Raw genomic sequence first — 57157 nt, 5'->3', positions numbered from 1 at the left:
GGTTGGTGCCCGTCAGGCTGATTCGTCCCAGCAGGGGCCCGGAGTTGCCCGAGCTGAAAAAGGTGAAAGTAGGCGCGGGAGATGCCGTTACCGTGAATACTCCGGGGCTAAAACCCGTTGTGCCGCCGGTGTTTACGCCCACGGGCCCAGTGGTGGCGCCGGCCGGCACCGTCGCCGTAATCTTGGTAGAGGAGTTAACTACCCGGGAGGCTACTACGGCATCGCCAAAGGTCACGAACGAGCCCGCCGTGAAGTTTTCGCCCGTGATGACGACCGTCGTGCCCACTGGCCCTTCTTCGGGCGAAAGGGAATACACCACTGGGTTGCCTACTACCGTGAAGTTGATGCTGCTGGTGGCCGTGCCGTTGGGGGTAGTCACCGTAATTGGGCCGCTGGAGGTACCCTCAGGTACGGAAGTGAAAATCTCACTATCGCTAATAACGTTGAAGAAATTCGCGTCTACCCCGTTGAACTGCACGGCCGTGGCGTTGGTGAAGCCCGCACCAAACAGGGTGACGTTGCTTTGCGCCGGACCGCTTTGTGGGGAGAAGTTGCTGATGGAGGGCGTAGTGGCCGCGGTAACGGTGAAGCCGCCCGGAACATTGACAAAGCCCTGTGTGCCACTCAGGATAAGGCTCTTATTGCCCGTTGAGAGCGAAGCCGGCACCGTGGCGGTAATCTGGGTGGAGGAGTTGATAGTGAATGCCGCTCCCGTACCCGGAATGAAGAGTACCTGCTGAATGGTATTCAGGTTGGTGCCCGTAATAATGATCTGAGTTCCCACGGGGCCACTGGCCGGGGAGACATTGCTAACCGTGGGAGGCGTCTTCACCGTCACCGTAAAATTACCGGGGCTGGTAGCAGTGCCGCTGGGGGTAGTAATGGTTATGGGGCCGGTAGTAGCGCCGGTGGGGACCTGCGCCGTAATTCCTTCGTCGCTTTCTACGCTGAAGTTCGCCGACACACCATTAAAGTACACGGCCGTAGACCCCACGAAGCCTGTTCCGAAAATGCTGATGTTGGTGCCCACAGATCCACTAGCCGGATTAACGGACGTTACGGAGTGGCTGGCATTGGTGATGGTGAAGCCACTGAAAACCGTATCGGAGCCATTAGGGCCGCTGATGGTCACATCATAGGTGCCAGGTACAATCGAGGCCGGTACCGTAGCCGTGATTTGGGTCGGCGAATCGTGGGTAAACGAGGCGGATATTTCCCCGCCAAACAACACCTGATCGACACTGGCCAAGTTGGTACCCGTGATGATAAACTGGGTGCCTACTGGGCCACTGGTTGGCGCCAGATTGCTAATGGCCGGCACACCGGAAGCTTCTACCACGAAATCAGTGGCGGAAGTAGCTGTCCCACCCGAAGTGGTGATAGTGATACGGCCGGTGGTGGCACCGTTCGGCACACTAAAAGAAACATAGTTGCCGGTGCCATCCGTGATGAAAGGGGCCGTGTTGGCAACGCCATTGATGGCAATACCGGAAATATTGTTCAGGTTGGTGCCTGTCACTTCTACCGTAGTGCGGGCGGCTCCGCTGCTGGGCGTAAACGAAGAAATGGTTGGGGGCGCAACCCGGTGTACGCCCGGTGCCACCCCTTCTCCGGGGTGTGCTGCCACCAAGCCAGGCAGCAGCAGAAAAAACAACAGCCCCACCCATCTGGTAGAGCATAGTCGCGTAAAAGTTCGCATAGATGTGAAAAGAGAAGTGAAACAAAAGGCCGAAGTTCCATCACTTTCCCACCCAGCACAATACCCGGATGTAGGTAATTTTGCTTAGCCGGAGAGCCTAGGTTGCTTTAGATCAGGTCGAAGGCCCGGGCGTACTGGCCCAGCTTGAACACCGTATTGGCGCCCAGCTTCTGGCGCACGTTGCGACGGTGCGTGGCAGCCGTCTGCTCCGAAATACACAGCTCCTCGGCTATTTCCGGGGCGCTTTTACCCAGGGCCAGCAGGCGCAGCACGCTCCGCTCCCGCTTGGAGAGGGTGGAATACAGGGAGGAGTGCTGGCGCAGAAACTGGTTTTCCTCAATCAGGCGCTGCACTTTCGTGGCGAAGTGGTTCTCGGGGTGCAGCGGCACGGCCAGGCCCATCACCAGCAGGGGGTTGCCCTGGTCATTTACCAGCAGCCGGCGCATGGAGGTGAGGTAGTAGCTCCAGCCTTCCCGCTCCGTAGTGCGCACCTCCTGGTAAAAGGTATGCACCTCGGGTACGTTGTTTTCATACATAAGATGAAACACGCGGGCCATGTACTCATCCGACTCCACGGCGTTGAAGTAGGTGGGGGAGAAGCTTGGCCCCAATGCCATCAGCTCGTCCAGGGTAGCGCCCAGCAGCTGCAGGCCCCATTTGGAAAGATAGCGCACCGTTTGGGTGGGCACATGATGGATAATTACAACAGCGGGGTACTCATCGGCGGTGGCGGCTATTTCTGCTATTTTCTGTTCAATAAGTTCATCATCAGTCATATAAAGTGAAGGTCGACGGTGGGGGTTAAATAGGACGGAAGAAGGGATTCAATATTATGAATTTCCTCCAGAGTAAAGAAGAAAATGCAATTATTTCTTCATGCATTCTTCACCAAGCTCGACTATGGGTGCGTAAATAGGATTGTGCCGTAAGACGAAAGCGCAAATCAGTTTCAATGGGATAGTACTTGTTTTATCTGCCCCCGGCGGAGAGTCAGCTTGCCGGCCGGCTTTGAGGTGCTTTTGCCCGGACGGTTGGTGGGCTGAATTAGAGACGGAACCATAAGCTGTCAATGCCAGCAACGACGTCCGGCCCGTGCTTACTTTCTGCCAAAATCACGCAGCCGCTTCTTGCTCAGTTCGTAGCTGATGATGGCCGGCACGTAGAAGGTTACGTCGGCCAGGAGCTTAGCCAGCAGGATGCCACCCGTGCGGCTGCCCGTCCAGCGCGGTAGCCACAGCATGAGAGCGGGCCGGATCAGGAAGCTGTCCAGCAGCTCGGCCGCGCCAAACTCTACGGCCAGGGCCCGCACGTTTCGCCCAAAGCTGCGCCAGGAGTAGGAGCGGCCTTGCGTCCGCAGCTGGCGCCGGGCCAGCACTATATCCTGCGCCAGCAGCCAGCCGAAGTACGCCACGTTGCCGGCCCAGGTGCCCGCCAGCGCCGCCCGCAGCTCCTGCCCCGGGGCCAGCTGCCAGCTCAGGCTTGCCCCCGCCAGCGTAGCCACCACCGAGAGCAGCTCGGCGGGCAGGTAGCGGCGCAGCCATTCGTGGAGTTTACGCACGTGGTTTCAGGAAATAGGGAAACGCTAGTAAAGCAAGTATTAAAATAGAACGTCATGCTGAGCGCAGCCGAAGCATCTCTACCGCTTCGTTGAATCAGTGCAGACGAAGCGGTAGAGATGCTTCAGCTGCGCTCAGCATGACGTCCATGACACCTACACGGAGGTGCAGGCGGCCAGCGTTCCGCTACTCGGCCAGCAGCGCCGCGCACTGGCGGGCAATTTCCAGCTCTTCGTTGGTGGGCACCACCAGAATCTTGGCCTGCGAGGCCGGTAGGTTGATTTCCCGCAGGCCGGGAATGCGCTGCTGGTTGGCCTCTTCATCCAGCTCCAGCCCGAAGAAGCTCATGTCCTGGCACGCGAGGCAGCGCACCAGCGCGTCGTTTTCGCCCACGCCCGCCGTAAATACTACGGCATCCAGCCCCCCGAGCACGGCCACGTAGGCCCCAATGTACTGGCGGATGCGGTAGGCGTAGAGGTCATAGGCCAGCCGGGCGCGGGCGTCGCCGGCACTTAGGGTGGCCCCGATGTCGCGCATGTCGCTGCGGCCGGTGAGGCCCAGCATGCCGCTTTCCTTGTTCAGCAGCGTGCTCACCTGCTCGGGCGAATAGCCCAGCGGCCCCAGCAGATGCAGCAGCACGGAGGGGTCCAGGTCGCCGGTGCGGGTGCCCATCACCAGGCCGGCCAGGGGGCCGAAGCCCATGCTGGTATCCAACGATTTCCCGGCGCGCACGGCCGCCACGCTGCAGCCGTTGCCGAGGTGCACCGTAATCAGCCGGGCATCGGGCCGGCCCAGGTACGCTGCCGCCTGGGCCGCCACGTACTGGTGGCTGGTACCGTGGAAGCCGTATTTGCGGATGCGCTGCTCAGTATATAGCGCCTCCGGCAGGGCGTAGCGGAAGGCGTATTCGGGCAGCGTCTGATGAAAAGCTGTGTCGAACACTGCCACTTGCCGGGCCTGCGGAAACAGCTGCTCCGCCACGTCAATGCCCAGCAGGTTGGCCGGGTTGTGCAGCGGGGCCAGCGCAAACAGCCGCCGGATTTCGCTTTTCACTTCCCCGGTAATGAGTGTGGTAGCCGCAAACGCCTCCCCACCGTGCACCACCCGGTGGCCCACCACGGCAATGTCGGCCGGGTCCTGAATCACGCCATTCGGAGCGGCCGTGAGCAGGCGCACCACTTCCCGCAGGCCGGCTTCGTGGTTGGGCAGGAGCAAGGTGAGGCGCTGCTCAGCGGCCGGCGTATCCGGGGCATCCGGCGCGAATACTTTGTGGGTGATGGTAGCCTGCTCCGCACCGATGCGCTCTACCAGCCCGCTGCACAAGGGCCGCTCCGTGGGCCAGCGAAACAGCTGATACTTGATGGAAGAGCTGCCGGAGTTGATGACGAAGATGTGCATGGAATAGAGTAGTGCCTTTCTCCGCGCGCTGCTCTTCCAGGAACGAAAGAAGCTACGGCAGCCGGAAAGATGAATTTAGGTTTGCAAAGTACGCAGCTGGCCGAGTAGAGGCGGGTTGGCTGCCTAGCATATGTTAGGCCGTTGTTAGGCCGTTCAGAATCTGTTCGGCCATAGCAGCATCAAAATTACCGAAGTATACACGCATGGAGCCCGGGACAACCGGCGCCTGCACCAATGTATGACCTGAGTATGTAACTTGGGCAATCCGACCAATCATATTCGTATTGCCTATGTTTGCTACCTTCGTCAATACAGAGGTTAAGAGCAGTTATAAATGGGAAAACTACCTAAATTAGAAATAACAGAGATTCTCAAACAGGACGTTGAAGAGATTCTTAGCTCAAGGCAAAAAAGCAAAGTACTGCACAAAACGAAAGACATAGATGCTTCGGGAGATGAAGTTGAAAATGCCGTTCGTAGGGTGATAAGGAGAAAATTGCCAATAAAGTATTATGTGAGTCAGGGTCATATTGTTGATGAAAGTTTGAGTACAAGTAGTCAATTAGATTTAATAATTGCAGATAATAGTGGTTCGCCTGTGTTATTTACATCAGAAAATGGAACAGAGTATTTCCCGTATGAATCAGTGTATTGTTTTGGAGAAATTAAATCAACATATTACTCTGGTAAAAAATATGTTGAATCATTTGTTGAATCAACAAAAAATATATACGAACAACTAAAAAGAGCAGATACAAAGCCTGGGCAAATAAGTCAAGACATTGCATTAAATGCGGGAGGTGGAGTTACTTTCGATTCCAGTGATAAAAGGCCTTATAAAAACCCTTTATTTAAATTTATTGTGTTTGTTAGCTCAAATGATTTTCAAATCAATGATATAAAAACATTGTTGATCAACACAGAGTGCAAATTTGTGCCCAATATTATCTGTATTGTTGATAAGGGTGTAGTTGTAAAAGCTCAAATAATTGATGTTAATGGTGTTAAATCACTTGGCTCAATAGAATTGTTTCCGGAGTTTATCAAAGATGATGCTAAAAATGAATATGAATGGGTGTTTCTTGAGTTTGGTGAATACGAATCTAGAGCAGCAGCAAACTTTGCTTTTCTGATTTTTGCATTAAATTCGCATCTGAAAAAATGTTTAGTTATGAGGCCTGAAATCTTAACGTATTTCAATGAAATGTTTAATCATAAAGGGTATATAATAAAGTAAATACTATAGTATGTGTTTTATATCAGGCGGGCTGACATGCAAATTTGAAGTGTCCTGCTTCTATCAAGTTTAGTCCTTAATGAAATTTTGATACTCTGAAACCTATCAGAACGCAAAGCCCAAACTATCTCACCCCAACTGGCTCTGAATAGCTGTAATCACGACGGTGTTGAAAACGTCGTCCACGGTGCAGCCGCGGCTGAGGTCGTTGACGGGTTTGTTGAGACCTTGTAGCACCGGGCCGATGGCCAGGGCGCCGGTTTCCCGCTGCACCGCTTTGTAGGTGTTGTTGCCGGTGTTCAGATCGGGGAAGATGAGCACACTGGCCTGGCCGGCCACTTCGGAGCCGGGCAGCTTCTGGCGACCCACCAGCGGGTCCACAGCGGCATCATACTGGATAGGGCCTTCCACCTTCAGGTCGGGGCGGCGCTGGCGCACCAGCTCAGTGGCCTGGCGCACCTTTTCAACGTCGGCTCCGGCGCCCGAGGTACCGGAGGAGTAGGAGAGCATGGCAATGCGTGGCTCAATGCCGAAGGCTAGGCTGCTTTCAGCCGAGGAAATGGCAATTTCGGCCAGCTGCTCGGCGGTGGGGTTGGGGTTCACGGCGCAGTCGCCGAACACCGCCACTCGGTCGGGCAAACACATAAAGAACACCGACGATACCACCGACACACCCGGCTTGGTTTTGATGAACTGTAGGGCCGGACGAATGGTGTGCTGGGTGGTGTGCACCGCCCCCGACACCATGCCGTCGGCGTGGCCCTTGTACACCATCATCGAGCCGAAGTACGACACGTCGCGCAGTAGGTCGCGGGCCATGTCGTGGTTCACGCCCTTGTCTTTGCGCAGCTGGTAGAAGGTTTCCACGTAGTCGGCGTAGTACTCGGAGTTTACCGGGTCGATGACGCGCACATGCCCGGCCGGGAGCTGCACGCCCAGGCGCTTGGCCGCGGCCGCTACGTCGGCGGGGTTGCCCAGAATGGTGAGGTCCACCACCTCCTGATGCAGGAGCAGGGCGGCGGCCCGCAGAATCCGGTCGTCGTTGCCCTCAGGTAGCACAATGTGGCGGCGCTGGCGGCGGGCCCACTGCAGCAGGCGGTACTGGAACATGTGGGGCGTAATGCCCTCAGGCTGGAAGCTGATGAGCTTTTCCTCCAAGGCCTGCACCGCTACGTGCCGCGCAAACGTGCTGATGGCCAGCTGGATCTTCTTGGGGTTGTCGGGGGTGATGCGCGACTTGATGGCGCCCACGCGGGTGGCGGTTTCGAAGGTGCCGGTGGGCATGGTGAGAATGGGCACCACGTTGGGCAAACCTTCGAGCAGGCGCATGATGGGCTCGTCGGGCTCGGCCCCGGCCGTGAGCACAATGCCCGCCACGCGCGGGTAGCTGGCCGACTGGTTGGCCTGCAGGGCGCACACGATGATGTCGCCCCGGTCGGCGGGCGTCACAATCAGCACGTTTTCCTTGAGGTAGTTCAGGAAGTTGGGCACCTGCATGGCCCCAATCACATAGTTATCGACCTGGTTGCCCAGCCCGGCTTCTCCGAACAGCAGCCTGCTGCCCAGCCCGGCGTGGATTTCGCGCATGGTGGGGTGGCGCAGCTGCGGATCCTCGGGAATCACGGCCAGCAGTACTTCTTCGGGCAGCTGGGCGCGCAGCAGGGCCTGCACGTCGGCGGCCTGTTCGGGGGCCACGCGGTTGGCTACGGCCAGCAGCACCGGCACTTCCCGGGCCTCAAACGTGCGCAGCAGCGTGAGCACCGAGCTGACCACCTGCGCCGTGCTTTTGCCTTCGCCCGACACGACCAGAATGACCGGCACGCCCAGGTTTTTGGCAATGGACACGTTGGCGTCGAACTCAATGGCGGTGCCTGGCCCCAGAAAGTCGCTGCCCTCTACCACCGTGAAGTCGTAGGCTTCTTCCCACTGCTTGAACTTGTGAATCACGGCGTCAATCAGCTCGCCCTGGTTATCGGTTTCCAGCAGCTGCAGGGCTTCGGGGCGCGTGTAGGCGTAGGTATCGGCGTAAGTAAGCGGCAGCTTGAAGTACTGAGTGATGGTGTCGATGTGCGGGTCGGGGTGTACGGCTGGGTCGTAGTCGATGATGGGCTTGAAGTAGCCCACCTTGCGGGCCTGGCCCAGCAGCATGTTCACCAGGCCCAGGGCCACAAGGGATTTGCCGCTGTACGGCTCGGCGGTAGCAATGAAAACGGCTTTCGTCATGCGGGGTCTAATGTAGGGAAAGGGGCCGGTGTTGGCATAGTAAGCTACACCATTTGGCGTAGTTGGGGAGCGTAAGTGTGAGGGGGCAAGATAGCACCCTGCTGAAAAGCCTGCGCCCGGCGCAACGGCCCGCCCCGCCCCGGCGTAAAGAAGAAAAACACTTCCCACGTACGCATTCTGCCTTCTCCCGCCTTATGGACCACGGAACCAACCACGCCGCCCGCCTCGAAGCCGCCAATCACGCGCTGGGCAACAGCATCAACCACGGCCACCTCAGCGGCGCCGAAATCATGGAAGCTCTGGATGCCTGGCAGCACACCAGCTCCGGCGGCCTCAACACCAACGTAGAAAACCTGCGCAGCCAGCTCCAGAACGGCGACAAGCTGGCTGCGGCCCACACCCTGCAGCAGCTGGGCGAAGAAGCCTCCCACTCTGCTCTTAATCTGCACGACGGTTTTGGCGACCAGCTCCGCCACCTCGGCCAGCTGCTGGTAACCGCCGCCGGTAACCTGAAGATGTCGTAGAGGTATTCAGGCTTGAAACCCCACTGCCGTCCTGAAAACTTTGTGTCTCAACCAGAGACGAAGCACAGTAAAGGACCTTTCCTTACCTTGCACGAAAGTCTAAAAATGCTCAAAGCCCTTTTCCATGCGTCGGAAAAGGGCTTTGAGCATTTTACAAGCTTTGGCTACGCATCAGAGGCAGGTCCTTCGTCGCCGCTTAATGTGCGGAATGCTCAGGATAACAGACGGAACAACCCATCAATAGCCCTGCGCTGCGTCGTCGCCGCGGGGGTCGGCGCCGCCTTCCAACTGGCCGTTGGGCAGCACCCGGATGATATCTACCCGGCCCCAGCCGCCGCGCGGGTTCAGCACGTAGCCGCGGGCCCGGAGGGTATCCTGGGCAACGGGCAGCAGGGCGCCTGCTTCCACCTCAATCTGGTCGGGGAGCCACTGGTGGTGCAGGCGCGGGGCCGCTACCGCCTGCTGGGCGTTCATGTCGTAGTCGATTACGTGCACAATGCTTTGCAGCACCGAGGTGATGATGGTGCTGCCGCCGGGCGTGCCCGTTACCAGCGCGAGCTTGCCGTTTTTGGTGAGGATAGTCGGCGTCATAGAGGAAAGCATACGCTTGCCGGGCTGGATGGCGTTGGCCGTGCCGCCCACCAGCCCGTAGGAGTTGGGCGTGCCGGGCTTGCTGCTGAAGTCGTCCATTTCGTTATTGAGCAGAAAGCCCGCCCCGGCCACTACCACTTTGCTGCCGTAGCCGCCGTTGAGGGTAGTTGTGCAGCTTACGGCATTGCCTTGGGCATCCACAATGCTGTAGTGCGTGGTCTGGTCCGACTCATACCCGGGCAACCCCGCGCCTGCCGCTACCTGGGCGCTGGGCGTGGCGCGGTAGGGTAGGGTGGAGGCCATGCGCTGCTGGTTGTAGCTTTTTTCGAGCAGCTGAGGCACGGGCACCCGGCCAAAGTCCGGGTCGCCGAGGTAGGTGGCGCGGTCGGCGTACACGCGGCGCTGGGCCTCGGTTATCCAGTGCGTAGCCTGGGGCGAGTGCCAGCCGGCTTTTTTCAGATTATAGGGCTCCAGCATCTGCAGCATCTGCAGCAAAGCCACGCCCCCGGAACTGGGCGGCGGAAACGTCAGCACATCGTGCCCACGATATTGCCCGTGCAGGGGCGTGCGCCACTTGGGCTGGTAGTTGAGTAGGTCCTGCCGGGTGATGAGGCCCCGGCCGCGCTGCATTTCGGCCACGAGTAGTTCAGCCGTCTGGCCTTCGTAGAACCCGGCCCGGCCCTGGTCACGAATGCGGCTCAGGGTGGCGGCCAGCTCCGGCAGCTTCATCACATCACCTTCCTTCCAGATGGCCGGCCGGAGATACGCGTTGTATGGGTTGACTTTGGCAAACGCATCCCGCTGACTGTTCAATCCGGCCACTTCCTTCGCCGTAAGCTTCACCCCATCGGCGGCCAGATCTACGGCCGGCTGCACCACGTCCTTCCACGGCAGCTTGCCCAGCTTCCGGTGTAGTTCGACCATACCCGCCACCGTGCCCGGCACACCCACGGCCAGGTGGCCCAGGGTGCTGCGGTTCGGCACCACGTTCCCCTGCGCATCAAGGTACATGTCGCGGGTGGCAGCTGCCGGAGCAGTTTCGCGGAAATCGAGGGCGCCTTCTTGTCCATCGGCGGCGCGGTACAGCAGGAAGCCGCCGCCTCCAATGTTGCCGGCGGCTGGCAAGGCCACGGCCAGGGCAAACTGCACGGCCACGGCCGCGTCGTAGGCATTGCCGCCCTTGCGTAGTATCTCCGTTCCAATGCGCGAGGCCTCCGGGTGCGCTGATACCACCATAGCCTGCCGGGTAACCACCGGCGTTGCTGCCGGAACCGGTAGGGCCAGTGCAGCCGTGGGGTAAGACGTGGTAGTAGGGGGCGCAGTGGTGCAGGCCAGCAGCGCTGCCAGCAGCAGGGGCAGAACGTGTCGTTTCATCAAAGGCGAAGGTACATTTCCGACCGGAAACCCGTCCCCGCGCCGTCCCGGGTTCGGCTGCCAGTAGCACACAGTAGCGCGAACTACAAAGTTCGCGCTACTCTCGGCCAACGGCCCATCCACGGCCCTCGCCCGCTCGCCTGGCCGCAACGGGGTGGTGCAACGACGGGCGGGGGCAAGTCTTGCATGTGTTACATTCGGTTGTGTGACAAATCATTTTGTAACACAACCGGCCCATTCCTTTCCCGATGCCTCCCGGGCTGGTCAGCTGAACAATTTCGGCTATAATTCGCCGGGGCTCGTAGCTTTGGGCTAAACCCCGAACCGCTATGCAGCCCGACTCCACCGCCGCCGCTTCCGCAACGCCGCACCTGACGCTCGTCGAAAACGACCCCTGGCTGGCTCCCTACGAGCCCGTGCTCCGGACCCGGCAGGAACGGCTCCAGGCCCGCCTCGCCGAAATCACCCAGCAGTACGGTTCCCTCAGCAAGTTTGCCACCGCTCATCAGCGCCTGGGTCTCAACTACGATGCGCGCCGCCGGGGCCACTGGTACCGGGAGTGGGCCCCGGCCGCCGAGGCGCTGTCGTTGGTTGGCGACTTCAACCAGTGGAACCGGGAGGCCACGCCTCTGCAGCGCGGCGCCGATGGCGTGTGGGAAGCTTTCCTGCCTGACAAGGAATACGCCGGCCGCCTCACCCACGGCAGCCGCTACAAAGTGCACGTGCGCACCGCCAAAGGCGGCAAAGACCGCCTGCCTGCCACCCTGCGCCGCGCCGTGCAGGACGAGGAAACCAAGGACTTTGCCGCCCAGGTGTGGCGCGCGGAGCCCTTTGCCTGGACCGATCAGAAGTTCCGTATCCCAAACGTGGTACGGGAGCCGTTCATCTACGAGTGCCACGTGGGCATGGCCACGGAGGAGGGCCGCCTGGGTTCTTACCGGGAGTTTGCCGACCACATTCTGCCGCGCGTGCAAGCCCTGGGCTACAACTGCCTGCAGCTGATGGCCGTGATGGAGCACCCCTACTATGGCTCCTTCGGCTACCACGTGGCCAACTTCTTTGCCGCATCTTCCCGCTTCGGTACGCCCGAAGATTTGAAGTACCTCATCAACGAAGCCCACAACCGGGGCCTGGCCGTGCTGCTGGACGTGGTGCACTCTCACGCGGTAAAAAACGAAGCCGAAGGGCTAGCGGACTTCGACGGCTCGGGCGGGCAGTACTTTCACGAAGGCGCCCGCGGCAACCACCCCGGTTGGGACTCCAAGCTGTTCGACTACGGGCGGCCCGAGGTGCAGCAGTTTCTGCTCAGCAACCTACGCTACTGGCTGGAAGAGTTTCACTTCGATGGGTTTCGGTTTGATGGCGTCACGAGTATGCTCTACCAGCACCACGGCGAGGGCGTGGCCTTCGGGCACTACGACCAGTACTTTGGGCCCGAAGCCGACGAAGACGCCATTCTGTACCTACAGCTGGCGGCCACGCTGGTGCGCGACCTCAAGCGCAGCGCCCTGCTGATAGCCGAGGACATGAGCGGCCTGCCGGGGCTCTGCCGCCCCCTGGCCGAGGGCGGCGTGGGCTTCGACTACCGCCTGGGTATGGGCATCCCGGATTACTGGATCAAGCTACTCAAGCATACCCGCGACGAGGACTGGAACCTGCGAGACCTGTGGTGGACTCTCACCAACCGCCGCGCCGGCGAGAAAACCGTGGCTTACGCCGAAAGCCACGACCAGGCGCTGGTAGGCGACAAAACGCTGGCCCACTGGCTGATTGACGCGGCCATCTACACCCACATGCACAAGGACGACCCCGACCCGGTAGTGGCCCGGGGCGTGGCGTTGCACAAGCTCATCCGCCTCATCACGCTGGCCCTGGGCGGGGAGGCCTACCTCAACTTTATCGGCAACGAGTTTGGCCACCCCGAGTGGGTCGATTTCCCCCGCGAGGGCAACAACTGGAGCCACCACTACGCCCGTCGCCAGTGGAGCCTGGCCGACAACCCCGACCTGAAGTTTCAGTACCTGCAGGCTTTTGATAAAGCTATGGTAACCACGGCCCGGGCCCAGCGCCTGCTGGCCGCCGGCCCGGCCCGGGAGCTGAACATCGACACTACCAACCAGGTCATGATTTTCGAGCGGGGCGGGCTGGTGTTCGTGTTCAGCTTCCACGTGGACCGCAGCGTGCCCGACTACCGCTTCTTCGTGCCCCAGGCCGGCCGTTACCGCATCATCCTCAACTCCGATGATGCCCGGTTCGGCGGCTTTCAGCGCGTAGACGACTCTCTCCTGTATGAAACCTTCCAGGAAGACGGCGTTAGCAAGCTCAGCCTCTATGTGACCAACCGCACGGCCCTGGTGCTGCAGCGGGTAGGGTAGCACAGTAAACGGACATTCCGAATGAAAGCGACGAAGCTAGTGGCGGAAAGGCCTACCTCAACTTCGTCGCTTTCATTCGGAATGTCCGTTTGGGTAAGCTCTGTTACGGCTTGCGACCGGCAGCTATGCGCTCCACGGCATCATCGATGCGGCGCAGGCGGGTTTCGTATTTCTTGGAGCGCTCAATTCCCTGCACAAACTCTTTGCGGTGGGTGAAGGAAAGCTCGTCGAAGCGCTGACGCAGGCCGGCGCGGGAGAGGGCAGCAGCCAGGTCGTCGGGTACGGTGACGATGCGCTCCTCGGTGTCGCGGGAGAGAGTGATGTGCACCGTCTGGGCCCAGGTTTTATTGATGGCGTTGCGGATCTGCTTTTGAATCAGCAGGGCGTGAGTGCCGTCGCCGAGAGGGGTGAGGCTGCCGCGGTAGGGAAAGCCGTCGATGGTAGCGTGAATGGGCAGCAGGCCGCGTACGCCGTAGGTGTCGGGCACGCTGAAGGGCATGCGGGCAAACACGCCGCCGCTTTCCGCATCCAGTTCCAGCTCGGCGTCGAAGGTGTGTTCAGGAGTCATACAAATCAAAAAGGAATCAGGCAGAAGCGGCCAGCTCCGTGAGGGTGTCGCGCACGGTACGGGCAACCTCAGCGGCATCAGTGTGGGCCGGCTGCACGCGCATGCGGCGCAGCGGGATGCCGTAAAGCTGGCGTACGCGGTGGCAAAGGTCCTCAGAAGAAGTGAGAATGACATCGGCACGGCGCAAAGCCAGCCGCTCCAGGGCCTGGGCCCAGCCCCGGTCGTCGGCGGTGGGGCGGTCCTGGGCCAGGGAATCGACGCGCAAAACCAGGGGGCAGCCCGTGCGTTGCCGGATTTCCAGCGCCGCCAGCCACGTGGGCCAGTCGCCGGCATAAATCACCTCAAACGGCTTGCTCAGCGCCAGCGGCGTGGCAAACCGCGCGTACTGAATCACGCGGAAGTTCAGGTCGCCGGGTACGTCGGACGGATTGCGCAGCACAGCCAGGGCTTCGTCAGGGGTGGCCCGTTCGGCTGCTCCGGGCAGCCAGCTACCAGCTGCAGCCGTTTCCGGCGCGGCTTCCGTTTCGGGAGTTGCTTCGACCTCAACCTGCATGCTCAGGTTGTTTTCGGGCTGGCTCAGGTCGGCAGCTTCATCGGTGGCTGGTTCCCCGCCTTCGGCCTCAAACGCATCGGCCACCAGCAGGGCGGGCTGCGCCGTGGGGGCGGCAGATACCGTGCCGGCTGCCGCAGGAGCCGCTGCTTCGCTGGCCCCGATGTAGGGCGAGACAGGCGCCTGCCAGGCGCCGCGCTGGGGCGCCGAGGCACGGGCAGCATCTACGGCGGCCTGCAGCTCCGACATCGAGAGGTTGCCCAGGCCCGTTACTTCAGCCGAAGCGGGAAAATCGGCCGCATCCGCCGGCAGGGTGGGCAGCAGCACAGTAGCGGTATCGGGGGCCAGGGCCTGCGTGAGGGCCAGTGAGGTAAGGGCGGGCGTTTCCGCGTTCTGCGGCTCGTCCCAGCCAAGCAATAGTACCTTCATAGTCGGAGCAGCAAGCTAAACAGGAAGCCAAATAAACTCCGTATTCGTGGAGCATCCTAGGCAAGTTTGCGCTTTAGCGGGCGAATAGTGGAGAAAAATCCTGTTAATCGTTTTTACCTTGCACGGTAAACTCTGCTCGTCCGGCCTGGCCGGACTTTTTTTCAGCTGCCCTACTTCCTCTTCATGGCCGACAATATTCAGGACAACAATTACATGATCAACGATCTGGCGGCGCGAAAGCAGGAGCTTTTCCCCGGCCGGGTTGTAAGTTGTCAGACCACCGATACGGGCTTTTTGTTTCAGTGCGACAACGGGGTGCAGCTGGCCCTGTACGTGGTAACCGACAAGATCCTGCGCTTCCGCTACGCCGCCGACGGGCGCTTCACCGAGGACTTCAGCTACGCCATTCCGCCGGAGCAGGCCCGCCGGGAAATCGAGTTTCTGGAGTTCAAGGAAAAGCCCGACCACTTCCGCATCACCACCGAGCGGCTGATCTGCACCATCAGCAAGGAAAACGCCGGGGTGCGCATCCTGGACCGCTCGGGCACGCTGCTTTCCGCCGACGAAAAGGGCTTCCACTGGGAGTACGAGTACGAAACCGGCAACGACATCGTGAAGATGAGCAAGCAGGTGCAGAGCGGGGTGCACTACTACGGCCTCGGCGACAAGCCCGACAACATGAACCTGCGCGGTAAGCGCTACTGCAACTGGGGCACCGACACGTACGGCTACGTGAAAGGCTCCGACCCGCTCTACAAGAACATTCCGTTTTACCTGGAGCTGCACCAGAAGATTGCCCACGGCATCTTTTTCGACAACTCCTTTAAGTCGTTTTTCGACTTCGCGGCCGAGCGCGCCGATGTGACCAGCTTCTGGGCCATGGGCGGGGAAATGAACTACTATTTCATCTACGGCCCCACGCTGCTCGAAGTCACCCAGGAATACACGCGCCTCACGGGCACGCCCGAGCTGCCCCCGCTCTGGGCCCTGGGCTACCACCAGTGCAAGTGGAGCTACTTCCCCGAGAGCAACGTGAAGCAAATAGCCCAGGGCTTCCGCGACCGGCAGATTCCCTGCGACGCCATCTACCTCGACATCGACTACATGGATGGGTTCCGGTGCTTTACCTGGAGCCCCCAGCACTTCCCCGAGCCCCAGCGCATGGTGCGGGAGCTGGCCGAGGACGGCTTCAAGACCATTGTCATCATCGACCCCGGCATCAAGATTGACCCCAACTACCCGGTGTACACCGAGGCGCTGGAAAAGGACTACTTCTGCCGCCGCGGCGACGGGCCGCTGATGAAAGGCTCGGTGTGGCCTGGTCTCTGCAACTTCCCCGACTTCACCCGCCCCGACGTGCGCGAGTGGTGGGCCGGCCTGTTCAAGGGCCTGATTCAGGAAACCGGCGTGAAGGGCGTGTGGAACGACATGAACGAGCCCGCCGTGTTCGAGAAAGGCACCTTCCCCGACGACGTGCGCTTCGACTACGACGGGCAGCCCGGCACCCACAAGAAGGCCCACAACATTTACGGCATGCAGATGGCCCGCGCTACCAACGACGGTGTGAAGCGCTTTGCCTACCCCAACCGGCCCTTTACCATCACGCGTAGCACCTACGCCGGCGGGCAGCGCTACTCCTCCGGCTGGACCGGCGACAACATTGCCTCCTGGGAGCACCTCTGGCTGGCCAACATCCAGTGCCAGCGCCTGAGTATTTCGGGTTTCTCCTTCGTGGGGTCCGACATTGGCGGCTTCATCGACACGCCCGACGGGGAGCTGTATGTGCGTTGGGTGGCCCTGGGCGCCTTCCACCCGTTCTTCCGCACCCACAGTTCCGGCGACCATGGCGACCAGGAGCCCTGGTCGTTCGGGGAGCAGTACATGGCGCTGGCCAAGTCATTTATTGAGCTGCGCTACCGCCTGCTGCCCTATATGTACAGCACCTTCTGGCAGTACGTGACGGAGGGCACGCCCATGCTGCGCCCCCTGGCCTTCCTCGACCAGAACGATACCGACACCTACCTGCGCATGGCTGAGTTCAGCCTCGGCGACCATCTGCTGGTGTGCCCCATCACCCAGACCGGGGCCGATGGCCGCTGGATGTATTTGCCCCGTGGCGAGTGGTTCTACTACTGGACCGACGAGCCCAAAACCGGGGGCGCCGAAGTGTGGGCCAGCGCCGGCCTCGACCGGATTCCGCTGTTTGTGCGTGCCGGCGCCGTAGTGCCCATGTACCCGCTGATGCAGTACGTGGGCCAGCAAACCGTGGAGCAGCTTACCCTGCACGTGTACTACACCGAAGGCGAAACCCTGAGCGTGCTCTACGACGACGGTGGCGAAGGCTACGGCTACGAGAAAGGCCAGCGCACCACCCGCCGGTTCACCGTGTCGGGCACTGGCAAAGCCTTGACGCTGCGCCAGAAAATCGAGGGCGACTATCAGCCCACGTATCAAACCTGCCAGATAATACTCCACGGTGTACCCTTCGCCGTCGATACGCTTGTGGTAGACGGCCAGACTGCCGAAGCAATGCCGGTAACTACGGAAACCGGCCTGACGCTGCCGGGCGTGGTGGTTCCGGCGGGGTTCGGGGAGGTGAAAGTAAGCTAAGCTGTCATTCCGAGCAGCGCGAGGAATCTGGGTTAGCACTACAGTAATGAGCCCAGATTCCTCGCGCTGCTCGGAATGACATACTATACCTGCTCCCGCAGGTACTGATACACCTCCTCATTGGCCAGCAGCGTACCGTGGTGCTGCTGGGCAAAGGTGCGGGTACTCACGTAGATGTCGAGGGGCAAAGCGGGGTCGCCGAAGATGGTGCCGCGGGCACTGCCGGTGCCTACCAGTCCGTCGCCGAAGTAGTCGGCCAGGGCCGAGCCCACGGATTTCAGCACGGAAGCCACCAGCACGTGGTAGTGCACGCCCGGCAGGGGTGGCACCACCGTGCGCGGGGGCAGCAGGTCGTCGGCGTGGGGGCTGAGCCAGTCCTCGTCCACCAGCCGGGCGTGGCGCAGGTCCTTGATGCCGTTGCTGCGTTTGTCGAGCAGGCCGCTGATAAAGCGCGTGGGCCGCAGGTTGATTTTGCGCAGCACCGTGGACGTGAGGTGGCTGTTCTGCTCCAGAAACGACCCTTCATTCGGTACTCCAAGTAGAAATACGGACTTCAGGCGGCTGGGCCAGTTGCTGGTTGTCAGTGGCGAGTTGTCAGTTGTCAGTTCCTGGTTTTCGGTTGCTGGTTGGCTTTCCTCATTTGAGCCGGAGCTACCTGCTTCCTCATGCTTCGTTGACACCGACGCGTAGTGCCCCGCCGAGCGAATGACCAGGCCGCCCATGCTGTGGCCTACCAGCACCAGTTCCTCGGTGGCCTCAGGATAGGCGGCTACCAGTTCCGCGAGCAGGTGGTGCAGGGTCCGGCCATTCTCGGAAATGTGCAGGCCCGTGTTGTAGCGCACGTAGAGGCAATGCACCGGCACCTCCTGCTGCAGGCGCGGGCCGTATCGCACCGCTGGCTCGGGGCCGGTTTGCCAGATGTACTCGTCGCCCATAAGGCCGTGCAGGAATACCACGGTTTTGCGGCGCTCGGCCGAGAGGCGCAGCTGACTCACGGATACATCAGCATCGTGGCGGCGGAAGCTCAGGCGGATGGCACGCGGGTCGTGGCGGGAAGCCAGCTGGTCGCCGAAAGCCCCATTGAGCACCGGCAGGGTGAAGTGCTTGTTTTCCTGGCCCGTGCGGTAGAGGTAGCCCAGCCCGTCGAAGGGCAGGCGGGCGGCCCGGCTCACGGCCTGCGCGGCCCGGCGCAGGCGCGAGGGGCCTTTTTCGGGCAGCGGAGCGTCGTCGTTGGTGGGCGGAAGGGGCGCGTCAGCCATACGGGTGCAGAAAAAAGCGTGAAAAAAGCCTGCCAGCGTAGCCGGCGCAGCCAGGGTAACTTACGGAAAGAACGGTAGCAGGCCTATAGCCTTACTCTGCCGACAGTGTATCAGACTTTGGCTTGCCCGAAACGGCCGCCAGCACGAAGCCCACGAAAATACCCGTCAGCAGCCCGCCAATATGGGCGGCGTTATCGGTGTTCGGCCCTTCGAGGCCTCCCAACAGGCTGCTGAGGGCAAAGTACAGCAGCAGCCCGATAATGCCGCCCCGGTCTTCGCGGGTAACAGGTAGCGTCCGGGTGAGCAGCAGGGCCAGTAGCAGGCCATACAGCCCGAAGATAGCGCCCGAAGCCCCCACCGAATTGATGCCGCGGCTGTGCCACCACAAACTGACCAGGCTGCCGCCCACGCCGCTCACCAGGTACGCCAGGAGCCAGCGCCTGGAGCCTACCTTGTCTTCGGCCAGCAACCCCAGCAGCAGCAAGGCGCCCAGGTTCAGCAGCAGGTGAGCCGGGCCGGCGTGCAGAAACAAGCAAGAAACCAGCCGCCAGGGCTGCTCCGGCACCAAGGGCGAAAAGTTGGAGCCCCAGGCCACCAGCTCCTTGCCGGTTGGCTCCCACACATGTACCCCGCTGGCCGCCATCAGCCCGAACACGGCTAGGTTGCCCAGCAGCAATAGGGGCGTAATATAGTAGCCTGCCCGGGGCCGGAATATGCCTCCCAGCAACTGCCAGAGCAGACCCAGCCACGTTCCGGTAGGCTCGGGGGCTGGGGTAACTGGTGGCGGCCCGGCTTCGGGCAGCTCCAGTGGAATCAGGCCGCGCTGCTGCAGCTCGCGCACGGCCCCCTGGCCCAATTCCGGGGGGTAGCGGTGGGCCTGCTGGGCCATGTACAGCAGCTCGGCGTTGGTTTTGCGGGCCAGCAGTTGGGCAAGGGGCGTAAGATCGGGCGGGAGGTCAGCCATACGTTGCTAAACCCCCGCAGGGGCCGGTTGTTAGCGCCCGATTTGTCCGCCCTCAATAGTTGCCTGACGGCCCTCCAGCTCGGCCAGCAGGTTGGGCACGGGCTGCAGGGTGGCCTCCAGATCCTTGCCCCCCAGCGGCAGGCCCTGCTGGTAGCGGCCTTTCAGCAGAATGAGGGCTTCCATGCGGCGGTGGGCAATGTCGCGCATCAGGGCTATGCGCTCGGTCATGACGGGGCGCAGGTTGTGGTTGTACACCAGCGCGCTGGTGAGGCGGTGCCACTCCTGGTCTATCAGGCCGGCCTGACCGATAAGGGTAGAGTCGGCGGCAACGCGGGGAAGGTTGTCGAGGAAAAACACGGTCTGGTGTTCAGCCGCCCAGAAGCGGCGGGCCAGCAGCAGGTACTTGCGGGTGGCAGTGGTATCCTGCCGCTCGGTGGCGGGCAGCAGCCGCTTCAGATTTTTCAGATCGGCCTCAATTTCCGCCGCGAAGGTGGGCATCTGGTGGGTTTCAACCGATACCAGCACGGGCGGACCCTTGGGGGCAGCGGCCGCTGCCGCAGGAGCCTCGCGGTGAGTGGCCCACCACAGGCCGCCGGCCAGCGCCAGCGCACCCAGGCCGCCCAGCACCAGCCGGGGCCAGCCGGACCCCGCTTCGGGCTCGGCTTCCCAGTTGTCGGTGAGCGTATCGGGGGCGGCTGGGGCCTCTGCCATGGGTAGCTGGCCGCGCCGCTGCAGCTCGCGCCGGGCGGCATCTACCAGGCTCTGGTGGTACAAGGATGGATTACGGGCTAGGAACAGCAGCTCCTCCGTGGTTTTCTGGGCAATGAAATCGGCTCCCGATGTGGTAGGCGCTGACATGATAGGGCAGGCGTAAATACGAAAAAAGAATAGCTGAGCAAGATACACAAAAGCCGTGGCCAGCCAACCGTCCGGCCGTGTGGTCGTATAGCCCGGTAAAGTTCTGTTTCACTTCTGACCTTTCCCGTTATGGCCGACAATCAGCATTCCACCGGCCCGCTCGACTCGGAAACCGAGAACGAAGCGCGCGCCCGTAACTTTCAGCCCGAAGGCCGCCAAGCGCCCGGCAGCCATGATACCGGTCTGAACGCCGACGACAACTCCGGCAGCGGCGGCACCGCGGACGGTAAGACCATAAAAGGCAGCAACGTAAGTACTAACTCCGAAGGACCCATCGGCGGGGGCACAGCCAGCAGCGGCACCGGCGTGTCGGGCGGCGAAACCGGCCAGGTAACGCTGTAATCATTTCTTTTCTTCCATTCCCACCCACCAGCCCATGAGCCAGCACTCGCAGCAACCCGACCAGGATCAGCAAGCCAACGGTAACCCCGAAGCCACGCCCGGCACCCAGGCCAGCACCGGCGGTACCATTCCCGGCCCCGACCAGAACCAGAATGCCGAAGGCAACCCCGAAGCCGCCAGCACCCAGGAAAACATGGGCGACGGCGCCGGTATCCGCGGCAGCTACGGCGACGCCAGCCAAACCAACGGCCTCGAAGGCGGCCCCCAAGCCGAGCCCGACGACCTGACCCGCCGCGGCGTAGGCGACTAATCTAGCTTACCGGCCGCTAGTTCGGCCAACCGAAAACACCCCGCAGTCAGGCTCGTGCAAGAGTCCGGCGGCGGGGTGTTTTTGCGTGGTCTGACCTGTCGCCAACAAAGAAACCCCGGCGGTTCCGAACCCGGCTGCGTAATTTCGGGGCTTGTTTCTCGTTTTTGGTGCTGATGTTTCGATTGTTTGCCGCGGTTCGGGTTGTTATTGTTGGTTGGATAGGGCTGCTGCTGGCCGCCTGCGGGGCTCCGGCCGTGGCCCAGGATACCATGCCGCCCAAGCGCGAGCTGCGCGGCATCTGGATTGCCACCGTGGAGAACATAGACTGGCCCAGTTCCCGCACCCTTACGCCTGAGCAGCAGCGCCGCGAGTACCGCCGCATGCTCGATAAAGGCCAACAGGCCGGCATCAACGCGGTATTCGTGCAGGTGCGGCCGGCTTCTGATGCCTTTTATAAGAGTGACCTGGAGCCCTGGAGCAAATGGCTGACCGGCCAGCAGGGCCGCGCCCCCGCCCCGGCCTACGATCCGCTCCCTTTCCTTATTGAGGAGGCTCATGCCCGGGGCATGGAGTTTCACGCCTGGTTTAATCCCTACCGTGCTTCGCTGGACTCCGTAACGCGGCGGCTGGCGCCCAATCATCAGTTCAAGCAACACCCCGAGTGGTTTATCCGCTACACCGGCAAGCTGCTCTATAACCCCGGTCTGCCCGAAGTGCGCGCCTATATCACCCGGGTGATTCTGGACGTGGTGCGCCGCTACGATGTGGACGGTATTCACTTCGACGACTACTTCTACCCGTACCCTGAGCCGGGCCAGAAGATTCACGACGAGGAGGCCTACGCCCGCTACAACCCCCAGAACCTGGCCCTGGCCGACTGGCGCCGTCAGAATGTGAACCAGCTCATCGAGAGTCTGCACGACTCTATCCGCCATACCAAGCGCTGGGTGAAGTTCGGCATCTCGCCGTTTGGCGTCTGGATGAACAAGTCGGCCCACCCGGAGGGCTCCGATACCCGCGCCGGCCAGCCCAGCTACGCCAACCTCTACGCCGATACCCGCCTCTGGCTGCAGCAGGGCTGGATCGACTACGTGGTGCCCCAGCTGTACTGGAGCTCCAACTTCAAGCTCGTGCCCTACGCCACCATTCTCGACTGGTGGGCCCGCAACCACTTCGACCGCCACCTCTACATCGGGCATGGTATGTACCGTATGCTGGAGAATACCCGCGGCGACACCACCTGGCGCAACCCCCGCGAGCTGCCCCGCCAGATTCGCATGAACCGCGCGTATCCCACTGACGTGAGCGGCAGTCTGTTCTTCTCGGCCCGCTCCCTGCTGGCCAACCCCCTACACACCACCGACTCACTGCGGCTGAACCTGTTCCGCTACCCGGCCCTGGTGCCAGCTATGCCGTGGATGGACGCTGTGCCCCCGCGCCCCGCCCAGAACCTGCTCATCACCCGCGCTGGTGGTCCGGTGAAGCTAAGCTGGCAGGCCGGCCCCGCCGCCACCGACGGCGACACGGCCCGCTACTTTGTGGTGTACCGCTTTGCCGAGGGCGAAACCCCCGGCCCCGACGATCCGCGCCGCATTGTGGCCCTGGTGCGCCACCGCCCCGGCCAGGTACAGCAGCTGCAGGATACGGCGGCCCGTGCCGGTCAGGAATACGCCTACTACATCACGGCCGTCGACCGCCTGCACAACGAAAGCCGCCCGGCCCGCGTGACCACGCTCAGCCCCCAGCCCGAGCCGATGGTAGCCCAGGAGCCGCCCACTGTTACACCTCCCATTCCTGAAACGCTGCCTCAGAAGCCAGCCACTACCACCGCCACCGCCCGCCCCGCCCGCCCGCAGCCGGGTGCCCAGGCCAGCACCACCAAAGTGAAGGTGAAAGTGAAGCCGAAAAAGCGGGGCTTCTTCGGGCGGCTGTTCGGAAAGTAAGCGGGCTGAAAGTTGAAAATAGCGCAGTTTATCTAGCTTTAGTGCGACCCGGGTAGCAAGTGCTGCCATAGAGGCCGCACGCTTCGCTATGAATACCACTACTCAAGCTTCTCTCCAGACTACCGGCATCGAGCCGCTGGTAGAGGCTTCCCCCGCCCGTCTGCTCTCGCTCGACGTGTTCCGGGGCTTTACGGTGCTCACGATGGTGCTCGTGAACCACCCCGGCGACTGGGGCCACATCTACGAGCCGCTGGAGCACGCCAAGTGGAACGGCTGCACCATCGCCGACCTGGTGTTTCCGTTTTTCCTGTTCATCGTGGGCGTGTCGGCGGTGTATGCACTGGACCGCAGCCGGCAGGACCCGGCCCTGCGGCCGGCGGCGCTACGGGGCGTATGGCGGCGGGCAGCGCTGCTGGTAGGCATAGGCGTCCTGGTGGCTTTGCTACCCTATTTCGATTTTGGTGCGGTGCGGCTGCCGGGCGTGCTGCAGCGCATCGGGCTGGTGTTTGGGGTGTGCGGCACGCTGTTTCTGTACACTTCGCGCCGGCAGCAGCTCTGGCTGGTAGCGGTGCTGCTCATCGGCTACAACATCCTGATGCAGCTAGTGCCCGTGCCCGGCCACGGCCCGGCCAACCTGGAGCCCGAAACCAACCTCGGCGCCTGGTTCGACCGGCTCGTCTTCACCGAAAGCCACCTCTGGCAATACAGCCGCACCTGGGACCCCGAAGGCCTGCTAGGGACGCTCCCTGCCGTAGGTACCGGGCTGCTGGGCGTACTAGCCGGGCAGTGGCTGCGCCGCAAGGATGTGGAGCCGGCTGCCAAAGTAGCCTGGCTGTTTGTGGATGCAGTGCTGCTCACGGCCCTGGGGCTGCTCTGGAACCTGTGGTTTCCCATCAACAAAGCACTGTGGACAAGCTCCTTCGTGCTGTTTGTGGGCGGCCTGGCGCTAGCCCTGCTGGCCACGCTCTACTGGCTCTGCGACGTGCAAGGCTGGCGGCGCGGCCTGGCCTGGGCTCAGGTGGCGGGCGTGAATGCGCTGTTGGTGTTCGTGGGCACTACTCTGGTAGCCCGCACCCTCAATATGTGGACGGTGACGGGCCCGGCGGGCACGCCCGTGGGGATGCAGGAATGGCTCTACGGACGGTTCTTTGTGCCGTACTTCGCCTCGCCCTACGTGGCCTCCCTGGCCGGCGCAGTGGTGTGCGTGGCTATCTGGTACGGGGTGCTGTGGGTGCTTTACCGGCGGCGCATCGTGGTTAAGCTGTGAGGCCACCCGCGCATCCAGGTTATTTTCCGGACCTTGCGGGCTGATGTTTGTTGTATTGAATCCCCGTTGTGTATGACGTTTTTTGATTTCACCCGTGTTCCAAAAAGTGGCCTGCTGCTGGCCGCCACCCTGCTGCTGACGGTCCCCGCCGCCCTGGCCCAAACTGCACCCGTCGCGCCAACGGCTCCCGCTGCTTCGGCTCCGGCGCCCGTATCGGCCGGCCAGCGCAAAGCCGCCGAAAGCCTGCTGGAAGTGATGCAGTCCGAAAAAACCACCGACCAGGCCATCAACCAGATGCTCACCATGCAGGTGGAGCAGAACCCAAACCTCAAGAAAGTGGAGCCGGAAATGCGCGCCTTCATGGCCAAGTACATGAGCTGGGCCTCGCTGAAGGATGAAATGACGCAGCTCTACGCCCGGGAGTTTTCGGAGAAGGAGCTAAAGGAGCTCACCAAGTTCTACCAGTCGGCCACCGGCCAGAAGTTTGTGAGCAAGCAAAACATGCTGCTGCAGTCCTCCATGATGCTGGGCCAGCGCCGCGTGCAGGAAAACCTGCCGGAGCTCCAGCGCATGATTGAGGAAAAGATGAAAGGCCAGGAGTAGCGCCTTGAGTTACAAGAATCTTCAGAAAAATAACGTCAGCTGCCCGAGATACTTCGGCTTCGCTCAGCATGACGTTATTTTTTACTATGTCGAGTTGGTATGCCGTGCCTACCCGCCCAGCGTGTACCCGGCGAAATCCTGGCGGAGCTGGGTCTTGAGGAGCTTACCGGTGGCGGTGTGGGGCAGCTGGTCCACGAATTCCACGGCGTCGGGCGTCCACCAGCTGGCCACTTTTCCTTCGTAGAACGCCAGCAGCTCCTCGGCCGATACCTCCTGGCCGGGCTTGCGCACCACCACCAGCAGGGGCCGCTCACTCCACTTACTGTGGGGCACCCCAATCACGGCGGCTTCGGCTACGGCCGGGTGAGCCACGGCTAAGTTTTCCAGCTCGATGCTCGAAATCCACTCCCCACCCGACTTGATGACGTCCTTGGAGCGGTCCGTAATCTGCATGAACCCCGCCGGGTCGATGGTGGCCACGTCGCCGGTGCGGAACCAGCCCTGGGGCGTCAGCTCGCCCGGCTCCCCGCTTCCGAAGTAGTCGGCCACGATGAAGGGTCCGCGCACCAGCAGGTCGCCAAACGCCACGCCGTCGTGGGGCAGGTCCTGGCCTTCGTCGTCCACAATCTTCATGTCTACCCCGAAGATGACGCGGCCCTGCTTGGTCTGAATGGCAAACTGCTCGTCGGGGCTGAGGCTCAGCTGCTGGGGCTTGAGAGTGCACACGGTACCCAGGGGCGAGGTTTCCGTCATGCCCCAGGCATGGCGAATGGTCACGCCCAGCTCGTCCTCAAACGCCTTGAGCAAAGCCGGTGGGCAGGAAGCACCACCCACAATCATCTTGTGTAGCGTGCTAAACCGGGCTTTCTTCTCGCGCATAAACGTGAGCAGCCCAAACCAGATGGTGGGCACGCCCGCCGAAAACGTGACGCCCTCGTTTTCAAACAAATCAAACAGGCTGGCCGCATCCAGGCCCGGGCCCGGCAGCACCAGCTTGGCCCCAATCATAGGCGCCAAATACGGTATTCCCCAGGCATTGACGTGGAACATGGGCACCACGGGCAAAATCACGTCCCGGGCCGAGCAGTTAAAGCAGTCGGGCAGGGCAGCGGCGTAGGAGTGCAGCAGGGTAGAGCGGTGGGAGTAAAGCACGCCCTTGGGTTGGTCGGTGGTGCCGGAGGTGTAGCACAGGGAGGAGGCCATGTGCTCGTCGAACACCGGCCAGGAAAACTCGGCCTGCTGGGCCGCCAGCAGGTCTTCGTAGCAGCGCACCCCGCCGGGCAGGGTGGTGGCCTCGGGCATATGGGCGCGGTCCGTCAGCAAAATCCAGCCTTCCACCAGCGGACAGTGCGGGGCCAGCTTTTCTACCAAGGGCAGGAAGGTGAGGTCGAAGAAGATGAGCCGGTCCTCGGCGTGGTTGATGATGTAGATGAGCTGCTCCGGAAACAGGCGCGGATTAATGGTGTGGCACACCGCCCCCATGCCCGACACCCCGTAGTACAGCTCGAAGTGACGGTGGGTGTTCCAAGCCAGGGTGCCCACCCGGTCGCCCCACTGCACGCCCAGCGCCGTGAGGACGTTGGCCAGCTGCTGGCTGCGCTGGTGGGCGGCGGCGTAGGTGTAGCGGTGGAGGCCGCCCTCTACCAGGCGCGTCACAATCTCGGTATCGGCGTGCCACTTGGCGGCGTGTTCGATGAGCCCGGCTATGCGCAAGGGCTCCTGCATCATCATTCCTAGCATGGGGTAGCGTAGGTAAGGTGGGAGGAATGCCTCAAGCTAAGCAGAAACCGACAACCTGTACTTTCTCGCTACGCTGCTTTCGTCCTCCGTTCGGGGGGCCTTCGCTGTGCCTTCGGTGAGAGGGTGGGTTGAAGGGCTGTTGGGATGGGGTAGGCAATTGTAGAAAAGCAAGAAACCTGCTTGCGTTTATGCGTGGTATTTCGGGGAAGTTGCTTCTAGGGCAGCCGGTACCATAAGGTGCTGCCCTCCACAAACCCGACGACGCCGTAGTCCTTGGCGTAATATAGTAGCCGGGCCGGCCGGAGGCGTGGGAACTCAGCTGGCGGAGCAGTCTGGCGGTTGGAAACGCGCAGCACCGGCCCGTAGTCGATGCCGCCCAAGCGCAGGCTCGGCAGCAGCTGGTGCGTGGTATCGGAAAGCGGCTGCTTACTGATTACCTGTTCGAGGGGTAGCCAGTTGCTGAAGCCGATATCCCAGCCCACTAAGGCGTAGCTGCTGCTGCCACCGTAAGAGGGGCCCTCGCCCGCATTCGCCTCCATCGCGAGGATAGGGGTTGCGTAGGTATAAGGGACAGAATCGGGCTGGGTGGGCGTGCTGGCCGGCGTGAGCATGTAGCGGAGCGTGTCGGTGCGACGGGCATACACTTCCAGCCGTTGGGACTTTATTTTCTTGGCTGGTCCTAGGTACACCGGCGCATTGCCCCCGAAAGAATACTCCTGGAGCTGATCCTGCACATTGGTAATGGTAAACGTGCGGACACTGCTGTTGCGGGCATTGCCGAAGCGTAGGACGTCTCCGGCGTTGTAGGGCTGCCAAGCCAGCTGCTCGGCGGAGAGCTTATATTCTTTCACAGGCTCCGGGGAACAACCGAAGATCAGGAGAAAGCTGCCAGCTAGAATCAGGGTATAGTTTCGCATAAGTAATTGGTTTTGAAGATAAGACCTGCTGCACGCTGAATAAGTTGCAACCTGCGCCCAACCCTGCGAAACCCTGCGTAAAATCTAGTGCAAAGTGGCCTCAATAGCCAGCTGCAGAATTTGCGTGCGCACGTTCAGGTCAGAGAGCTTGTTGTTGCGGCGGCTGGGGTTCACGCGGTTGGAGAGGAAGATGTACACCAATTCCCGCTCGGGGTCCACCCAGAAATAGGTGCCCGTGAAGCCCGAGTGCCCGTAGGAACTGGCGCTGGCATCATGGGCGGTGTTGCCGGCGGGCGGCGTGGCGGGCCTATCGAAGCCTAGGGCGCGACGGTTCTCGGGGCAGAACTGGCAGCGCGTGTACTCGGCCAGAGTTGCCTGCTTGATGAGCTGCTGACCTCCGAACTGCCCGCCGTTAGCGTAAAGCTGCACCAACTTAGCTAGGTCTGTAGCCGAACCAAACAAGCCCGCGTGGCCCGAAAGGCCACCCAACAATGCCGCTCCCTCATCATCTACGGTGCCATGCAGCAGCTGGCGCCGGAACAGGGAATCGTACTCCGTGGGCACGAGGCGGCTGAGCGGGAAGCGGTTGGTAGGGTTGAAGCCCAGAGTGGTAGCGCCCAGGGGCTGGTAGATTTCCTCCCGCAGGTACTGGTCGAAGGGCTTGCCCGTGAGGCGCTGCACCAGCAGGGGGTAGAGGTAAAACGACAAATCGGAGTACACGTAGCCCGGCTTGGCGTTCAGCTCCGATTCGCCAATGGCCTTTACCAGCCGGGCGGGCAGGGTGCGCCGCGCCCATACGCCGGTAGCCACCTCCAAGGGGAAGCGCCGCGACGAATCCTGCCGGAAGTACCGGTGCCGGAGCTTGCCCTGCTTGTTCACGTAGTCTTTCCAGAACGGAATCCAGGCTTTCAGGCCAGCCTGGTGGGTGAGCACGTCGCGCAGCTTCAGATTGGCCTTGTTGGTTTTCTGAAGCTCGGGGAAATACTCGCCCAGGGTTTTGTCGGGGCTGAACTTGCCTTCGTCCTGCAGCTTCATCAGGGCCGGCAAAGCCGCGGCTACTTTCGTTAAAGAAGCCAAGTCGTAGAGGTCGGTGTTGCGCACCGGGCGGGCGGCTTTGCCTGGCTCCGCGAAGGTGTGGGTGCCGTAACTTTTGCGGAGCACCACCGTGCCGCGCCGGGCAATGAGCACCTGCGCCCCCGGTGTAGCACGGGCAGCCAGGGCCTGGGCCATCACCGAATCCACGCGGGCTTCCAGGCGGGCATCCATCTGCACATCCTCGGGCGCCCCGAAGCGCAGCCGCTGCCCGGGCTGGGTGCGCAGGCCTTTGCCATAGCTGTACCGGTCGGAAACCGTAACGGGGAGCTTGCCCTGGGCCCCAAAGGAGCCGAAGATCAGCTCGGCGGCTTTTTCCTGGGCGTTGCGGCTTTCCTGGTAGGCCACAATCACGGCGTCGGCGCGGTCTAGGTCGCGCACCTTGGCCACGGCGTAGGCCGAGCCGAACACGCACACCACCATCCGCTGCCGGGCCGCGCCCAGCTCCCGCAACAGCACGTTGGTTTCGGCTGTCACCCCAAAGTTGGTGGCCGGCAGGCGGCCCAGGTTGTTCAGCCCTACCAAGATGGTGTTGTAGGCCCGCAGGGTTTCGCGCATCTGCGCCAGCTCATCCAGCGTGGGCGTGGCGGGCAGCCAGAAGTGCCTTACCGGGGCGTAGTCGGCTACCATGCGCTGGAAGTCGGTGGTGTCCTTGGTGCCGATGGTCAGCGTAGCCAGCCGCAGCGTATCGAGGCGGGGGAGGGGCAGCAGGTTTTTCTGGTTGCGCAGCAAGGTCACGCTCAGCTCGGAAAGGTGGCGGCTGAGAAACTGAGCGTGGGCCGGGTTCAGGTCCGGCGTAAGGTTGCGCAGCTCAATGGGGCGGTACTTATCCAGGCCGGCCCACTGCTTCAGGGCCAGTACCTTCCGGCAGCGCCGGTCGATGTCGGCCTGGGTTAGCTCGCCCCGGGTAATGGCGGCCCGCACCATCTGAATAGCCAGCGGAATGTTCTTGCTGAACTCCAGCACGTCGTTGCCGGCTAGGAGGGCGCGCACGTCGGCCTCGCCGGGCGGGTATTTGCTGATGACGCCCTTCATGTTCATGGCATCGGTGAAGATGACGCCCTCGAAGCCCAGCTTGCGCTGCGCCAGGTCCGTGACGATGGGGCGCGAGAGGGTAGAGGGTGTGCCGGTGCTGTCGAGGGCCGGAATGTTGAGGTGGGCAATCATCAGCCCGCCCAGGCCGCGCCGCATCAAACTGCGGAAGGGGTACATTTCCAGGGTGTCGAGGCGGCGCTCATCTACGCGCACCAGGGGCAAGGCCAGGTGGGAGTCAGTGTCGGTGTCGCCGTGGCCGGGGAAGTGCTTGGCCACGGCCAGTACGCCCGCGTCCTGCATGCCCTTCATGTACTGAAAGCTTTTCTCGGTCACGTTCGCGCGGTCCTCGCCCCAGCTGCGGAAGCCGATAACGGGGTTGGCAGCGTTGTTGTTGATGTCGACTACTGGGGCAAAGTTCACGTGCATGCCCAGGCGGCGGAACTGCCGCGCCACCTCGGTGCCCATGTCGTAGAGCAGCTGGTTTTCCTGGATGCCTCCCATGCTCATCTGAAACGGGAAGCGCACCACGCTGTCCAGGCGCATGCCCACGCCCCATTCGGCATCCATGGCCACCAGCAGCGGCACCCGGCTCTGACTCTGGTAGCGGTTGAGCAGGCGCGACTGGCGCACCGGCCCACCCTGGAAGAAGATCAGCCCCCCGATGCCGTACTGCTGAATCAGGGCCGACACCGAGTCCTCATCGATGCGCTGGCGGTTGGAATAGGCGGCCACCATAAAAAGCTGGGCCACGCGCTGGTCGGGCGTGAGCGTGCGCATCACCGAGTCAACCCAGCGCGACTGGCTGAGCTGGGCGGCGAAGGGCAACGGCAGCTTAGCGGGCTGTGCGGCCACCGGGGCTGCAGGTTTAGGCTTGGTGGGGGCGGCTTTCCGGCGCTGGGCCAGCGAGTCGGTGGGGCGCAGCAGCGCAAAAGCCAGAATCAGGAGCGAAAGAAAGCGGAGCAAGGGCAAGCGGCGGCAGAAATAGCGTGAGCTGCGAAGTTAGCCTTGCTGTTTTATAGTTGCTGGTTTCTTGTTCCTGGTTACTGGTTCAGAAAATCAACCGCGCAACCAGCAACTACTTCAACTTGATATCCTGGGTGTAGAACACCTGACCATCCTCGCCCTTCAGTGCCGCCGTTACCTGAAGCTGCTTACCCTGGGCCTGGAACCGGAACAAGCCATAGTGCTTCTGATTGACGAGCGGACCCACGCGCAGCTGGTTTGGCTCGCCCTGGTTCTGGGTGGCCGGGTGCGTGAGGCCGCTGGACGTCACCTCGTAAATAGGCTGCGGCAGCCCCGGCAGCGTGAGCCGCGACATTTCCCCGATGTGCCGGTCCCCGCTGATGAGCAGCACGCCGTGGGGCTTGGTTTTCGTGAGTAAGTCCAGTAGGCGCTGGCGGGCCCGCGGGAAGTTGCTCCACTTCTCGTAGCGGTGTTCCTGGGGCAGGAACTGGATGCCTGAGGCAAGGATGTGAGCATCCGCCGTGGAGCCGCGCAGCTGCTGTTCCAGCCACTGCCACTGCGCCTCGCCCAGAATGTCGCCGGTGAGGTTGGGGTGGTACACCAGGGCCTTGTCGCGGTAGAGCGTGTCCTGGAAATACCGGTCGTCGAGCAGAATGACTTTCACTTTTCGCTTGCCCACCGGGTAGTCGTAGGCCGCATAAATGCCTTCCTGCCGACGGCGCGGGCTGCCCGCCGGCTCCTCCAGGAAGTCGAGGGCAATCTGCTGGTTCTGGGCCTTGAAGGGGTAGTTCTTGTCCCCGTCGTTGCGGCCGTAGTCGTGGTCGTCCCAGGTCCCGATAACCTGGGTGCCCTGCTCGCGCAGGTAGCGGTAGCCGAGCTGGTTGAACTGGGCGTCGTACTTCTGGCGCAACACCTTGGGGTCGTCGGAGTCCCCGTAGATGTTGTCGCCGAGCCAGATCCAGACTTGGGGCTTGTCGGCGGCAATATCGTCCCAGAGGGGCTGGGGCAGGTCGTGGCGGTTGCAGGAACCGAAGGTCAGGCGCAGCTCGTCGGCAGCCGGCGGTTGGTTGGAAGCCGTACAGCCAGCTAGCAAAACGGGCAGAAACAAAAGCAGGCGGAGGTAGTTCATGCGCCAAAGATGCAGGTTGCGGAGTGCCGACGGCCCGCCGGGAGCCAGCCGGCCCGAAAATTTAATCGGCCGGAAACTTGCAGGGGCGGCAGGGCCGTTTGGTTTCTTTGCGGTTTGGCTATATGCCGGAGCCGGGTACCGTCGTTCTGGCTATACTTGTCCTGTTGTTCTCTTTAGTTTTCGAAGCCTTGCGTTTTCCTCTGATTCCTGTCCGGCTAACCCCGGTCGCCCGCCGCGGCAGCCTGCTCCTGCTGTTGCTGCTGCTTGCTGCCGCCGCCCATGCTCAGGTACTCCTGCGCGGTACCGTAATTGATGCCGATACCCGCGAGCCACTGCCCTTCGTGAGCATCGGCGTGAGCGGCACCTCCCTGGGCACGGCCAGCAACGAAAACGGCGAGTTCACGCTTTCGGTCCCGTCGTTGCCCCGCACGCTCGTGGTGTCGGAGCTCAGCCACCAGAAAGACACCGTGCGCGTAACCAGCGCCGCCGCTCCGCTTACCCTGGAACTGCGCACGGCTTCCATCACCTTGCCCGAAGTGAAAGTAGGCAGCTACCCCTTTCAGCTCGTGGACCGGGCCTACCGCCGGCTGCTGCGCGACAACCGCCAGAAGTTCTACGGTAAGGCCTTCTACCGGCAAACCACCCGCATCAACGGGGCGCCGACCGAGTTGCAGGAAGTTATCTGGAATGTGAAGTCGAACAGCTCCCGCATCGAGGGCACCACCATTGCCCAGGGGCGCTACGCCGGCGTGCCTACGGTGAATAACTTCAGCAACTTCTCGGTGTATACCCGCATGTATGGCTTGTTCAACCCCGATTCGACGGTTTCCCTGGCCCTGCTCAGTCCCAACACATTTCAGAATTACCTGCTCGAGCTGAAGGGTATTGTGGCCGGGGCCGACTCCCTGAAGGCCGGGGTAGCCGAAATTGACTTCGAGACGCGTCCCGAAATCAAGTACCGGGCGAAAGGAACCGTTTGGATAGACGCCGAAACCTATCAGGTACTGCGCTACCTGGTTTCCACGCCCTCCTTCACGGGCACGTCTACCAACCCCACGCAGAAGTTCAGCAACCCCGAAATGCAGTATGATATGGCTTTTCAGGAAGCCGCTTCGCCTGATGCAGTGGCGCCGCTGACTTATATGAAAACCAGCCTGACTGCCGACCTGACCCAGCCCGGCAAGGCAACGCTGCCGGTGAGCGTGCAGACCCTGACGTTCTTCTACGACACCTCCACCACGCCCACCGACCTGCCGTATACCCGCGCCAGCCTCGACGACCGGGACCTGGATGCCATCCGCAGCGTGAAATACAACCCCGAGTTCTGGGAAAACAACTCCGTTGTGAAGCGTACGCCGCTGGAAGACGAGGTAATTGCCGCCTTCGAAAAGCGTGGCGCTTTTGGGACGATGGTCAAGAAAGCCCCCACTAAAGCTGCGCCAAGAAGATAAAATAGTGAGCCTGATGAGCTGATTGCCCATACGGTGCCCTTCGCCCTGAAACATAAAAAGCCCCAGACGTGAACCTACACGTCGGGGGCTTTTCGCTTGCAAATGGTATTGAGCCGGCCGGATGACGTCGCGCCATCAGCACGTTGAACTCACTAAGTCGCTCATTCGCTAAATCACCAGTTTCTACGGATTGGTGCTCCAGAGGCCGGCTTCCTTGATGAAGACGCGGCGGTTGAGCTTGAGTTGGGCCACGATGAGCTCGGCCAGGTCTTCGGGTTGCGCTACTTTTTCGGGGTTGCCATCGGTGAGCTTGTTTTCCAGCGCCAGCGGCGTGGCAATGGTGCTGGGCGTGAGGGCCGACACGCGGATGTTGTGCTTGCGCACTTCCTGCATCAGGGACTCGGTGAGGCCCAGCACGCCAAACTTGGAGGCACTGTAGGCGCTGGTAGTAGCCGCCCCGCGCTGCCCGGCCGTGGAGGAAATGTTGATAATGTCGCCGCGCTGGCGCTCAATCATGCCGGGCAGCACGGCCCGGGTTACATAGTACGTGCCCAGCAGATTCACCTGGATGATGTGCTCCCACTCGGTGGGCTCCATGTCCAGAAACTTGGCAAAGGTGCCGATACCCGCGTTGTTGATGAGGATATCGATAGGTCCCAGCTCGGCGCTGAGCTGCTGCACGGCGGCCTCCACGGCGGCGCGGTCGGCTACGTCGGCAGCGGCCAGCGCGGTTTTCCCGCCAAGGGCCCGGATTTCGGCGGCTACTTCCTGCAGCTGACTTTCGGTGCGAGCCAGCAGGGCCACGTGGGCACCTTCCTGAGCCAGGGCTATGGCCACGGCGCGGCCAATGCCTTTGCCGGCGCCCGTCACGAGGGCTACTTTGCCTTTGATAGATTCCATGAGAATGAAGAGTAAGCGGTATGATGAGGTGATATAACCGGGCCAGGCCGAAAGTGTTGGCGCGGCAGGCGCATTCAAGCCGGGCGCGTCGGCGCTGGGAAGCTCAGCTTTTCGCGCTACATTCCGGCTCCCAACCTCTTTCCCTTCGTGTATGCGTAAAATTGCCTTAACGGGCCTCCTGGCCGGGGCGCTGCTGGGAAGCTGTTCCCAACAAAAATCCGCCGAAACTACTACGGACGCCGCTGCTACCCCTGCCGTGCAAGACCTCAACAAGCTGTTTGATAACTACTGGGAGGAAAATGCCAAGCTCTTTCCGCTGGATGCCACCTCCCAGGGCGACAACCGCTACAACGACCAACTGCCCAACGACGGCACCCGCGCCTTTCGCGAAAAGCAGCGCGCTACCTACCAAAGCTACCTCGACCAGCTGCACAAGTTCGACCGGGCCAGCCTGTCAGCCAACGACCAGATCAGCTACGACATCTTCGAGTACGAGATGCAGAGCCGGCTGGAAGGGCTGAAGCTCAACACCTGGATGATTCCGTTTCAGCAGTTCTGGGGGCTGCCGCTCAGCTTGGGCCAGTATGGCTCGGGCGAAGGCGTACAGCCTTTCAAGACGGTGAAGGACTACGAAAACTGGCTAGGACGCGTGCGGCAGTTTCCGGCCTGGGCCGATACGGCCATCAGCAACTTCCGTCAGGGAATGAAGACCGGCGTGGTACTGCCCAAAGCCCTGGTCGTGAAAATGATTCCGCAGATGCGCGACCTGGTGGTGAAGGATGCCGCCCAAAGCCTGTTTTACGGCCCCATCAACCGCTTTCCCAAGGAATTCACGGTAGCCGAGCGCAAGCAGTTGTCGTCGGCGTACCAGGAGGCTATCCTCACCCAACTCTCGCCTACTTACCAGAAGCTGGCTGATTTCCTGGAAAAAGAATACCTGCCGAAGGCCCGTGCCAGCACCGGCATCGGGGTTATTCCGGAAGGCCCGGAAACGTACCGCTACCTGGTGAAGTACTGGACTACTACGGAGAAAACGCCCGACGAAATTCACCAGATCGGCTTGCAGGAAGTGGCGCGCATCCGGGCGGAAATGGAGCAGGTAAAGCAGCAGGTTGGCTTCAAAGGCGACCTGAAGGCGTTTTTCGAGCAGCTGAAAACCGACCCAAAGCTGATGCCCTACAAAACGCCTCAGCAGATACTGGACGCTTTCCGGGTCATTCAGGCCAAGATTGACCCGAACCTGAAAAAGATGTTCGGCCGCACACCCAAAACGCCGTTTGAAATCCGCCAGACGGAAGCTTTTCGCGCTGCTTCCGCCTCGGCCGAGTACAACCAGGGCAGCCCCGACGGCTCCCGCCCCGGTATTTTCTATGTGCCCATCGTGGATGCCACCAAGTTCAACGTGACCTCGGGCATGGAGTCGTTATTTCTGCACGAGGCCATTCCCGGCCACCACTACCAGACGTCCCTGCAGCAGGAAAACGAAAGCCTGCCCAAGTTCCGCCGCTTTGCCTGGTACGGGGCCATGGGCGAAGGCTGGGCCCTTTACACGGAAAGCCTGGGCAAGGAACTGGGCCTCTACACCGACCCCTACCAGCGCATGGGCGCCCTGGGCGACGAAATGCTGCGCGCCGTGCGCCTGGTGGTCGATACCGGCATGCACGCAGGCACCATGACGCGGGAGCAGGCCATCCAGTACATGCTCGACAACCTGGCGCTCAGCGAAGAGGAAGATGTATCAGCCATTGAGCGGTATATGGCCATTCCGGGGCAGGCGCTCAGCTACAAAATCGGCCAGCTCAAAATCCGGGAGCTACGCACCCGCTACGAAAAGCAGTTGGGCAGCAAATTCAGCCTGAGCAGCTTCCACGACGAGCTGCTGAAGGACGGCGTGATGCCCCTGGCCGTACTGGAGCGCAAGATGGACGCCTGGGCCAAGACCCAGTAATGAGTTGCCCGTTGTCAGGTAGCTCATATTTGAACACTGACAACGGGCAACTGATAACGGACAACTGAAAACTATTCTTCGCGGGCCGAGCCGCGCTGCTGCGCCGACTCCTGCGGCATGTTCTGCACGGGCGAATTAGGGTCATTGGGGGAGCCTTGGATAGCTGCGTCAGTGGAGGTTTTCTGGTCGGCGGCCGAACCTTCCCCAATGGGCGTATTGGTGTTCTGCTGCCCGTTCACGCTGTCGCGCTCGGTGTCATTCTTCTGTGCGGGCGGCGCGTCGGTGAAGTCCTGGCTGGCCTGCGGGTCTTTGCCGGGCGTGTTGTTGTAGTCGCAGGAAGCCAGGGCGGCCAAGGCAGTTACGGCCAGCAGAAGGGCTGAAAGTCGTTTCATGGGGGTAGAGTATTGGATGCGGAGAAAATGGGTTGTGGCTTGCTATACGCAACCGGCCCCGAAAGGCTACTTCCCGCGTAGCTTTGCCTTATGGCCGCATCTGTTTTGCTTAACTGGAGCGGGGGCAAAGACGCCGCCCTCGCCCTCTACCACCTGCTCCACGACGCCCGCTACCACGTCACCGATTTGCTTACCAGCGTGTCGGCGCCCTATCAGCGCGTAGCCATGCACGGCGTACGGGTGGAGCTGCTGGAGGCGCAGGCCCGGCATATTGGCTTGCCGCTAAAGCAGCTCCTGCTGCCCGACATGCCGGATATGGCCGCGTACGAGCAGCAGATGGCCGCTGCGTTGGCGCCGCTCCAGGCCCGTGGGATAACACATGCCGCCTTCGGTGACATTTTTCTGGAAGACCTGCGCTTGTACCGGGAGCAGCAGCTGGCACAAGTGGGCTTGGCGGCCGTGTTCCCGCTCTGGCAGCGCGACTCGCTGGAGCTGCTGCGCGAGTTCTGGGCGCTGGGCTTTCGGGCCGTAGTGGTCTGCGTAAACGAACAGCAACTCGACCAAAGCTTCTGTGGCCGGCTCCTGGATGAGGATTTCGTGCGCGACCTGCCACCCGGCGTTGACCCCTGCGGCGAGAATGGTGAGTTTCATTCCTTTGTGTTCGAGGCGCCCTACTTTCAGGAGCCGGTGCTGTTTACTTTTGGCGAGCAGGTACGGCGCACGTATCCGGCTCCGGCGGGCAGCCCGGCGGCCACAGCTGGCTTCTGGTTTCAGGATCTGCTGCCCGCGTAAGGCAGCGCTACTTGGGCGCGCAGGAGCACAGTACCTCCCGCGTGGGGCGGGCCACCTGATAGTCAGGCAACGATATTTCCTTCATGTACACCACCTCTAGCTGGCGCAGGGGCGGGTGAGCGGGGTTTTGGTGCCAGATGCGCAGCAGGTAGTTGCAGTAGTAGGGGCGCATGTAGCTGTTTGTTACAAACAGGTAGTTCTCCGTGTACTTGCGCCACCGGTCGTTTTTGAACAGCGCCACCACCGAGGCGGGCTTGGCGTAGCTCACGGGCCGGCCGCTGCGGTTCAGGTCGAGGCGCTGCCCGGTGGCGGTAGTGCCTTCCATAATAAACCAGCCGTCATCCTTGAACACGGCCGGCGCAAACATGCCCCAGCGCTGGTCTACGCGAAACAGGTAGCCAAACCAGCGCACGGGCTCGGCCATCTTCCACCGAAACTGCGGCAGCGTATCCAGGTTCCACCAGCAGATGTACACCAGCAAGACGCTTACGGCCACGTCGCGTAAATGGCGCAAAGGGCGTCGGCTGCCCGTCGGGGCCGTTCGCCCTTGTACGCTCACTTGTATTGGCTGCCAGCGGGCCCAGGCGCTACGCCAGGCGTGCGTGCGTGCTGCCAGTCGGGTCCAGCGCGGACGCAGCCAATGGGCGAGGCGGCTTAGCACGCTGGGCGGCAGCAGCCCCAGCACCGAGGCCATGTTGATTAGGTAAAATAACCCTACGAACAGGGTGAGGCTGATGCCCAAGTGAAACGCGTACAGCACCCCCACAAACAGCAGGCGCCACCACGCGGTACGGAATGGCAAAAACAGCAGAAACGGCAGTAGCAGCTCGGTGTAGTACGTCAGCAGCGTGAGCCCGCGCAGCAGCTCGGCGTGGGGGTACAGCCAGCGGCCCAGCGGCATCAGGATCTGGTCGAGGCTGAGGGCATAGTAAATGGCCGTGCCGTCGTGGTTCCACTCGGGGCTGTTTTTGAGCAGGGCCGTACACCAGTATACCAGGGCCAGCTGTACCACGTACGCCACCGTAGCCGCGCTGATATATCGGTAGGAAGAGGGCAGTGGCTGACGGTGGCTATCCAGGGAATACACGCGGCCCCAGGGCAGGAAAAGGCCCCAGAACAAGAGCATGCGCAGCAGGTCGTCGCCACCCTGCACGATAAGCGGGTTACGGTTCTGTAAGGATATCAGCAGAAGCCAGGAAAGAGCCGTGGCCCAGCGCGTTTTGTAGCCCAGCAATACGGCTACTGCCGCCAGCGCGGCCAGCCCAAACCACATTGCCTGCACGGCCCACAGGCCGCTACTCGTGTGCAGCGAAAACTCGTAGGGGTTCCAGCAGAACTGAAACAACACGTGTAGCGGCAGCACGCCCAGGTTGGTGTAGTGCGCCTCCAAGTCGGTGCTGCGGATGGCGAGGTCTGTCAGTACCACGGCGCCGGTAGCTATGCGCAGGAGGGCCAGGGCGCGCAGGTCCAGGGCAAACGGATTCTGTAGGCCGGGTAGTTTTGGCAGCATACGCAGTAGGGTAATCAGCTGAGCCGGGCAGCCAACACGCGGAAAGCGGAAAGGCCTTCTACGCCCGTTTGGGGTAGAGCCTTTCCGCTTTCACGTAAAGAAGCTACTAAGTAAGCCGACTAGCGGTTGGGCGTGCCGGTTGTGGTACCGCTGGTGGTAGAACCACTCGTAGTGCCGCTGGTCGTACCGGTTGTGGTGCTGCCGCTGGTGCTGCCAGTCGTAGTGGAGCCACTGGTAGTACCGCTGGTAGTACCCGAGGTCGAGGTGCCATCGGTAGTAGAGCCCGAAGTAGAGGTGCCGTCGGTGGTAGAAGTACCACTGGTTGTGCCGCTAGTCGTGCCGTCAGTCGTGCTGTTCACATCCGAAGTAGAAGAGCAGGAGCTGAAGCCCAGGCTGGTAGCGGCCAGTACGGCGGCCAGGAAAATTGACTTTTTCATGTGAAAGGAGAGTTGGTGAGTGGTAAGAAAGGGAGAATATAGAGCAAGAATACTGCTGGTCGAAAAGAAAAGTTGTCTGAAAAATTCACGCTTTTGCTTACGGTTCAGCTTTATACAGGAGCCCTTATATAGCTGCGGGCTCACTCTGCACTCAACTGCAGTTAATAGGAAATTCGTCCAGAATAAAGCCCTAGGGTGATTTAACCCGGGGAAAGTGCCATTAACGAGTTAGCCGCGTACTACACTTTCCGGTGTGGTAGCGGTTAGGTACTACCACCCTGATTCAGCATGCAAAAATCTTCTTCAATTATTCTCTTCGACGGCGTCTGCAACCTCTGCAACGGCTTCGTACAGTTCATTATTCGCCACGATGCAGCCGGGTATTTTCGCTTTGCGGCCCTGCAGTCGGCCGAGGGACAGGCGCTGCTGGCGGCTCATGGCATCAGCCTGCCGGCCCTTTCCGACCCCGACTCAGTGGTGCTGGTAGCCGATGGCCAGGCTTATCAGCACTCCACGGCCGTGTTGCGTATTGCCCGCCGCCTGGGGGGCATCTGGCCGGTGTTAGCAATAGGACTGCTGGTGCCTAGGGCCTGGCGCGACGCGGCCTACCGGCTGGTGGCCCGTAACCGCTACCGTTGGTTTGGCAGGCAGGAAGCGTGTCTGCTGCCCACACCCGCCCTGAAAAGTCGTTTCCTAGGTTCCTAGCAGCCCGGTATTTTTTCGGAAGTTGCAGCCGCTGTTCCAGCCTCTCACGTTTTTTCTTTTTCTCCCGCCTATGCTTGCCCTTGTTCTCGATGGTATTGATCAGCCCCTGCAGCTGCGCGAAGTACCTAAGCCCGCTCCCGCGCCCGGCGAGGTGCAGGTGCGGCTGCAGGCCGCTGCCCTCAACCACCGCGACGTCTGGATTCAGAAAGGGCAGTATGCCGGCCTGAAGTTTCCCATTATCCTCGGCTCCGATGGGGCCGGTCGGGTGTCGGCAGTAGGGGAGAGCGTGGAGCCGGGTCTGCTGGGGCAGGAGGTGCTCATCAACCCCGGCCAGAACTGGGGCGACAACCCGGCGGCTCAGGCGCGAAGCTTTACCATTCTGGGGCTGCCCCAGGATGGTACGTTTGCCGAGTATGTGTGCGTGCCCGCCCGCGTCGTGCAGGCCAAGCCCACGCACCTATCGTTTGCCCAGGCCGCCGCGCTGCCGCTGGGGGGCGTCACGGCTTACCGGGCATTGTTTACGCGGGCGGCCCTGCAGCCCGGCGAGCGGGTACTCATCAGCGGCGTGGGCGGCGGTGTGGCTTTGCTGGCTTTGCAAATGGCTGTGGCGGTAGGGGCCGAGGTGTGGGTGACATCGGGCTCGGCGGAAAAGATTGCCAAAGCTGTGGCTTTGGGCGCCAGGGGCGGCATCAGCTACCACACCGAAAAGTGGCCCGCCCAGCTTACCAAAGAGGCTGGTGGAGGCTTTGATGTGGTAGTAGACAGCGCCGCCGGCCCCGGCTTCAACGATTTACTTGACGTGGCCGCGCCGGGTGCGCGCATTGTGTTCTACGGGGGTACGCAAGGCGCCATTCCACAGGTGCCGCCCGCCAAAATCTTCTGGAAGCAGCTTTCCATTCTGGGTTCTACCATGGGCACCGAGCAGGACTTTGCCCGGATGGTCGCTCTGTTCGAGCAGCACCAGCTTGTGCCCGCTATCGACGAAATTCTGCCCCTGGCCAGTGGCGAAAAGGCCTTGCGCCGCATGGAGCAGGGCCTGCAGTTTGGCAAAATAATCCTGCAGATTCTGGAGTAAGTCGCCGAGTGGCGTTGGGCTTGGCGGTTTGTTGTGTGAAGAGGATAATGTTCTGATAATCAAAGATAAAATTTTGTATCGGCTTAATGATTTTCAAGGTTTTTCGGAATGAAACGAGGGCGAGAATCGTTATCAATCTGAACATCTGAAACGCTCATTCGACGCCGAATTTTTTATCCGATGAAAGCACCTGCTGAGTACCTCAACGCCCCTGTTCTTTACCTGTCGTATCCCACCGGAGAAGCCGCCGAGTCGGTGCCCGTGGTGACCTACGACGACGCGCTGCTGGCCGTGGAAGCTGCCCTGGCCGATGCCGAGCGGTACCGCTACCTGCTGATGCGCGCCCTGCGCCGGCACCGCACCGATGAGCCTGCCGTGCACCCCTCGTTGGGTAGCAGCACGCCCGTAGTGCCCATGTACTCCGAAGAGGATATGGCGGCTTAATCTTTTTCCTGAACCGTTCGTTTTGTCGGGCCCACTGCTTGCTGCAGGTGGGCCTGTTGTTTTCACGCCTGCTGCAGTCTTGCTGCCAGGTACTGTGCCAACTCGGCTGCCTGCTGCCGCAACTCCGGCACGGCCGTCGACTCGAAGGACTGCGGGCGCCGGCTGGCTCCCAGCGTGAACAGGACGCTGGAAGTGGTTTTATCAGCCTGAATAAGGGCCCCATGCGCATCGGTGAGCAAACCTAGCCGGAGCGGGTCGGGCTGGAGTAAGCCGGCCTGGCGCATCTGCACAATGAGTGGGTCCTGGATCCGGGTGTAGTCCAGCAGTGGACCGGTGCAGGCAATGACATGCTGCGCCGTGAGTGTGCTGGTGTGACTGCCGTGCCGGGCCTGCACCCGTAGCGCCTCGCCCAGCGGCTCAATGTGCTGCACCCGGCCTACGTGTTGAGTAAGTTGCCCACTGCGGCGCATTTCTTCCAGCACCGCCACGTTTTGCGGAGGGCTGCGGTGGCGCACAGTCGTCCAGAAAGACGCCAGATGCCGCAGAAACCGGCTTTGCTCTGCCTGGGGCCAGGCCAGCCAGATCCGACCTAAGTCGGGACGCAGCGAGTCCAGCACCGGGCGCCAGTCGATATCGGCAGCGGCGGCCTCTCGGATTTCCTGGCGCACGGCGCGCAGCACGCTGCTTACACTGGTCAGGCCGCGCAGGCAGCGGGTGTAGAACTCCGGATAAGCCGGCTGGGCCGCTATATGCGGCGTGGGCCAGCGTCCGTGGCCGGAAACCACCATGATGGACCCCTGATGCCCCTGAGCCCGCAAGCCCAGCACCACATCTACTGCCGTCAGCCCCGAGCCAATCAGCAGCACCGAGTCGTGAATGGCAATATTGCGCAGTGCCCCCGTCTCCCAGGGGCTGCCATGAAACCCAGGGTGGGAAAGGTACCGGTCGTCGGTTGATCGAGCGGGGGGCAGCAGCGGAAAATTGCCCAATGCCAGCACTACCGCGTCACTCACGAGCTGTGTGCCCGAGACCAGCTCCACGGCAGCGGCCTGACCTGCGGCAGCCGGAAGTACGGCGCTGGCGTGGGTTTGGTGCCAGTGAAACCGCAGCCCATTAGCCGCCGGCGCGGGCAGCAGTACCTGAGTCATTTCCTGCACGTAGCGGCCGTACAGCTGGCGCGGGCAGAAGGCCTGAGCGTCGGCGGCAGGTTCGTTGCGGCCAAGCCATTCGGTGAAGTGCGCAGGCTCGTCAGCCAGGAGGCTAAGCGCGCGGGCCCGGACATTCAGCAGGTACTCGGGCCGGTCGGCGCTGTACGCCAGGCCCCGCCCCAGCACCGGGCGGGGCTCTACAACATGCACGTCGCCGCAGTAGGAGCCGGGCAGGCGGGCCAGGTGCGCCGCCAGCGCCGACCCGGAAAATCCTCCGCCCAGAATGGTGATAACACTGCGTGGCACCGGCAAAATTGTTAAAGGCAGTTGGTAGGCTCCGTTCGAAATGAAAGATGCCTATAAGGAACCGCTACAACGAGTTCCTCCGCCTAAAAGGTAGTGCCCAAATGCGCGCGGCCTGCCCGCATCCTCAGCGCCAGCTGCCCGGACAATGGGTGCCGGATTGTAGGTCAGGATATTAGATTCAGTGTATAAGATTATGGCAGCCGCAAGCTGAGCGTTGGAACGTGGCGCATGCCGACCGTCCGCATCCGATGGTTAATAGTAGGCGCCGGGCATCAGGTAGTTGCGCACGTAGTCGCGGATGCCGTCTTCCAGGCGCGTGAAGGGCTGGTCGTAGCCAATGCTGCGCAGCTTGCGCATATCTGCCTCGGTGAAGTACTGGTACTTGTCGCGGATGTCCTCGGGCGTATCCCTGAAGTGGATGTCAGCGGTAAGGTCCAGCGCGGCGAAGGTGTTCAGTGCCAGGTCCAGGAAAGTGCGGGCCTCGCCGGTGCCCAGGTTGTAGATGCCCGAGTGCTGACGGTGATGCATCAGGAAATAGCACACTTCCACCACGTCCTTCACATACACGAAGTCGCGCATCTGCCCGCCATCGGTGTAGTCGGGGTTGTGGGACTTGAACAGCACCATTGAGCCGCTTTGCCGGATCTGCTCGAAGGCGTGCAGAATCACGGAGGCCATGCGGCCCTTGTGGTACTCGTTGGGGCCGTACACGTTGAAAAACTTCAGCCCGGCCCAGAAAAACGGCTTTTCCGTTTGCTGTACAGCCCAGTTGTCGAAGTCATTCTTGGAGTCGCCGTAAGGGTTGAGGGGGCGGTAAAGCGGCAGCAGCGCGTCGTCCTGGTCGGAGTAGCCAAGCGTGCCGGAGCCATAAGTAGCCGCCGAGGAGGCATACACCAGCGGGAGCTGGTAGCGTACGCAGGCCTGCCACATCTGCTTGCTGTAGTCGAGGTTGAGCAGGTCCAGCACGGCGTGGTCCTGCTCCGTGGTATCGGTACGGGCGCCCAGATGAAAGATGAACTCCACCTGTTCGTGGTTGACATCGAGCCAGTCGAAAAACTCGCCCCGGTCCACGTACTCGCGCAGGCGCTTGCCCTGCAAGTTGGCCAGCTTGCGCTCTACGGAGAAGTTATCGACCACCACCACATCGTTGAAGTTGGCGGCATTAAGGCGGGTGACAAGGCAGCTGGCAATAAAGCCGGCCGCACCGGTTACAACAATCATAGGGCAGAATATTTACGCCAAAGGTAGCCGGTTGCCAGGATTCAGTTGTCAGTTGATCAAGGAGCCGACGGTTGCATTGGTGCTGTTGATGTAGGCGTAATCGTCTGCCAAATCCGGGCAGTCCGAGAAATCCGTGCGAAACGAAGTTCGGCGTAGCCAATCCGTGGTTGCGTCGTTCTAAAAATCCGTGGAATCCGCTGAAATCTGCGCGAATCCGTGGTCTATCTTTGCCGCCATGCGCTTTTCCCTTCGCCGACTGCTGCCCGTTGGGTTTCTACTAAACTGTTTGGTGGCTTGTCAGCCTGAAAAAACAAGTTACACCACGCCAGCCGCTACCACGCACTGGGTGACCGATGACCTCGGCCACCGCCTGCAGCTACCCACGCAGCCCCGCCGTATCATGGCCCTGGCTCCGTCCATGACGGAAATGCTCTACGCCGTGGCCGATACGGCTACCATCGTGGCCCGCACCCAGGTCTGCGACTTTCCGGCCCCCGCGCTACGCAAGCCGGTGGTGAACAGCTACCCGCTGGATATGGAAAAGCTCGTGGGCCTGCATCCCGATGTGGTTTTCACCGTGGAGGGCATTACGTCCCAGGATGATGTGGCGCGGCTGCAGCAGCTGGGCGTGCCGGTGTACTGCCAGCGCTACGCTACTGTCGAAGACATCTTTCAGGGCATGCAGAGCCTGGGCCAGCTGCTGGGCCGCTCCGGTCCTGCCCGCCACCTCACCGATTCCCTGCGCACGGCCCTGCAAGCTATCCAACGCACTGCCCCCACGGCGGCAACGCGGCCGCGGGTGCTGGCTATTACCTGGCAGGACCCCATCTACGTGTACGGGCAGAATACGCTGTTTACCGACAAGATCCGGCTGGCCGGGGGGCAAAATGCCCTCACGGAGGTATTTGCCCAGCCGTACCCGGCTCTTACCCGGGAGTACATTCTGCGCCTGAACCCTGAGGTGCTGCTGGGCGGCCGTTTCGGACAGCTTGATAGCACGTTTTTCAAGGCATATCCCGAGCTGCGCCGCATTCAGGCCTACCAGAACCGGCGCGTATTTGCCGTTACGGGCAACCTGATGGAGCGGCCCGGCCCGCGCGTGGTGGAGTCGGTGCGGGAACTGCAGCGGCTGCTTGGGCAGCCGGCGAGGCCATGAAGACCGGGCGTGCCGGCCTCTGGCTGCTGCTGGGCAGCGGCGCGCTGCTGGGGCTGCTGCTGCTGGGGCTGCGCGTGGGCTCCTTTGCCATCGACTTCGACCTGATGTGCCGCGCCCTGTTGCACTACGACCCCACCGAGCCCGCCCAATTGGTGCTGGTGCAGCTGCGGCTTCCCCGGCTGCTGCTGGCCGCGCTGGCCGGCGCCGGCCTGGCCGTGAGCGGCTACCTCATGCAGGCAATGGTAAATAACTCCCTGGCCGACCCCTACCTGCTGGGCACGGCCTCAGGCGCGGGGCTAGGAGCGGTGCTGTGCTTCGCGCTGCTGCCTACGCTTACCTGGGCCGGCATCTACCTGCCGCCGGTGGCTGCCTTGCTGGGCGCCCTGGGCACTACCTTGGTGGTGGTGGCCCTGGGAATGGACCGGGGCCAGCTGCGGCCCGCGCCGCTGCTGCTGGGCGGCATAGCCGTTGGTTCCCTGGCTACGGCCATTAGCGGTCTGCTCACGTTCCTTTCCGATACGCCCGACAAGCTGCGCACCGTCACGTTCTGGGCCATGGGCAGCTTCGAGCGGGCCGGCTGGAACCTGCTGCCGTACCCCACGCTGGCTTTGGCGGGCACGCTGGGGCTATTTGCCTTTCTGCAGAAAGACTTGGCCATTCTGCTGCTGGGCGAAGAGCGGGCCGAGGCGCTGGGCGTGCCCGTAGCGCGCCTGCGTTGGATTTTGATAGTATCAGCCTCGGTGCTCACGGGCTGCGTGGTGGCCTTGTGCGGCCCTATTGGCTTTGTGGGGCTGATGATGCCGCACGTCACGCGCTGGCTGCTGGGCGTGACGGGGCGCTGGAATCTGCTGGTGTGTGCGCTGCTGGGCGGCTGCTTCCTGCTGGCCTGCGACTTGCTAGCCCGCTTGCTCTATCCGCCGGCCGGCGTGCCCGTTGGTATCGTTACGGCCCTGTTCGGCGTACCGTTCTTCGTATATTTGCTGCGAAAACAAGGGTCTTAGGGTCTTGGGGCTTAGGATCCTGGTGGATGTTCCTTCGGGAGCTTGAGCCAGTATAGCCAAGACCCCAGCACCCAAAGATCCCAAGACCCCAATGATTTACGTCAGCCGACAGGAACACTTCAACGCCGCACACAAGCTGTATAACCCGGCCTGGAGCGAGGAGCGTAACAAGGAAGTGTTCGGCCCTTGCTCCAATACCAACTGGCACGGCCACAACTTCGACCTCATCGTGACGGTAAAAGGTATGCCCAGCCCCGATACCGGCTTCGTAGTGGATTTAAAAGCCCTCAGCAGCCTTATCCGCGAGCATATCATTGCCCAGGTCGACCACAAAAACCTGAACCTTGACGTGCCTTTTATGAGCGGTAAGCTCGCCAGCACTGAAAACCTCGTTTTGGCTTTCTGGGAAATTCTGCAGCGCGAGCTACCACGCATTACCACGGCTCAGCTGCACTGCCTCAAGCTCTACGAAACGCCCCGCAACTTCGTGGAGTATTACGGCGAGTAATTAATTAAGAATTAAGAATTAGTAATTAAGAATTGGCCACCGGAAGCGGATAAACCAATGCTAGTTACCAGGAATTCTTAATTTCTAATTTTTAATTCTGAAGAATGAAATACTACCTGATAGCGGGCGAGCGGTCCGGGGATTTTCACGCGGCTAACCTGATGCGGGCACTCCGGCAGCAGGATCCGACGGCCGAGTTCCGTTTCTGGGGTGGCGACCAGATGCAGGCCATTGGCGGCGAGCTGGTGCACCACTATCAGGAAATGGCCATTATGGGCTTCTGGGAAGCCGCTACCAGCCTGCTCAAGTTTCGCGGATACCTCAAGGAAGCCCAGCAGGATCTGCTTTCCTGGAAGCCGGACGTGGTGATTCTGGTAGACTACGCGGGCTTCAATATGCGGATTGCCAAGTTTGCCAAGGTGCAGGGCATCAAAACGTTCTACTATATCTCGCCCAAGATCTGGGCCTGGAACCAGGGCCGCGTGCACCAGGTGAAGAAGGTGGTAGACCGGATGTTCGTGATTCTACCCTTCGAGGAGGAGTTCTACCAGGGCTTCGACTATAAAGTAGACTACATTGGCAACCCCACATCCGATGCCGTGGCTGAGCACCCGGTAAGTGCGGACTTTTATCAGCGCAACCACCTCGACCCGGAGCGGCCTATTATTGCGGTGCTGCCCGGCTCGCGCAAGCAGGAAATCGAGGAAATGCTCTTCGAAATGACGGCCATTATTCCGCCGTTTCTGGATTACCAGTTCATCGTGGCGGGCGTCGATAACCTCGACGCGAATTACTACGCTCACTTCGAGCGCAACAACGTGCGCATCATCTTCGACCAGACCTACGACCTACTGGCCCACGCCAAAGCGGCCCTGGTGACGAGCGGCACCGCCACGCTGGAAACGGCCCTGTTCGACGTGCCGCAGGTGGTGTGCTACCGTACCAGCGCCGTGTCGTACGCCATCAGCAAAGCCGTTATCAAGGTGAAGTTCATTTCCCTGGTCAACCTCATTGCAGGCCGGGAAGTAGTAAAGGAGCTCATTCAGGGCGAATTCAACTCCCGCAACCTCGTTACGGAGCTCAAAAAGATTACCGCCGACGAAGCCTTCATTGCCCGGCAGAAAGCCGGCTACGCCGAAATCCGCGCCAAGCTAGGCCAGCAGCGCGCCGCCGAAAAAGCCGCAAAGCTGATGGTAGGGTATTTGAAGAAGTGAATTTGGGGGCATTAGCCTAGATATTCCAATCACGAAAAAGCCAAGTCACTACTGAAAACCAGAGGGTTATGCCTGCCACAGCCAAGAATGTCCACGAAGCAATAGTTGTCTTTCCAACTTTTTCCTCCCAACGAATAATACCGCGCGCAGCCAGCATAAATAAGCCGATTTGAAGAAAACCAATTAAGATAAAATGCCCACTGAGATGCGCTAGACTCAATAAAAAAGCTGCCAGCATTGGGAGCCAGATGGCTACTTGATAAGAGAAAGTACTGCGCATAGTATAAAGTAGAAAAGGCTCGGTCGACAAGTTACTTAACTTATCGACCGAGCCTTTTCATGGAAAACTAATTACGCTTACGCCGCACGCAGCTGCTTCAGCGGCGAGCTTTCAAACTTGCTGCGGGCGTATTCCTCGTCGATGATGAGCTCCTGCACGCCTTCTTCGGAGGGCATATCGAACATGGCGTCGGTCATGATGCTTTCGCAGATGCTGCGCAGGCCGCGGGCGCCGAGGCGGTACTCGTCGGCTTTCACCACAATGTACTCCAGCGCCCCTTCAGAGAAGCTCAACTGGATGTTTTCCATTTCGAACAGGCGCTGATACTGCTTCACGATGGAGTTTTTGGGCTCTGTCAGGATTTTGCGCAGGGTAGCGTGGTCGAGCGGGTTGAGGTGGGTGAGTACGGGCAGGCGGCCGATGAGCTCGGGAATGAGACCAAACTGCTTGAGGTCCATAGCCGTCACGTAGCGCAGGAAGTTCTGCGTGTCGATTTTGTCCTCCAGCTGCGTCTTGGCAAAGCCCATGGGCTTGGTGTTGAGGCGGCTCTTGATGATGCGCTCAATGCCTACGAAGGCCCCGCCGCAGATAAAGAGGATGTTTTCGGTGTTCACCGTAATCATCTTCTGCTCGGGGTGCTTGCGGCCGCCGTGCGGGGGCACGTTCACGGTGGTGCCTTCCAGGAGCTTCAGCATGGCCTGCTGCACGCCCTCGCCGCTCACGTCGCGCGTGATGCTGGGGTTGTCGCTCTTGCGGGCAATCTTGTCGATTTCGTCGATGTAGACGATGCCGCGCTCGGCCGCTTCCACGTTGTAGTCGGCGGCCTGCAGCAGGCGCGTGAGGATACTTTCCACGTCCTCGCCCACGTAGCCGGCCTCCGTCAGTACGGTAGCATCGGCAATGCAGAAAGGCACCTGCAGAATGTTGGCCAGCATGCGCGTGAGGAAGGTTTTGCCCGTGCCGGTTTCGCCCACCATGATGATGTTGGACTTCTCAATCACCACATCGTCCTTCTGCGGTTTCTGCATCAGGCGCTTGTAGTGGTTGTACACGGCCACCGACATCACCTTCTTGGCTTCGTCCTGGCCCACCACGTACTGATCGAGGTACTCCTTCATCTCGCGGGGTTTCACGAGGTTGAATTTAGGAGTCTTCGAGTTCGAGCGAATCTTGTTTTCCTCGTTCAGGATTTGTTGGGCCTGCCCCACGCACCGCTCGCAGATGTGGGCGTTAATGCCCGAAATCATCACGGTAACGTCTTTTTTGCTCTTGCCGCAGAAGGAGCACGTAATATCTGCCATGGATAGAAGACTCTCGAAAAAGGGGAGGGGTTGCCAGGCAACGGCCCGGCAGCTCGCAAAGGTACGAAAAGGCCAACGCCCCGCGCACGAGAAAAAGTGCCAAAGGGCGAGGTTCCTACTTTTACACGGAAAAGCCCACTACTGATTTTCAGATCAATAGCGGGCTTTTCCGTGTCATTCCGAACGAAGTGAGGAATCTGATTCTGTTCCCAGATTCCTCACTTCGTTCGGAATGACAAAAATCAGAGGCTTACGCGGTTTTCTTTTCGAGCACTTCGTCGATCAGGCCGTACTCCTTGGCTTCGTCGGCACGCATCCAGTAGTCACGCTCCGAGTTGTCGTAGATTTCCTGGTAGGTTTTGCCGGTGTGCTTGGCCAGAATGTCGTAGAGCTCTTTCTTAAGCTTGAGAATCTCACGGGCCGTAATTTCAATATCCGTCGACTGGCCTTGTGCGCCACCGGAGGGCTGGTGAATCATGACACGAGCGTGGGGCAGGGCAGAGCGCTTGTCTTTGGCACCACCAGCCAGCAACACTGCACCCATCGAAGCAGCCAGACCGGTGCAGATGGTGGCTACGTCGGGGTTCACGTACTGCATCGTGTCGTAGATGCCGAGGCCAGCGTACACTGAGCCACCCGGCGAGTTAATGTAGAGCAGAATGTCCTTCTTGGCATCGGCCGACTCCAGGAACAGCAGCTGGGCCGTGATGATGTTGGCAATGTAGTCGTCGACGGCCGTACCCAGGAACACGATACGGTCCATAATCAGGCGCGAAAACACGTCGATTTCGGCGAAGCGCGTGGGGCGTTCCTCAATTACGGAGCGCGTCATGCCGGTGGGCAGCATCATGCCGGAGCGCACCTGGCCTTCCACGTGCTGCAGGTATTGATCAACACCCAGGCCGCTCAGGCCCTGGCCTTTCACGGCGAACTTGCGGAACTCTTGTTTATTCAGCATGGAGGAAAAGGGAGTAGAAATGGTAGAGCAAAAACCGACGGGCAACAAAAAAGCCCCAACGGCAAGTAAGGGCTTTTTTGTTGGTTTGAAAACCAGGCAGGCTAGCGGTTAGCTGGCTGGCTGATTGCGGAAGTCCTCGGCCGAAATCGGAGTGTCATTAACAACAATTTTGCCGCGCAGGTTTTCGAGTACTTTCTCTGCCAGAATGGCTTCATACTCCTGAATATAGTTTTTGCCGTTTTCCTGCTTGAGGTAGTTGTCGGCAAAGCCGCGCACCGATTCGCGCATCTCCTCGCTTACCTCGGGCAGGTTGAACTGGCCCATAATCTTCTCGATGGTACGCTCTACGATTTCCTCGTTCGATACCTTTAAGCCTTGCTCCTCAACCACTTTGTTGCGGATCATCGACCATTTCAGTTCCCGCTCATAGTCGTTGTAGTGCTCTTCTACCTGCTCGGCCGTCAGCTTGCCTTCGTTGGCGCGCAGCAGCCACTTCTTAAAGAACTCCGTCGAAACCTTGATTTCGGTGGCGTCTACCACTTTGTCAATGATCTGCCGGTTGATCAGGTTGTCAGCCTCCCGGTCGTAGTTTTCCTGCACCGTGGAGCGCACTTTGGCATCAAACTCCTCTTTCGTCGAAACCGAGTCTTTGCCAAACACTTTGTCGAACAAATCCTGGTTGTGCTCGGCGTGGGCCGTGCGGGTAATTTTCTCCACGGCCAGCGTGTAGTCACCGCTTACTTTGGCGGCTTCGTCCTTGCTCAGGCCCGAGAAGTTGGCAATGGCCGAAGCGTCGCCATCAAACGCCTTGCTCAGGTCGAAAGTCAGCGTGTCGCCGGCTTTCACACCTACAAACTGCTCTGCGCCGTTCTTTACCTTGTTCGTGGGCAACAGCACCGTGCGGCCTTCACCTTCTTCGTCGGCCTTCTTCAGCTTGCCAAATAGGTAGTCGCCAGCTTCCGACTCGTCGGGGTTGGTGGTTTCGCCGAACTGGCGGCCAATCTGCTCGTAGGTTTCGCTCAGCGTGTTTTCGTCGAGTTCTACCTGGTGGCGGTCCACCGAAATAGCCTGGTCGGCGGGCAGCTCGAAGTCGGGCAGCAAGCCCAGCTCAAACCGGAACTCGTAGTCCTTCTGAGCGTCAAAATCCACGTCGGAGGGCACGGGCAGCGGCTCACCCAGGATTTTCACGTTGTTTTCCTTGATGTAGCCATCCACGGCCTTGTTGAGCAAGGCATTGATTTCGTCTACCAGGATGCCTTTGCCGTACATTTTGCGCACCAGGGTAGTGGGCACTTTGCCCGGGCGGAACCCTTTGATCTGCGCTTTCTTGCTGTATTCTTTCAGCTTGCTTTCTACGGCCGGGCTATAGTCAGCTTCGGCGAGCTTTACTGTCAGGATGGCACTCAGCTGGTCGTCGGTTTTGTCGAGGGTAATGTCCAAAACGGGTCGTCGGTTAGGGTAGGTAAGAAAAGGTAGCGTTGGTGGCTGCCAGCCGCCGTGGGCCCAACCCCGCACAGCGGTGGACGCCCGGGAAAAACAAACCCCCAACCGTTGGGTTGAGGGCTAAGGGGAACGGTTTGGGTACTGAACTTAAACCAATAAGTGCGGATGGAGGGACTCGAACCCACACGCCTTGCGGCACCAGATCCTAAGTCTGGCACGTCTACCAATTTCGCCACATCCGCCAAAAGGCCGTTTGCCTCGGGGCCGCAAAGCTACGCAAGGCCGCGGGATTTTCAAACGTGGGCGCGAAATGTGCGCAAAAGTTGTTTAACAATAGCCGCCTGCCGTGCCTGCCTGGCCGTTTTGCCTTGTTAGCCGACCGTTTGGTGGCAGCCCGTGAGGTTTCCAGCGAATGACGTCCTAAACCCGCCGCAGCCTTCGTACTTTCGTAGCATCCGTACTTTACCGGTCTTTTGTGGGCCGGCCGCACCTATGGCAACTCCTATCGACCCCGAGGCAGAGCGCAATGAGATTCTGCGCCACTACCGCCGCCTGCTCCGCACGGCCAAGCCCTTTCTGCAGGGCAACGACGCCAAGCTGATCAAAAAAGCCTTCAATACGTCCCTGGAGGCCCACAAGGAAATGCGCCGCAAATCGGGCGAGCCGTACATTCTGCATCCGCTGGCAGTGGCTCAGATCGTGGTGGAGGAAATTGGCCTGGGTACTACGGGTATTGTAGCCGCGCTGCTGCACGATGTAGTGGAGGACACGCCCTGGGAGGTGGCCGACGTGGAGCGTGAGTTCGGTAAGAAGGTAGCCCGCATCGTGGATGGCCTCACCAAGATTTCGGGCGTGTTTGAGTACGGCACCTCCGAGCAGGCCGAGAACTTCCGCAAGATGCTGTTCACGCTCTCCGAGGACGTGCGCGTGATTCTCATCAAGCTTGCCGACCGGCTGCACAACATGCGCACGCTCGACTCGATGCCGCGCCACAAGCAGCTCAAAATTGCCTCTGAAACCATTTACCTCTATGCCCCGCTGGCTCACCGCCTGGGCCTCTACGCCATCAAAAGCGAGTTGGAGGACCTGTATCTGAAGTACACCGACACCGAGATATACAAGGAACTGGTGAACAAGGTGCGCCAGAGCCGCAGTGCCCGCAACCGCTTCATCAAGGAGTTCGTCACGCCCATCGACGACGAGCTGCAGGTGCAGGGGTTCGACTACGAAATCAAGGGCCGGCCGAAAAGCATCTATTCCATCCTGAAAAAGATGCGCAAGCAGAACATTGGCTTCGAGGAAGTGTATGATCTGTTTGCCATCCGCATTATTCTGGATGTGCCTTATGAGCAGGAAAAAGCGGCCTGCTGGCAGGTGTACAGCATCGTCACGGATTTCTACCAGCCCAACCCCGACCGTCTGCGCGACTGGGTCAGCACGCCCAAGGCCAATGGCTACGAGAGCCTGCACACCACCGTTATGTCGCGCGCCGGGCAGTGGGTGGAGGTACAGATCCGGTCCCGCCGCATGGACGATATTGCCGAGAAAGGCTACGCCGCGCACTGGAAGTACAAAGACACCGGCACCAGCCCGGCCGAGTCGAGCTTGGAGGCCTGGATAAACAAGGTGCGCGAAATGCTCGAAACCAACAACTCCAGCGCCCTGGAGTTCATGGACGAGTTCCGCCAGAACCTGTTTGTGAAGGAGGTATATGCCTTTACGCCCAAAGGCAAGCTGGTGATTCTGCCCGACAAGTCTACGGCCCTGGATTTTGCTTTCGAAATCCACTCCCAGATTGGCTTGCAGTGTCTCGGCGCGAAGGTGAACCAGAAGCTGGAGCCCCTCAGCTACCAGCTCCGCAATGGCGACCAGGTAGAAATCCTGACCTCGCAAAAGCAGCGCCCCACGGAGGAATGGCTCAACTACGTTATTACCTCCAAAGCCCGGGGCCGCATCCGCGAGTACCTGCGCGACGACAAGCGTACCAAGGCCGAAGATGGCCGCTACTTGGTGGAAAAGCGGCTGGAGCTGCTGGGTGTGGAGTTTTCGCCCGACAACGTGAACCGCCTGCTGGCGCATTTCAACGTATACAACCCGCAGGATTTCTACTACCGGCTGGCTATTGGGCAAATTGATGGGCGCGAAATCAAGGAAAGCCTGTTCGACCCCAATATGGAGCCGCCGAAGATGCCCTCCATGCTGGAGCCGAAAGCCTTCGACCATGAAGTGCAGAAAATCCGGGGCGTGAATGCCAATATGCTGGTGATAGGGGAACAGACCGAGAAATTCGACTACACCATTGCGCCGTGCTGCAACCCCATTCCCGGCGACGACGTGTTCGGCTTCGAAACGGAAAACGGCATTGTCATCCACCGTACATCCTGCCCGAAAGGCGTCGACCTCATGTCGAATTACGGCAACCGCATCGTGCGCGCCAAGTGGACAGATCAGCTGGAACTGGCCTTTCTGGCTGGTCTGCGCATCAAAGGCTCCGATAGGGTAGGGCTGGTAAACGATGTAACACGCATCATTTCCAACTCCCTGAAGGTGAATATGCGCTCTATCACGATTGACTCCAACGACGGTATGTTCGAAGGCCAGATCATGGTTTTCGTCAATGACACCGACCACTTGAACAAGCTTATTCAGCGCCTATCGAAGGTAAACGGGGTTTTGCAGGTGGAGCGGTTTGCCTCTTAGTATAAAAGAGTCTTAAGAGTATAAGTAGGTACAAGGCTACAGCAGCGCTCAGTCAGTAAATAACCGAAATCTGTACAGCGGCAAAATCCTTTGCTTACCTACCTTTGTTGCTCCTTATATATAAGGATGCACCCCAAATGCTGGATCAGGAGAAATTTGACGAGGTAAAGAAAATCTTCACCGCGTATTTAGAAAACAAGGGCCTGCGCAAAACGTCGGAGCGTTATGCCATTCTGGAAGAAATCTACTCGCGCACCGGCCACTTCGATGTGGAAGAGCTGTACGCCGGCATGAAGCAGCAGGGCCTGCAGGTAAGCCGCGCCACGGTGTACAATACCCTCGATCTGCTGGTAGAGCACGGGCTGGTCAGCAAGCACCAGTTTGGTCGTAACCTGGCCCAATACGAGAAAAGCTATGGCTACCGGCAGCACGACCATGTCATCTGCACTGAGTGCCACAAGGTGGTTGAGTTCTGCGACCCGCGCATCCACGGCATCCAAACCATGGTCGGCGAGTTGCTCAACTTCCATATCTTGCACCACTCTTTGAACCTATACGGGGTATGCGGCGACTGTCGCGCCAAAGCCGCTGCCCGCTCTTTAGCCGAATGAAAACCGAAGCCGCCGTCCAGAACGGCATCCTGTACGTGCGCCTGGCCGGCGACCTGATTGGCTCCCCCGACTCGCAGCAGCTGCTGCACACGGTGAACGAGCAGCTGGGTGAAGACGTCACGCTTTGCGCCATCGACCTGTCCAACGTGCGTTTCATCAATAGCACTGGCATCGGCGTGCTGGTATCGGTGCTCACCAAATTTCGCAATCAAGGCGGCGAGCTGGTTTTGATTAACCCTTCCGACCACATTCAGAAGCTGCTGGTCATCACCAAGCTCAACGCCATTTTCACCGTGGCCGCTACCGATACCGAAGCGGCCGAACACTTGAAAGCCATACGCTAATGCCTGTTGACGTACTCGTCGGATTACAGTGGGGAGATGAAGGGAAGGGAAAAATCGTAGACGTACTCGCGCCAACCTACGATGCAGTCGCCCGGTTTCAGGGCGGCCCCAATGCTGGCCACACACTTTATTTCGATGGCGTAAAGCACGTGCTGCACCAGGTGCCCTCGGGCATCTTTCACTCCCATATCATTAATGTAGTCGGCAACGGCGTCGTCCTCGACCCCGTTGTTTTCCGCCAGGAGCTGCAAAAGCTGACGGACCGCGGCATTGACTGGGCCAAGAACCTCTACATCTCCCGCAAAGCCCAGCTCATTCTGCCCTCTCACCGCGCCCTCGACCGTATCAGCGAAGAAGCCCGGGGCGGCGGCAAGATTGGCTCCACGCTTAAGGGCATTGGCCCCACGTATCAGGATAAAATCGGCCGCACCGGCCTGCGTGTCGGCGACGTGCTGCTGCCCGATTTCCAGGAGCGTTACCAGGAAGCCGTAGACCGGCACGCCACCCTAGCTGCTTTTCACAACCGGGAGTTGGAAATCGAGTCCCTGGAAGCCGACTTTTTTTCCGCCGTTGATTTCCTGCGCGCACTGCAGCTAGTCGATACCGAGTATCTGCTGAACGATTTGCTGCAGCAAGGCAAAAGCATTCTGGCCGAAGGCGCGCAGGGCTCCATGCTGGACATTGATTTCGGCACTTATCCCTTCGTAACATCCTCCAGCACCATTGTAGCTGGTGCCTGCACGGGCCTCGGTATTGCGCCACGTCATATAGATAAGGTATACGGTATCAGCAAAGCCTACTGCACACGAGTCGGCAGCGGCCCCTTTCCTACCGAGCTGCACGACGCAGTAGGGGAGCAGATCCGGGCAGCTGGCCGCGAGTTTGGGGCCACCACCGGCCGCCCGCGCCGTTGCGGCTGGATTGATTTGCCTGCCCTCCGCTACAGTATTATGCTCAATGGTGTCACCGAAATCCACCTCATGAAAGCCGACGTGCTGGATGAGTTCGATGAAATCCAGGTGTGCACCCACTACCGCGCCGCCGACGGCACCGAAACCGACCAGCTTCCGGACTATGCCGCCCTGCAAACCATGGTGCCTGTATATAAGGCTATGCCGGGCTGGCGCACCTCTCTGCAGGAAATAACTGACCCTGAAAAGTTGCCCAAAGAGCTACTGACGTACGTTGAGTTTCTCGAAGAGCATCTAAACGTCCCCATCCGTATCGTCAGCGTCGGCCCGGATAGAGTAAGCACCCTACACAGAGCATAAAAGCGGTAATAGCCAGAACGAGCAAGTGACTATGTTACTTGCTCGTTCTGGCTATTACCGCTTCAAAACCTAATTTTAAGAGTAAGCAAAGCATATCTATGCTGATTTGATAAATTTCTCTATTCCTAATGAACTTTTGAATATCGATAAGTAGTTAGGCCACAGTGCACTTTAGAATCAAGTGCAAACACAATACGTGGGCCTCCAAGTAAAACTTGCTAGCAAGACTTGGAAAAGCGGGCAGAAAGTCTCACTTTTGCACTCCCAAACCGGGACGCGGTTGGGCAGTGCTTCGGGCAAACGCAGGAATAGTCCTATATAGGGCTGGTTTCTGGTATTCATGGGATATAACTCCGGAAGAGAAAAAAGTTTGCCAGCAGGGTTGCAAAAGCGGATAGAGGTTTCGTACCTTTGTCCTCCCGAAG

The 57157-nt window shown here is 60.4% G+C and carries 48 protein-coding genes and 1 tRNA gene (1 of these 49 cut by a window edge); 23 read left to right on the top strand and 26 right to left on the bottom strand.

Features of this window, described 5'->3' with window-relative positions:
• The 4 genes from I5L79_RS17380 to I5L79_RS17365 all read right to left on the bottom strand — a co-directional run.
• Positions 1-1699: the beginning of an IPT/TIG domain-containing protein gene (locus I5L79_RS17380; RefSeq protein ID WP_196956343.1), read on the bottom strand. 2144 nt of this gene lie to the left of the window's left edge; only the first 1699 of its 3843 coding nucleotides appear in the window; its start codon is at positions 1697-1699; the stop codon falls past the left edge of the window.
• A gap of 107 nt (positions 1700-1806) precedes the next feature.
• Positions 1807-2475 carry a response regulator transcription factor gene (locus I5L79_RS17375; RefSeq protein ID WP_196956342.1) on the bottom strand — a complete coding sequence of 223 codons (669 nt, stop codon included), beginning with the start codon at positions 2473-2475 and terminating at the stop codon, positions 1807-1809.
• A 320-nt stretch (positions 2476-2795) separates the two neighbouring features.
• Positions 2796-3257: a hypothetical protein gene (locus I5L79_RS17370; RefSeq protein ID WP_196956341.1), complete on the bottom strand. Its 462-nt coding sequence runs from the start codon at positions 3255-3257 to the stop codon at positions 2796-2798.
• A gap of 184 nt (positions 3258-3441) precedes the next feature.
• Complete coding sequence (locus tag I5L79_RS17365) at positions 3442-4653, bottom strand: acetate/propionate family kinase (protein ID WP_196956340.1); 1212 nt, start codon at positions 4651-4653, stop codon at positions 3442-3444.
• Positions 4654-4987: 334 nt separating this feature from the next.
• Here I5L79_RS17365 and I5L79_RS17360 point away from each other — a divergent pair, with 334 nt between their 5' ends.
• The gene (locus I5L79_RS17360) at positions 4988-5890 is read left to right on the top strand and encodes a DUF6602 domain-containing protein (RefSeq protein WP_196956339.1); all 903 of its coding nucleotides are present in this window, start codon (positions 4988-4990) and stop codon (positions 5888-5890) included.
• 129 nt (positions 5891-6019) lie between these two features.
• Here I5L79_RS17360 and pta read toward each other — a convergent pair whose 3' ends face one another.
• On the bottom strand, positions 6020-8113 hold the full coding sequence (gene pta, locus I5L79_RS17355; protein WP_196956338.1) for a phosphate acetyltransferase: 2094 nt from the start codon (positions 8111-8113) through the stop codon (positions 6020-6022).
• Positions 8114-8307: 194 nt separating this feature from the next.
• Here pta and I5L79_RS17350 point away from each other — a divergent pair, with 194 nt between their 5' ends.
• Entirely contained in the window at positions 8308-8637 is a 330-nt protein-coding gene (locus I5L79_RS17350; RefSeq protein WP_196956337.1) for a hypothetical protein, read from the top strand.
• A gap of 237 nt (positions 8638-8874) precedes the next feature.
• Here the strand turns inward: I5L79_RS17350 and ggt are convergent, their stop codons facing one another.
• The gene (gene ggt / locus I5L79_RS17345; RefSeq protein ID WP_196956336.1) at positions 8875-10602 is read right to left on the bottom strand and encodes a gamma-glutamyltransferase; all 1728 of its coding nucleotides are present in this window, start codon (positions 10600-10602) and stop codon (positions 8875-8877) included.
• Positions 10603-10931: 329 nt separating this feature from the next.
• Here ggt and I5L79_RS17340 point away from each other — a divergent pair, with 329 nt between their 5' ends.
• The gene (locus I5L79_RS17340) at positions 10932-12977 is read left to right on the top strand and encodes an alpha amylase C-terminal domain-containing protein (RefSeq protein ID WP_196956335.1); all 2046 of its coding nucleotides are present in this window, start codon (positions 10932-10934) and stop codon (positions 12975-12977) included.
• Between the two features lie 103 nt (positions 12978-13080).
• Here I5L79_RS17340 and I5L79_RS17335 read toward each other — a convergent pair whose 3' ends face one another.
• Positions 13081-13545 (bottom strand): YdeI/OmpD-associated family protein, encoded by a 465-nt coding sequence (locus I5L79_RS17335; protein ID WP_196956334.1) that lies wholly within the window; start codon positions 13543-13545, stop codon positions 13081-13083.
• 16 nt (positions 13546-13561) lie between these two features.
• Positions 13562-14524: a glycosyltransferase gene (locus I5L79_RS17330; RefSeq protein ID WP_196956333.1), complete on the bottom strand. Its 963-nt coding sequence runs from the start codon at positions 14522-14524 to the stop codon at positions 13562-13564.
• 183 nt (positions 14525-14707) lie between these two features.
• Here I5L79_RS17330 and I5L79_RS17325 point away from each other — a divergent pair, with 183 nt between their 5' ends.
• Positions 14708-17134: a glycoside hydrolase family 31 protein gene (locus tag I5L79_RS17325; RefSeq protein WP_231403178.1), complete on the top strand. Its 2427-nt coding sequence runs from the start codon at positions 14708-14710 to the stop codon at positions 17132-17134.
• Between the two features lie 83 nt (positions 17135-17217).
• Here I5L79_RS17325 and I5L79_RS17320 read toward each other — a convergent pair whose 3' ends face one another.
• From I5L79_RS17320 to I5L79_RS17310, 3 genes are all read right to left on the bottom strand, one after another.
• On the bottom strand, positions 17218-18393 hold the full coding sequence (locus I5L79_RS17320; protein ID WP_196956332.1) for an esterase/lipase family protein: 1176 nt from the start codon (positions 18391-18393) through the stop codon (positions 17218-17220).
• Positions 18394-18484: 91 nt separating this feature from the next.
• Entirely contained in the window at positions 18485-19357 is an 873-nt protein-coding gene (locus I5L79_RS17315) for a rhomboid family intramembrane serine protease (protein ID WP_196956331.1), read from the bottom strand.
• A 30-nt stretch (positions 19358-19387) separates the two neighbouring features.
• Entirely contained in the window at positions 19388-20215 is an 828-nt protein-coding gene (locus I5L79_RS17310; RefSeq protein WP_196956330.1) for a hypothetical protein, read from the bottom strand.
• A 129-nt stretch (positions 20216-20344) separates the two neighbouring features.
• Here I5L79_RS17310 and I5L79_RS17305 point away from each other — a divergent pair, with 129 nt between their 5' ends.
• The 5 genes from I5L79_RS17305 (at position 20345) to I5L79_RS17285 (ending at position 24740) form a co-directional block, all read left to right on the top strand.
• Positions 20345-20617 carry a hypothetical protein gene (locus I5L79_RS17305; RefSeq protein ID WP_196956329.1) on the top strand — a complete coding sequence of 91 codons (273 nt, stop codon included), beginning with the start codon at positions 20345-20347 and terminating at the stop codon, positions 20615-20617.
• A 34-nt stretch (positions 20618-20651) separates the two neighbouring features.
• A complete protein-coding gene (locus tag I5L79_RS17300; protein ID WP_196956328.1) occupies positions 20652-20927 on the top strand; it encodes a hypothetical protein in 276 nt (91 codons plus the stop codon).
• 173 nt (positions 20928-21100) lie between these two features.
• Positions 21101-22870, top strand: coding sequence for a glycoside hydrolase family 10 protein (locus I5L79_RS17295; RefSeq protein ID WP_196956327.1), 1770 nt, complete (start codon positions 21101-21103; stop codon positions 22868-22870).
• Between the two features lie 88 nt (positions 22871-22958).
• Entirely contained in the window at positions 22959-24137 is a 1179-nt protein-coding gene (locus I5L79_RS17290; RefSeq protein WP_196956326.1) for an acyltransferase family protein, read from the top strand.
• A gap of 72 nt (positions 24138-24209) precedes the next feature.
• On the top strand, positions 24210-24740 hold the full coding sequence (locus tag I5L79_RS17285) for a DUF2059 domain-containing protein (RefSeq protein WP_196956325.1): 531 nt from the start codon (positions 24210-24212) through the stop codon (positions 24738-24740).
• A 108-nt stretch (positions 24741-24848) separates the two neighbouring features.
• Here the strand turns inward: I5L79_RS17285 and I5L79_RS17280 are convergent, their stop codons facing one another.
• From I5L79_RS17280 to I5L79_RS17265, 4 genes are all read right to left on the bottom strand, one after another.
• Positions 24849-26480 carry a 3-(methylthio)propionyl-CoA ligase gene (locus I5L79_RS17280; RefSeq protein ID WP_196956324.1) on the bottom strand — a complete coding sequence of 544 codons (1632 nt, stop codon included), beginning with the start codon at positions 26478-26480 and terminating at the stop codon, positions 24849-24851.
• A gap of 215 nt (positions 26481-26695) precedes the next feature.
• Positions 26696-27397 carry a hypothetical protein gene (locus I5L79_RS17275; RefSeq protein ID WP_196956323.1) on the bottom strand — a complete coding sequence of 234 codons (702 nt, stop codon included), beginning with the start codon at positions 27395-27397 and terminating at the stop codon, positions 26696-26698.
• A gap of 84 nt (positions 27398-27481) precedes the next feature.
• Entirely contained in the window at positions 27482-30487 is a 3006-nt protein-coding gene (locus tag I5L79_RS17270; RefSeq protein WP_231403177.1) for a glycoside hydrolase family 3 N-terminal domain-containing protein, read from the bottom strand.
• A gap of 112 nt (positions 30488-30599) precedes the next feature.
• On the bottom strand, positions 30600-31616 hold the full coding sequence (locus I5L79_RS17265) for an alkaline phosphatase D family protein (RefSeq protein ID WP_196956322.1): 1017 nt from the start codon (positions 31614-31616) through the stop codon (positions 30600-30602).
• Between the two features lie 188 nt (positions 31617-31804).
• Here I5L79_RS17265 and I5L79_RS17260 point away from each other — a divergent pair, with 188 nt between their 5' ends.
• Complete coding sequence (locus I5L79_RS17260) at positions 31805-33067, top strand: carboxypeptidase-like regulatory domain-containing protein (protein ID WP_196956321.1); 1263 nt, start codon at positions 31805-31807, stop codon at positions 33065-33067.
• Between the two features lie 183 nt (positions 33068-33250).
• Here the strand turns inward: I5L79_RS17260 and I5L79_RS17255 are convergent, their stop codons facing one another.
• Positions 33251-33967 carry a 3-ketoacyl-ACP reductase gene (locus I5L79_RS17255; RefSeq protein ID WP_196956320.1) on the bottom strand — a complete coding sequence of 239 codons (717 nt, stop codon included), beginning with the start codon at positions 33965-33967 and terminating at the stop codon, positions 33251-33253.
• A gap of 151 nt (positions 33968-34118) precedes the next feature.
• Between I5L79_RS17255 and I5L79_RS17250 the strand changes: the two genes are divergently transcribed.
• The gene (locus tag I5L79_RS17250) at positions 34119-35915 is read left to right on the top strand and encodes a DUF885 domain-containing protein (protein ID WP_196956319.1); all 1797 of its coding nucleotides are present in this window, start codon (positions 34119-34121) and stop codon (positions 35913-35915) included.
• A gap of 71 nt (positions 35916-35986) precedes the next feature.
• Here I5L79_RS17250 and I5L79_RS17245 read toward each other — a convergent pair whose 3' ends face one another.
• On the bottom strand, positions 35987-36307 hold the full coding sequence (locus tag I5L79_RS17245; RefSeq protein ID WP_196956318.1) for a hypothetical protein: 321 nt from the start codon (positions 36305-36307) through the stop codon (positions 35987-35989).
• 90 nt (positions 36308-36397) lie between these two features.
• Between I5L79_RS17245 and I5L79_RS17240 the strand changes: the two genes are divergently transcribed.
• Complete coding sequence (locus I5L79_RS17240) at positions 36398-37099, top strand: Dph6-related ATP pyrophosphatase (protein ID WP_196956317.1); 702 nt, start codon at positions 36398-36400, stop codon at positions 37097-37099.
• A gap of 7 nt (positions 37100-37106) precedes the next feature.
• Here I5L79_RS17240 and I5L79_RS17235 read toward each other — a convergent pair whose 3' ends face one another.
• Both I5L79_RS17235 and I5L79_RS17230 read right to left on the bottom strand, forming a co-directional pair.
• Entirely contained in the window at positions 37107-38609 is a 1503-nt protein-coding gene (locus I5L79_RS17235) for an HTTM domain-containing protein (protein ID WP_196956316.1), read from the bottom strand.
• A gap of 119 nt (positions 38610-38728) precedes the next feature.
• Positions 38729-39046 (bottom strand): hypothetical protein, encoded by a 318-nt coding sequence (locus I5L79_RS17230; protein ID WP_196956315.1) that lies wholly within the window; start codon positions 39044-39046, stop codon positions 38729-38731.
• 288 nt (positions 39047-39334) lie between these two features.
• On the opposite strand from I5L79_RS17230, the gene I5L79_RS17225 reads away from it, so the two are divergent.
• The 3 genes from I5L79_RS17225 (at position 39335) to I5L79_RS17215 (ending at position 41270) form a co-directional block, all read left to right on the top strand.
• Positions 39335-39751: a thiol-disulfide oxidoreductase DCC family protein gene (locus I5L79_RS17225; RefSeq protein ID WP_196956314.1), complete on the top strand. Its 417-nt coding sequence runs from the start codon at positions 39335-39337 to the stop codon at positions 39749-39751.
• Positions 39752-39821: 70 nt separating this feature from the next.
• Positions 39822-40826, top strand: coding sequence for a zinc-binding dehydrogenase (locus I5L79_RS17220; RefSeq protein ID WP_196956313.1), 1005 nt, complete (start codon positions 39822-39824; stop codon positions 40824-40826).
• 180 nt (positions 40827-41006) lie between these two features.
• Positions 41007-41270 (top strand): hypothetical protein, encoded by a 264-nt coding sequence (locus I5L79_RS17215; RefSeq protein WP_196956312.1) that lies wholly within the window; start codon positions 41007-41009, stop codon positions 41268-41270.
• Between the two features lie 62 nt (positions 41271-41332).
• Here the strand turns inward: I5L79_RS17215 and I5L79_RS17210 are convergent, their stop codons facing one another.
• Positions 41333-42724 carry an FAD/NAD(P)-binding protein gene (locus I5L79_RS17210; RefSeq protein WP_196956311.1) on the bottom strand — a complete coding sequence of 464 codons (1392 nt, stop codon included), beginning with the start codon at positions 42722-42724 and terminating at the stop codon, positions 41333-41335.
• Positions 42725-42976: 252 nt separating this feature from the next.
• Positions 42977-43945 (bottom strand): ADP-glyceromanno-heptose 6-epimerase, encoded by a 969-nt coding sequence (rfaD, locus tag I5L79_RS17205; RefSeq protein WP_196956310.1) that lies wholly within the window; start codon positions 43943-43945, stop codon positions 42977-42979.
• Between the two features lie 235 nt (positions 43946-44180).
• Between rfaD and I5L79_RS17200 the strand changes: the two genes are divergently transcribed.
• The 4 genes from I5L79_RS17200 to lpxB all read left to right on the top strand — a co-directional run bounded on the left by I5L79_RS17200 (position 44181) and on the right by lpxB (position 47824).
• Positions 44181-45101 (top strand): ABC transporter substrate-binding protein, encoded by a 921-nt coding sequence (locus tag I5L79_RS17200; RefSeq protein ID WP_196956309.1) that lies wholly within the window; start codon positions 44181-44183, stop codon positions 45099-45101.
• Positions 45098-46102, top strand: a complete 1005-nt coding sequence (locus tag I5L79_RS17195) for a FecCD family ABC transporter permease (protein WP_196956308.1) — start codon at positions 45098-45100, stop codon at positions 46100-46102. Before I5L79_RS17200 ends, I5L79_RS17195 begins: the two co-directional genes overlap by 4 nt.
• A gap of 91 nt (positions 46103-46193) precedes the next feature.
• Positions 46194-46610, top strand: a complete 417-nt coding sequence (locus I5L79_RS17190) for a 6-pyruvoyl trahydropterin synthase family protein (RefSeq protein WP_196956307.1) — start codon at positions 46194-46196, stop codon at positions 46608-46610.
• Between the two features lie 104 nt (positions 46611-46714).
• Positions 46715-47824 carry a lipid-A-disaccharide synthase gene (gene lpxB / locus I5L79_RS17185; RefSeq protein ID WP_196956306.1) on the top strand — a complete coding sequence of 370 codons (1110 nt, stop codon included), beginning with the start codon at positions 46715-46717 and terminating at the stop codon, positions 47822-47824.
• A gap of 16 nt (positions 47825-47840) precedes the next feature.
• Here lpxB and I5L79_RS17180 read toward each other — a convergent pair whose 3' ends face one another.
• The 5 genes from I5L79_RS17180 to I5L79_RS17160 form a co-directional block, all read right to left on the bottom strand.
• Entirely contained in the window at positions 47841-48104 is a 264-nt protein-coding gene (locus I5L79_RS17180; RefSeq protein ID WP_196956305.1) for a hypothetical protein, read from the bottom strand.
• Positions 48105-48181: 77 nt separating this feature from the next.
• Positions 48182-49405, bottom strand: coding sequence for an ATP-dependent Clp protease ATP-binding subunit ClpX (gene clpX, locus I5L79_RS17175; protein WP_196956304.1), 1224 nt, complete (start codon positions 49403-49405; stop codon positions 48182-48184).
• Positions 49406-49655: 250 nt separating this feature from the next.
• On the bottom strand, positions 49656-50363 hold the full coding sequence (locus I5L79_RS17170; protein WP_262894903.1) for a ClpP family protease: 708 nt from the start codon (positions 50361-50363) through the stop codon (positions 49656-49658).
• A gap of 108 nt (positions 50364-50471) precedes the next feature.
• The gene (gene tig / locus I5L79_RS17165) at positions 50472-51803 is read right to left on the bottom strand and encodes a trigger factor (protein WP_196956303.1); all 1332 of its coding nucleotides are present in this window, start codon (positions 51801-51803) and stop codon (positions 50472-50474) included.
• Between the two features lie 163 nt (positions 51804-51966).
• Positions 51967-52048 (bottom strand) — tRNA-Leu (locus I5L79_RS17160).
• 250 nt (positions 52049-52298) lie between these two features.
• On the opposite strand from I5L79_RS17160, the gene I5L79_RS17155 reads away from it, so the two are divergent.
• From I5L79_RS17155 to I5L79_RS17140, 4 genes are all read left to right on the top strand, one after another.
• A complete protein-coding gene (locus I5L79_RS17155) occupies positions 52299-54506 on the top strand; it encodes a RelA/SpoT family protein (RefSeq protein WP_196956302.1) in 2208 nt (735 codons plus the stop codon).
• Positions 54507-54643: 137 nt separating this feature from the next.
• The gene (locus I5L79_RS17150; protein WP_196956418.1) at positions 54644-55117 is read left to right on the top strand and encodes a Fur family transcriptional regulator; all 474 of its coding nucleotides are present in this window, start codon (positions 54644-54646) and stop codon (positions 55115-55117) included.
• Entirely contained in the window at positions 55114-55461 is a 348-nt protein-coding gene (locus tag I5L79_RS17145) for an STAS domain-containing protein (RefSeq protein WP_196956301.1), read from the top strand. The genes I5L79_RS17150 and I5L79_RS17145 overlap by 4 nt, the downstream gene beginning before the upstream one ends.
• On the top strand, positions 55461-56732 hold the full coding sequence (locus I5L79_RS17140) for an adenylosuccinate synthase (protein ID WP_196956300.1): 1272 nt from the start codon (positions 55461-55463) through the stop codon (positions 56730-56732). Before I5L79_RS17145 ends, I5L79_RS17140 begins: the two co-directional genes overlap by 1 nt.
• Positions 56733-57157 lie beyond the last annotated feature (425 nt).

The sequence above is a fragment of the Hymenobacter guriensis genome, assembly GCF_015773195.1.
In the GTDB taxonomy this organism is placed as follows: domain Bacteria; phylum Bacteroidota; class Bacteroidia; order Cytophagales; family Hymenobacteraceae; genus Hymenobacter; species Hymenobacter guriensis.
The sequence above is the reverse complement of the archived record's forward strand: the minus strand, read 5'-3'. Positions and strand labels throughout refer to the sequence as shown.

What these genes read in the sequence shown, in the direction of transcription:
- I5L79_RS17235 (WP_196956316.1), bottom strand. Translation starts at nt 38,609, where the DNA reads ATGCTGCCAAAACTACCCGGCCTACAGAATCCGTTTGCCCTGGACCTG.
- I5L79_RS17350 (WP_196956337.1), top strand. Translation starts at nt 8,308, where the DNA reads ATGGACCACGGAACCAACCACGCCGCCCGCCTCGAAGCCGCCAATCAC.
- I5L79_RS17140 (WP_196956300.1), top strand. Translation starts at nt 55,461, where the DNA reads ATGCCTGTTGACGTACTCGTCGGATTACAGTGGGGAGATGAAGGGAAG.
- I5L79_RS17335 (WP_196956334.1), bottom strand. Translation starts at nt 13,545, where the DNA reads ATGACTCCTGAACACACCTTCGACGCCGAGCTGGAACTGGATGCGGAA.
- I5L79_RS17375 (WP_196956342.1), bottom strand. Translation starts at nt 2,475, where the DNA reads ATGACTGATGATGAACTTATTGAACAGAAAATAGCAGAAATAGCCGCC.
- I5L79_RS17365 (WP_196956340.1), bottom strand. Translation starts at nt 4,653, where the DNA reads ATGCACATCTTCGTCATCAACTCCGGCAGCTCTTCCATCAAGTATCAG.
- I5L79_RS17310 (WP_196956330.1), bottom strand. Translation starts at nt 20,215, where the DNA reads ATGTCAGCGCCTACCACATCGGGAGCCGATTTCATTGCCCAGAAAACC.
- I5L79_RS17150 (WP_196956418.1), top strand. Translation starts at nt 54,644, where the DNA reads ATGCTGGATCAGGAGAAATTTGACGAGGTAAAGAAAATCTTCACCGCG.
- I5L79_RS17315 (WP_196956331.1), bottom strand. Translation starts at nt 19,357, where the DNA reads ATGGCTGACCTCCCGCCCGATCTTACGCCCCTTGCCCAACTGCTGGCC.
- I5L79_RS17320 (WP_196956332.1), bottom strand. Translation starts at nt 18,393, where the DNA reads ATGGCTGACGCGCCCCTTCCGCCCACCAACGACGACGCTCCGCTGCCC.
- lpxB (WP_196956306.1), top strand. Translation starts at nt 46,715, where the DNA reads ATGAAATACTACCTGATAGCGGGCGAGCGGTCCGGGGATTTTCACGCG.
- I5L79_RS17290 (WP_196956326.1), top strand. Translation starts at nt 22,959, where the DNA reads ATGAATACCACTACTCAAGCTTCTCTCCAGACTACCGGCATCGAGCCG.
- I5L79_RS17155 (WP_196956302.1), top strand. Translation starts at nt 52,299, where the DNA reads ATGGCAACTCCTATCGACCCCGAGGCAGAGCGCAATGAGATTCTGCGC.
- I5L79_RS17180 (WP_196956305.1), bottom strand. Translation starts at nt 48,104, where the DNA reads ATGCGCAGTACTTTCTCTTATCAAGTAGCCATCTGGCTCCCAATGCTG.
- pta (WP_196956338.1), bottom strand. Translation starts at nt 8,113, where the DNA reads ATGACGAAAGCCGTTTTCATTGCTACCGCCGAGCCGTACAGCGGCAAA.
- I5L79_RS17305 (WP_196956329.1), top strand. Translation starts at nt 20,345, where the DNA reads ATGGCCGACAATCAGCATTCCACCGGCCCGCTCGACTCGGAAACCGAG.
- I5L79_RS17285 (WP_196956325.1), top strand. Translation starts at nt 24,210, where the DNA reads ATGACGTTTTTTGATTTCACCCGTGTTCCAAAAAGTGGCCTGCTGCTG.
- clpX (WP_196956304.1), bottom strand. Translation starts at nt 49,405, where the DNA reads ATGGCAGATATTACGTGCTCCTTCTGCGGCAAGAGCAAAAAAGACGTT.
- I5L79_RS17200 (WP_196956309.1), top strand. Translation starts at nt 44,181, where the DNA reads ATGCGCTTTTCCCTTCGCCGACTGCTGCCCGTTGGGTTTCTACTAAAC.
- rfaD (WP_196956310.1), bottom strand. Translation starts at nt 43,945, where the DNA reads ATGATTGTTGTAACCGGTGCGGCCGGCTTTATTGCCAGCTGCCTTGTC.
- I5L79_RS17215 (WP_196956312.1), top strand. Translation starts at nt 41,007, where the DNA reads ATGAAAGCACCTGCTGAGTACCTCAACGCCCCTGTTCTTTACCTGTCG.
- I5L79_RS17240 (WP_196956317.1), top strand. Translation starts at nt 36,398, where the DNA reads ATGGCCGCATCTGTTTTGCTTAACTGGAGCGGGGGCAAAGACGCCGCC.
- I5L79_RS17300 (WP_196956328.1), top strand. Translation starts at nt 20,652, where the DNA reads ATGAGCCAGCACTCGCAGCAACCCGACCAGGATCAGCAAGCCAACGGT.
- I5L79_RS17360 (WP_196956339.1), top strand. Translation starts at nt 4,988, where the DNA reads ATGGGAAAACTACCTAAATTAGAAATAACAGAGATTCTCAAACAGGAC.
- I5L79_RS17220 (WP_196956313.1), top strand. Translation starts at nt 39,822, where the DNA reads ATGCTTGCCCTTGTTCTCGATGGTATTGATCAGCCCCTGCAGCTGCGC.
- I5L79_RS17340 (WP_196956335.1), top strand. Translation starts at nt 10,932, where the DNA reads ATGCAGCCCGACTCCACCGCCGCCGCTTCCGCAACGCCGCACCTGACG.
- I5L79_RS17145 (WP_196956301.1), top strand. Translation starts at nt 55,114, where the DNA reads ATGAAAACCGAAGCCGCCGTCCAGAACGGCATCCTGTACGTGCGCCTG.
- ggt (WP_196956336.1), bottom strand. Translation starts at nt 10,602, where the DNA reads ATGAAACGACACGTTCTGCCCCTGCTGCTGGCAGCGCTGCTGGCCTGC.
- I5L79_RS17330 (WP_196956333.1), bottom strand. Translation starts at nt 14,524, where the DNA reads ATGAAGGTACTATTGCTTGGCTGGGACGAGCCGCAGAACGCGGAAACG.
- I5L79_RS17265 (WP_196956322.1), bottom strand. Translation starts at nt 31,616, where the DNA reads ATGAACTACCTCCGCCTGCTTTTGTTTCTGCCCGTTTTGCTAGCTGGC.
- I5L79_RS17325 (WP_231403178.1), top strand. Translation starts at nt 14,708, where the DNA reads ATGGCCGACAATATTCAGGACAACAATTACATGATCAACGATCTGGCG.
- I5L79_RS17275 (WP_196956323.1), bottom strand. Translation starts at nt 27,397, where the DNA reads ATGCGAAACTATACCCTGATTCTAGCTGGCAGCTTTCTCCTGATCTTC.
- I5L79_RS17230 (WP_196956315.1), bottom strand. Translation starts at nt 39,046, where the DNA reads ATGAAAAAGTCAATTTTCCTGGCCGCCGTACTGGCCGCTACCAGCCTG.
- I5L79_RS17255 (WP_196956320.1), bottom strand. Translation starts at nt 33,967, where the DNA reads ATGGAATCTATCAAAGGCAAAGTAGCCCTCGTGACGGGCGCCGGCAAA.
- I5L79_RS17295 (WP_196956327.1), top strand. Translation starts at nt 21,101, where the DNA reads ATGTTTCGATTGTTTGCCGCGGTTCGGGTTGTTATTGTTGGTTGGATA.
- I5L79_RS17225 (WP_196956314.1), top strand. Translation starts at nt 39,335, where the DNA reads ATGCAAAAATCTTCTTCAATTATTCTCTTCGACGGCGTCTGCAACCTC.
- I5L79_RS17245 (WP_196956318.1), bottom strand. Translation starts at nt 36,307, where the DNA reads ATGAAACGACTTTCAGCCCTTCTGCTGGCCGTAACTGCCTTGGCCGCC.
- I5L79_RS17250 (WP_196956319.1), top strand. Translation starts at nt 34,119, where the DNA reads ATGCGTAAAATTGCCTTAACGGGCCTCCTGGCCGGGGCGCTGCTGGGA.
- I5L79_RS17280 (WP_196956324.1), bottom strand. Translation starts at nt 26,480, where the DNA reads ATGCTAGGAATGATGATGCAGGAGCCCTTGCGCATAGCCGGGCTCATC.
- I5L79_RS17190 (WP_196956307.1), top strand. Translation starts at nt 46,194, where the DNA reads ATGATTTACGTCAGCCGACAGGAACACTTCAACGCCGCACACAAGCTG.
- I5L79_RS17195 (WP_196956308.1), top strand. Translation starts at nt 45,098, where the DNA reads ATGAAGACCGGGCGTGCCGGCCTCTGGCTGCTGCTGGGCAGCGGCGCG.
- I5L79_RS17170 (WP_262894903.1), bottom strand. Translation starts at nt 50,363, where the DNA reads ATGCTGAATAAACAAGAGTTCCGCAAGTTCGCCGTGAAAGGCCAGGGC.